Origin of the sequence: Nocardia exalbida NBRC 100660 (genome assembly GCF_000308575.1) — a bacterium.
In the GTDB taxonomy this organism is placed as follows: domain Bacteria; phylum Actinomycetota; class Actinomycetes; order Mycobacteriales; family Mycobacteriaceae; genus Nocardia; species Nocardia exalbida.
The window spans coordinates 1-56,475 of the sequence record NZ_BAFZ01000041.1; the positions used below are offsets into that span (position 1 = coordinate 1).

The window sequence follows — 56,475 nt, forward strand, 5'->3', positions numbered from 1 at the left end:
TCGCGCCGGTGAAGGCGGCGGTGCTGCCGCTCTCGCGTAACGCCGACCTCACGCCGAAGGCGAAAGACCTGGCCGCGCAACTGCGCAAGAACTGGAACGTCGAGTTCGACGACGCGGGCGCGATCGGCCGCCGCTACCGCCGCCAGGACGAGATCGGCACGCCGTTCTGCATCACCGTCGACTTCGAGACGCTCGAGGACCAGGCGGTGACCATCCGTGAGCGCGACACGATGACCCAGGAGCGCATCGCGCTGGACAAGGTGGAGGGCTACCTGGCCCAGCACCTGATCGGAGCCTGAGTCCGCCGCGGTGCCCCGTGGTCGTGATGGGCCACGGGGCACCGGCGTTCAGCGGCTCTTCTTGCGGGTGATCATGCCGATCGTGGTGGGTATCAACAGCGCGAGTCCCCACCGCACCGCGACCGAGGTCACTCATCCGTGCCCGGATGGATTCGGCGGAACGTCCCAGAACGCCAGTTCGTGCCGCAACCCCTCGCGGAACAGCTCCTCCGCGCGGGCCGGGTCGACTCCGGATTCATCGATCATCTGCGCGCAGCGGCGGGTGAGGGCGGCGAAGCCGGGATCGGCGTAGGTGTCGACCCAGCGGCGGTAGCGCGGTTCGGCGGGCGGGCGCTGTGCCAGTCGCGCGCCCAGCGTGGAGTACCCCCACATGCACGGATAGAGGGCGGCCAGCCCCGCACCGTAGGACGCGGCGGAGTCCAGGAGGAACGCGGTGTACGCCGCGCACGGCGCGCCTTTGGTGGCGCCGTCGAGATCCGCGCCGAACTCGGCGGCCAGCGAGCGGTGCAGCGACAGCTCCTCGTGGTAGGTGGCGTGCGCCAGGTCGACCAGGTCGCCCAGATGAGCCTGCGGAGCTTGCCATGCCAGGCGGGCGAACACCCGCACGTAGTCGAGCAGGAAGAGGTAATCCTGCTCCAGCCAGGACCGGAAGACCGGTTCGGGCAGGGTGCCCTCGGCGATACCCACCACGGTGGGATGGTTGAGCTGTTCCTCCACCGAGGACAGGCCGAGGATCTCCAAACGCGCCGCGAGACTCATACCGGCAGTCTTCCGCATCCGTCCGCCCGGTCGGTTTGCACCCGTGGCGGTGGTGCCGCACCCTTGCGATGTGTTGTGGGATGAGGATTCTCCGGTTCGGATGCTGGCGCCGTCGGAGCAGCGGTTCGTGCGGCATGGCACCTACACGGGCCGGTCGGTGTCGGTGCGGGGAGCGCTCGACGTGACGGCGCTGGGGGAGGCATTCGCGACTTTGCGGCGCGGGTATCCGGTGATCGGTTGCAGAATCGTGGAAGACGCCGCAGGACAGGGCTATCTGCTCGCCGGGGACGAGGCGGCGTGGACCCCGGTCTCCGTGCGCGAGGGTGACGTGGCGGTGATCGACGTTCCCGCGGTGGATCCGGCGGCGCAACTGGCCTATCTGGAGGTCGTCGGCTCGGGCGCGGACGAATGGCGGGTCACGCTGTTCGCGCACCACAGCGTCGCCGACGCGGGCCACTGCGTCGAGCTGTTGTCGCGACTCTGGGACTGCTATACCGGCATCACCGAACGGCAAGCCATAGAGTTTGCGCCACAAGGGATTCCGCAATCATTGGAGTGGCATGTCGCGGCGCGCGGCATCACCAGGACCACGACATCCGGCTTCGAGGACGTGAGCGAGCCGCTTCCGCCGCAGGCGCGGGAGCTGCCGCCCGACAGCGCGCCACCGGCACCGAGCACGCTCGCCCGTCCGGTACGTGTGCGGCTGAACCGGGAGGCCACCGCCCGGATCGTCGAACTCGGACGCAGAGCAGGCGTGACGGTGAACGGCTTGCTCACCGCCGCGCTGCTACGCGCTCATGCGCGGGAGACAGTCGGCGGCGCGGCACATGCGGGCTGTCTGTATCCCGTCGACCTGCGTACCCGGCTGGAGCCGCCGGTGGCCGCGTCGGCGGGCACCAACATGGCCGGTCTGGCCTCCTTCGCGGCGGAGGTGGATCCCGCGGCCAACCCGCTCGAACTGGCACAGCGCATTTCGGACCGCCTGACGCGCGACCTGGCCGACGGCGTCGTGCAGCAGTCCGTGCTGCACTTCCCGGATTACTACGGCGCGACCAGGATTCACTCGCTGGCCGGGCACATCGCGGTGACGAACACCGGCGTCGTCCCGGTGTTCCGCATGCCCCCCGGCCTCGAGTTCACCGATTACGAGATCGTGTACGTGTCGGCGCATCCCCGCCCGTCCGCGGGCGCGTCCGCCGCGGTCACCTTCCTCGCCTACACCTTCGCAGGCGAGTTGGCCGTCGGCGTGCTCGGCGGCGGCGCGCACGCCGAGGGCCTGCCCGAGGCGGTGCGGGCGGAGCTGACCGCCTTGGCGGCGGTCGGCGCCCGCTGATCCGGCGTGTCCACTCGGTCAGAATCTCCCGCCGCGACCGATCCGCCGGGAGCCGGACGAACCACCGAACGAGCCCGGGCTCCAGCTGGCTCCGGAGTGCCGCGCGCCACCGGCCGCCCCGCGCAGCAATCCTTCGAGCAGGATGCCGCCGAGCACCGCCCCCGCCTGCGCGCCACCGGAGGGGGCCTGCCGCGCCTCCCATGCCCGCACGCTGGCCTGCGCCGCTTGGAGGGCGCGCCCGGCCAGATCCGCCGCCGCCTGCGCGTGCCGCAGTGCCCGGTCCGGATCGCTCGCGCCCACCCGCAGCGCCTCGTCGAGGTTGCGCTGAGCTTCCGAGAGGCGGGTGCGCGCTTCGGCATCGATGCCGCCGCGCCGAGTGGTCACGTAGTCGGCGGCCGCGCCGATCCGGGCCCGGGCGTCGCCGAGTGCGCCGTCGAGCCTGCGCCGCAGATCCTCGACGGCGAGTTTGCGGTCGGTGGCGGCGGCGAGGGCGCGGTCGAGATCGGCGTCGGCGGTGACCGCGTCGTGGAAGGCGCTCAGCGGATCGGTGTCCGCCGTGGACGTCGCCTTTTCCAGCGCGGACCGCGCCGCGGTGCGGGCATCCGCCAGTTCCGGCCCGCCGTAGGCGGAGAGTTCGGCGGCGGAGGTGAGGTCGCGGCGCAGCTCGTCCAGCACAGCCGGTAGGCCGTCGCGGGCCTGCTGGATGGCGCTCGAGGCGTTGTCGACCGCGTCGAGCAGCGCGCGGGCCTGCCCGATCGCGGCTTCGGCGGAACGAATGGCGGCCACCGCGCCGCCTTGCTCGCCGACCGGCTCGGCGAGCGCCGACCGCCCCGCGTCGATGTTCCGCTCCGCGAACGCGATGCGCTCCCGCGCCATCCGCACATTGTCCGCGATCGGCGCGAGGACACCGGCCGGATGGGTGGCGGCGAGCCGGTTCAGCTCGGCTTCCGAGCCGGGCGTCCGGGCGGTGACGTCGACGATGTCCCGGGTCAGCGCTTCCAGCCGGCCCGCGGCGTCGAGCAGCAGATCGCGCATGGCGTCGAATTCGGCTACCTGCGCGTCGAGTTCGCGGTCGGCGCGCCCTACCGTGCCGATCAGCTCGACCAGCAGCGAGCGCTGTTCTTCGGGGGTCTCCGGGATCGCGTCGTCGAGGCGCTGCCGGATCGCGAAGGCCTCGGCCGCAGCGGCTTTCGCGTTGTCGAGCGCGGTGCGGAAGGGCGTGGTGGCGGTGGCGCCGAACTCTCCCGTGGCGAGTTCGAGTTCCTCGCCGCTGGTGCGGATCGCGTTGTCGATCTCCACCAGCGTCTCGCGGGAGCGGGCGTGCAGCGCTTCCAGCGGCAGCGCGGCCAGCGCGGTCGTGTTCTCCGGATCCAGTTGCCGCGCCGCCGCCAGCTCGGCCTCGGCTCGGTCACGGCGCCGTTTTCGCGCGTACCAGACCAGGCCCGCCGCTACCAGAACCACCAGCAGAGCGATGACGAGCAAGGCGCGTACGTTCACCCCGCCGCCGCGCATGGCCGCGTCCAGCCCGTCGGCCGTCGCGATCCCCGCGTCGGCCCACCGCCCGTCGCGCAGGGCGGGCTCGACCTCGCCCATCAGCATGCTGTCGAGTTCGGAATCGCTGACGCCGCCGGGCAGTTCACCCTCCAGCCAGTACGCGCGGTCCTCGGTGGCGACCGCGAGGAGCAGATCGCGCCCGCCGAACCCGGAGATCGAAGCTGTGCGCTGGGCCCACTTCTGCGGATCGAGCCCGTCGAAGCCGCGCACGTACACCACCCACAACCGGATCTGCTGGTCGGCGTAGAGCCGGTCCACCGCACCGCGCACCCGATCGAGCTGCCCTTGGTCCAGCGCGCCGGCGGAATCCACCACGTAGGTGTTCATCCGCGACGGCGGTTCCGCCGCGCTCTGCGGAACGCCGAGCAGGGCGATCGCGGCCAACAGGACGCTGGTCGCGAGCAAGCGAACGAGGCCGATCCGCGGCGGCAGTGACATGGCACGAATCTAGCTCGCTAGCATCGTTTCGTGATCACCATCGATCGCTCCTACAGCGGCCACGTGTCCCCGGATTCCGATCCGCAGCAGCGCGACGTCCCCGGCGCCCGCATCGTCAAGATGTCCGTCGGCGGCATGAACAACAATTGCTACCTGGTGCAATGCACCGGCACCGGTGCAGCCCTGCTCATCGACGCGGCCAACGAGGCGCCGCGCATCGCGGCGCTCGTCGAGCAGGAGGCGCCGGGGCAGGTGCGGCTGATCGTCACCACCCATCAGCATCGCGACCACTGGATGGCGCTGCGGGAGACCACCGCCGCCACCGGAGCGCCCACCGCGGCGCATCCGCTCGACGCCGACCCGCTGCCGGTGCGCCCCGACCGGCTGCTCGACGAGGGCGATACCGTCACGATCGGCGACCTGGTCTTCGAAGTCATCCACCTGCGTGGACACACGCCGGGCTCGATCACCCTCGCGCTCACCGACGGGGCGGGACGCACCCACCTGTTCACCGGGGACTCGCTGTTCCCCGGCGGCGTCGGGCGTACCACCGCCCCGGAAGACTTCACCTCCCTGTTCACCGATGTCTCGGCCAAACTCTTCGATCGCTACCCCGACGACACCGTCGTCTACCCCGGCCACGGCGACGACACCACCCTCGGTGCCGAACGGCCCAGCCTTCCGGAGTGGCGAGCGCGGGGCTGGTAACCGGCACCGGTGGTTGCCGGTCCGGGGTCGGCGCCGCTCCTGGCAGACTTGGGGAGTGGATTTGCCAACGATGCGCACCCGGGCTCTCCCGGCTCCCGACCCTGCCCGGCCGCACGGCTTCGGCGCCGGGTTGCTGCGCTGGACGCGGCGGCTGGTCATCGGGTCGGTGGTGATGGGCGCGGTGCTGGTCGGCGGGACCGCTTTCCGCGTGTGGCAGGTCGCGCGTGTCGACGACTACGCGAAGGCCGACGCGATCGTGGTGCTCGGCGCGGCACAGTACTCCGGGACCCCGTCCTCGGTGTTCGAAGCGCGACTGGATCAGGCGTACAAGCTGTTCCGCGCCGGTGTCGCGCCGCGCGTCATCACCGTGGGCGGCAAGCAGGAGGGCGATCTGTTCACCGAGGCCGCCTCTGGCAAGAACTATTTGCAGGCGCGCGGGGTGCCGGGCGACAAGATCCTCGCCGTCGAGACCGGGTCCGACACCCTGCGCAGCATCGAAGCGGTGGCAACGGCGATGCGCGCGCGGGACATGTCCTCGGCGGTGCTGGTCAGCGATCCCTGGCACTCGCTGCGCACCCGCACCATGGCCAGGGACGAAGGTCTGTCGGCGTGGACCGCGCCGACCAGAACCGGTCCCGCCGTCTACACCCGCGAATCCCAGGCGCACGGCATCGCCCGGGAGACCGGCGCCCTGCTCTGGTACCAGCTCACCCACTTCGCAGCGGACTTCCCCTACACGGCGGGACAGTGAGACTTTGAGCGCCCGGTACACCGGCCACGACACCGAACGCCTCGTCGTCGAGCGCGCCAAGACCGCGGGGCTCGGCCCGCCGCGCGATGAGTTCGAGATGGGCCACCGGACCGAATTCGCGCGCGACCGGGCCCGCGTGCTGCACTCCGCGGCGTTGCGCAGGCTGGCCGACAAAACGCAGGTCATGGGTCCGCGTGAGGCCGACACCCCGCGCACCCGGCTCACCCACTCGCTGGAGGTCGCCCAGATCGGCCGCAGCATCGCCGACGGACTCGGCTGCGATCCGGACCTGGTGGACCTGGCCGGGCTCGCCCACGACATCGGCCATCCGCCCTACGGCCACAACGGCGAGAAAGCCCTCGACACCTTCGCCGACGCGTTCGGCGGGTTCGAAGGCAACGCGCAGAACCTGCGCATCCTCACCCGCCTCGAACCGAAAGTGCTCGAACTCGACGGTGCCAGCGCGGGCCTCAACCTCACCCGCGCCGCGCTCGACGCGGCGATCAAATACCCCTGGGGCCGAACGGGTCCCGGCACCAAGTTCGGCGCCTACGAGGTCGACACCGAGCGTCTGGAATGGATCCGCAAGGGAGCGCCGGACCGGCGCCGCAGCCTCGAATGCCAGATCATGGACTGGTCCGACGACGTCGCCTACTCGGTGCACGACGTCGAGGACGGCGTGATCGCGGGCCGCATCGACCTGCGCGCGCTGGCCGACCCGGCCGAACAGGACGCGCTGGCGGCGCTCGGCCAGTTCCAGCATTCGCTGGCCGCCGACGAGTTGATCGCCGCCGCGCAACGTCTGTCGGAACTCCCGGTGGTCGCGGCGGTGACCGCCTACGACGGCACATTCACCGCCTCAGTGGCGCTGAAGCGCCTGACCAGCGAGCTCGTCGGCCGTTTCGCCACCGCCGCGATCATGGCGACGCGGGAGGTGGCCGGGCCGGAACCGGTGTCCCGATACGCGGCGGACCTGCAAGTACCGCGCATCGTCGCCGCCGAGGTGGCATTGCTGAAGACCGTCGCGTTGCGTTACGTCATGTCCGACCCGGCGCACCGGATACGGCAGGCCGCGCAGCGCGAACGCATCCTCGCCGTGGCCGATCGTTTGCTGTCCACCGCCCCGCACAACCTCGATCCGCTGCTGCTGCCGTTCTGGAACGCCGCGACCGACGACACCGCTCGCGTGCGCGTCGTCGTGGACCAGATCGCCTCCTACACCGAAAGCCGCCTGGAACGGGTCGTGGTGGAACTGAACGTCTAGACCGGGCGGCGTCATGCCGACAGGCCGTCGGTGGACTCCGCTCGAGCCATCTTGACCAGCGCCGCGTGCAACTCCTTGGCCGACGCCCCCGCTCGCTCTCCCCGCAGGACCACCTCGGTGAAGCCGTCGACCAAGGCCCGGCCGGGATCCAGCAGCCCGGCACCACCCCCGCCGCCGCGCAGGGACTCGTTGATCAACGTCCGCAACGCTTCTTGCCGAGCCCGGAAACCACCCGCCAGGTCCAATGCCCCCGCGAATTCGCGGACGACCGCCTTGTACACCGGCCGCTCGGCGGGCCCACGTCTACGAAACACTCTTCGCGTCTCCACCGGCGCCGCCCGCGGCGGATTCAGTGCAGCCCGGTCCAGGACGATCCAGATCGCGGACTCCGCCGACTGGTTCGCCGTCGGCGTGCGATCCGGCCTCGGGCGAGATTCCGCGCCGTCGGTCAGCTCGACGCCCCGCAGCGGCAGCGGGTATTTCGCGAGCAACTCATCGATGGCGGAGGCGATCTCACGGACCACCTGAACGTCAACGTCCGCCGCGTCGAACCCGACGACTTCCACCCCGTGCCGCGCCGACATCTCCCGGACGATCCGAAGCGCCTCGGGCCCGTCCGCGGTCTCGGTCCGCTCCGCGACGGCGGGGCGGGGTGTGGTGCTGCTCCGCTCGACGTGTGCCGGCTTTTTTCTCCGAGCGGCCGCGGCGTCGTCGGTCCGTTGGGCAGCAGCGCCGGCGATCGGCGGGACGGCCTCGCGCGCCTGTGGCGGCCGCGTTCCTTCCCGAGCAGCGGTGGAGCCGTCGGTGGTGATCGTCCGCTGGACAGGCCCGGGCCGGTGCGCTGTAGCGGTGTCTTCGATCGGTGCGGGCGGTCGCGGGGCGTCGGTTCGTCGGCTGAGTTCGGCCGCGTCGGTGCGGTCGGGCGAATCAGTCCGTCGGCCGGTCGCTCGATGAGGCGTGCGGCCGGTCTTCCGGTCGGCTTCGACGTTGTCTGTGCTGCCGGACTGCCCAGGTGTGATGTCGGCCCGCACGATGGGTTCCGGAGAAGACCGGGGGCCGATTTGTTCCATGGATGCACTGCCGGTTCGCTGGGCCGGGGTGCGATTGCTCGCATCGTCGGTCGGCGGATGCGGTCCGGGGTCCTGGCGGTGGACCGAGGGGTCGTCCGCCGATTCGGCACTCGGCGGGGTGACCAGTGCGCCGCCGCGCGCGGCGTCGATCCAGGAAAAGCGCAGTGTGTCGAGCCAGGGGAGAGCGGCGGGGGTGGTGTCGGTTCGTCGGCGCGACAGGGGTTCGTCACCGGTGTCCGTCTGCTGGAGGGGCGCGGAGCCTGTTCGCGGATCGGCCGCCCTGGGATCCGCCACGCCGGTCGGGTGGATATGGGCGGAGTGGCGCGCGGCATCGGTCTCCGGTGCGGAGGTCGAATCCTCGGCAGCGACCGCCCCTACCGCGCCGTGTGCGCCGGTCGTCTGCCTGCGGGCGAGCGGCTCCGCGGTCTCGATCGGCGGGCTGGGTGCGGCGGGGGCTGGGGAACCATTCGGCAGATCGCTCCGCGGCGCGGCGTCGGCCGACCGGGCGGGGGCGTCGTCCCTTCGCAAATGGGTGGACTCGCCTGCCATCTCGGACTCTGGGGCGGCGGGGGAGTCGATAGTGACGTCGCTCTGCTGAGCGGTCGACAGAGGGTGCGGAGTTCCGCTCGTCTCGGTGCCCCCTATGTCTCCGGCATCGATGGGGGAACGCTGCCCGCCGTCCGCCGGGACGGGTCCGAGGTCGTCGGCCATGTCGATCTGGCGGAGAAGGTCCGCGTCTTTCGTCTGTGCTGCGGGTGCGGGTGGTGCGAGCGCGGCTGCGGGTGTGGAGTCGGGGGTGTGTGCGTTGTCCGGTGTGGGTGTGGAGTCGGGGGTGTGTGCGTCGTCTGGTGTGGGTGTGGAGTCAGGGGCGGTAGCGGTGTCTTCGATCGCTGCGGACGTCCCAGCTGAATCCGTAGGAGGGGCCGGGTGCGCGTCGCTGGTCTGCCGAATGGGTTCGTCCTGGGCGACCTCGATGGACGGCGTCGTCTCGGGCTGGGGTGCGCTGTCGAGTTCGAGGATGTCCGGGGAGTCGGTATGGGTCGAGGCGGGGGCGTCAGCGAGATCGGTCTGTCGAATCGGCGCGGAGCCGGTCGGCGTGCCTGGCGCGGGGTCTGCCGGGGTCGTTAGCGGTGTCGAGTCGTCTGCGATGTCGACGTGTCGACGAGGCGTGAAATCGTCGGCGCTGTCTGCTCGCGGGGCTGATTCGCGATGGTGCGTAGTCGCGGGCCGGGGAAGGGGCTCGGGGTGGTGCGAGAAATCTATCTTCGGGACCGATGGCGGCTTCTGCACCGTCACATCGATCTGTGGGCGCCCGGCCGGGTCGTCGGTCCTGTTCGCCTGCCGGAAGCCCGGGGTGCGATTCTCGACCCGTGGGGCGGATGCGGCTCCGGTCGGCTCGATCGCTGTGGAGTCGTCAACGGCATTCGTCCGGCGGAAGGACGCGCCGTCGGTTCGTGTGACGGGGGCGGAGCGGCCCGGCCTCTGAATCAGCGCCGAATCGACGGTGATGGCTTGCGGGGCGGGGGGAGGGCTGTGCGCGACATCCGTGCTCCGGACGGATATCGGGTCGTCGACGGCATCCGTCCGACGAGCTGCGGGGTCGAATTCCGAGTAGCGCGCGGCGGCCGGTGGCCGTGAAGGCGCGGGCACGTCTGCCGCCGCATCGCCGGGCGCGGGTATCCGAACCGGCGCACTCGGCGGCGTCGGGCACGGTCGGACGACCCGCCTCGACCACGGCGTCGACGCCGAGGCTCTTCGGGCCCACGGGGTGGGCATCGCCTGCCGCTCGGGCGCGGCCGATGCTTCGGGCGTGGACTCCGGAGCCCGGGACTCCGCTACCGGGACAGACAGCGCGCCCGCATGGTCGAGTTGGTCGCTGAGCTGCGCCTCGGCGGACGCGATGGCTGCCTTCAATGCGCCGACCGTCCGGGAGGCGTCGGCGATGAGCCGCTCCAGCGTCGATACCATCGCCCGCAGTTCGCCCGTGTCGATCCGCGACGGCTGACTCACGATGTCTCCCGCTTGTCCTCATCAGGTCGTGTCGCGGTGCGCCGACATGCTGATCTCGCGTGACCGTAAAGCAAACTGTGGTCGCGCCATTGTCGCTCAGACCGGCCGGACCTCTCGGGGCTGGGAAGATGGATGATGGGTCGCGAGCCGCCGAACAGCTATCGAATCGCAACCTGCCCGCATCCTTACCGCCCTGCTCTCGATGCCGAAGCACCGGGCGGTCGGCTCCCCGCCCCCGTGGCCCGGTGTTGTTCATCGTCCCGATGAACTACCTTGTGCGGCAATGGTATTCGTTACAGCTTCCAGTTGGTTACCATGGAAGGGTGCGGATCGGAGTAGGGCTCTCCACCGCGTCCGAAGCGCGGCTGGCGGGCCGGGAAGCCGCAGCGCGCGCCCGCGACCAACTCGCGGGCGAAGCGCCGTCGCTCGCTGTGCTGCTCGCCTCCCGCGTCCACACCGACGACGCCGTGGAGGTGCTGTACGGCGTCCACCGGACGGTCCGGGTGCCCGCGCTGATCGGATGCGTGGCCCAGGCCATCGTGGCGGGTCGCCGCGAGATCGAGGACGAGCCCGCGGTGGTGGTGTGGCTGGCCTCCGGACTGCCCGCCGCCGAGACTTTCCAGCTGGACTTCCTCCGCACGGCGAGCGGCGGGTTGCTCGCCGGTTACCGCTTCGACAAGGCCGCCCGCGACTTCCACCTGCTGCTGCCCGACCCCTACTCGTTCCCGGCCGATCTCCTGCTGGAGTACGTGAACACGGATCTGCCCGGCACCGTCGTGATGGGCGGGTTGGTCAGCGGCGGACGGGGCCCGGAAGGCAGCCGTCTGTTCCGCGACCACACCGTGGTGACCTCGGGCGCGGTCGGCGTGCGCCTCCCCGGCCTGCACAGCGTGCCGATCGTGTCCCAGGGCTGCAGGCCGATCGGCTATCCCTACACCGTCACCGGCGCGGACGGCACGGTGATCACCGGGCTCGGCGGCCTGCCCCCGATCGAGCGGTTGCGCGAGATCGTGGCCGTGCTGCCGCTCGCTCAGCAGGAACAGCTCGCGCGCGGCCTGCAGATCGGATTCGTCGTCGACGAGCATCTCGCCGAGCCCGGGCAGGGCGACTTCCTGATCCGCGGCCTGCTGGGCGCCGATCCGTCCAGCGGGGCGATCGAGGTGGGCGACGTCGTGGAGGTCGGCACGACCGTCCAATTCCAGGTCCGCGACGCGATCGGCGCCGACCAGGACCTGCGTGCGGCCTTGGCGCGGGCGCGCACCGATCTTCCGGGCCGTCCGGCCGGTGCGCTCCTGTTCACCTGCAACGGACGCGGCAGGCGGATGTTCGGGGTCGCGGATCACGACGCCACGACGATCGAGGACCTGCTCGACGGCATCCCGCTCGCGGGATTCTTCGCCGCCGGCGAGATCGGGCCCATCGCGGGCCGCAACGCGCTGCACGGATTCACGGCGTCGATGGCGCTGTTCGTCGAATGAGCGTCGACCTGCGGGTCTACGCCGAGCTGAACGACTTCCTGCGGCCCGGCGAGCGATACACCGTGCTGCGGCGGCCCTACCGCCCGCACCAGACCGTCAAGGACGTCATCGAGGCCGCGGGCGTCCCGCACACCGAGGTCGACCTGGTCCTGGCCGACGGACAACCGGTGCACTTCGGCCATCACACACGTTCCGGCGGGCGGATCACCGCGTATCCCGTCTTCGAGACGCTCGACATCGGCCGCGTGACCAGGGTTCGCCCGCACCCGTTGCGTGAGCCGCGGTTCCTCGCGGACGTGAATCTCGGCGGTCTCGCCAAGCTGATGCGGCTGATGGGTCTGGACGTGCACTGCCGGTGGGAGGCCGCGGACGCCGAACTAGCCGAGCTGTCGGCGGCCGAGCACCGGATCCTGCTCACCCGCGACCGCGGCCTGTTGAAGCGCCGCAACGTCACACACGGCGTCTACATCCGGTCGGATCGGCCGCTCGACCAGGTCGTCGAGGTGATCCGGCGGTTCGACCTCGTCGCGCGCCTGGATCCGTTCACCCGCTGCCTGCGCTGCGGCGGCGTCGTCGACGAGGTCGCCAAAGCCGAGGTCGAGGATCGGCTGCCACCGCTCACCCGTCGTTACTACGACACCTTCCGGCGGTGCCGCGACTGCGGCCGGATCTACTGGCAGGGCTCCCACCAGGCACGACTGGCCGAGACAATCGGGGCGATCCGCGCGCAGCTCGACCGATCCTGACACTCGCGCGAGCGATTCCGGTTCGACCACGCGAGCAGCCCGTCGAAGGCCGGACACCGCCTCGGCCCGAGCCGCCGTGGCCCGCCCGATCATCCGCTCGTCGGCAGGTGCGGCCGGAACTCGCTGTGCGGAGCCGCCCGGGCGCGTCGGCCTCGCGTTCGCCTAGACTCTCTGCCGTGGCCGGACGACTTCCAGATCGCGATATCGCGGCAATACGCGAACGCGTCCGGATCGAAGACGTGGTGGGGGAGTACGTCGCGCTCAAGCGCGCCGGTGCGGACTCCATGAAGGGCCTGTGCCCGTTCCACGACGAGAAGTCGCCGTCGTTCCACGTGCGGCCCAATCACGGACTGTTCCACTGCTTCGGCTGCGGCGAGGGCGGCGACGTGTTCGCCTTCATGCAGAAGATCGAGCATGTCGGGTTCGTCGAGTCCGTCGAGCAATTGGCCGACCGGATCGGTTACCAGATCAACTACGAGGGCGGCGGTACCTCGGTGCAGCGCGACCGGGGCACCCGGTCCCGGCTGGTCGCGGCGAACGCGGCCGCGCACGAGTTCTACGTCGCCCAGCTGCGCGAGCCGGGAGCCGAAGCCGCGCGCAACTATCTCACCGAGCGCAATTTCGACGCCGCGGCCGCGCACACTTTCGGCTGCGGCTACGCGCCCGCCGGATGGGACACCCTCACCAAGCACCTGCTTCGCAAGGGCTTCGACTTCAAGGAGCTGGAGGCGGCCGGACTGTCCCGGCAGGGTCAGCGCGGCCCGATCGACCGCTTCCACCGGCGGCTGCTGTGGCCGATCCGGAACCTGTCCGGCGATGTCATCGGGTTCGGCGCCCGCAAGCTCTTCGACGACGACACCATGCCCGGCAAGTACATCAACACGCCGGAAACGGTGCTGTACAAGAAATCCCAGGTGCTGTTCGGCCTGGACCTGGCCAAGCGCGAGATCGCCAAGGGCCACCAGGCGGTCGTGGTCGAGGGCTACACCGACGTCATGGCGATGCACCTGGCCGGGGTCAAGACCGCCGTCGCCTCGTGCGGCACGGCCTTCGGCGACGAGCATCTCGCCCTGCTGCGCCGCCTGATGATGGACGACAATTTCTGGCGCGGCGAGATCATCTACACCTTCGACGGTGACGCCGCGGGCCAAGCGGCGGCCCTGAAGGCCTTCGGAGGCGATCAGAAGCTGGCCGGTCAGACCTACATCGCGATCGCCCCGGACGGACAGGACCCGTGCGAACTGCGGCAGCACTCCGGCGACGCCGCCGTGCGCGACCTGGTCGCCCGCCGGACCCCGCTGTACGAGTTCGTGATTCGCGGCCTGCTCGCCGACCACAACTTGGACACCGCCGAGGGCCAGGTGGAGGCGCTGCGCCGCGCGGTGCCGGTGGTCGCGCAGATCAAGGACAACGCCCTGCGCAAGGCCTATGCCACCAAACTCGCGGGCTGGGTCGGCTGGGACGACATCCAGACTGTGGTGCGCCGCGTCGGCGAGGAAGCCAAGCGGCACCGCAACGGCGGCGGCACCACCGGTGTGGGGCGCGCGCCCGCGCCGCGCGAAGTGGTCGCCGAACGTCCTGCGGCACGGCCGGATCCGAACGATCCCACGCTCCTGCCGCAACGCCAAGTGCTGGCCGCCGCGTTGCAGTATCCGGCGATGGCCGGAGCCGGTTTCGACGCGCTCGAGGCGGAAGCCTTCACGCATCCCGCCTACGCCGTCCTGCGCGCCCTGATCGCCGAGGTGGGCGGGACGGCGATCGGGCTGGGCGGCGCCGAGTGGGTCAATGCCGTCGCCGACCGCACCGACGACCTGACGGTTCGCGCCCTGCTCTCGGAGCTGGCCAACGAGCCACTACCGGTGAAAACGGAAGCCGACATCCCGCGCTTCGTCGCCGGTGTCCTGGCGCGCACCCAGGAGGCCTGGGTCGGCAGACAGATCGCCGAGCTGAAGTCCAAGCTCCAGCGGGTCTCCTCGACCGAACAGCCGGACGCCTACTTCGCCCTCTTCGGCGACCTCGTCGCCCTGGAGCAGTACCGCAAGAGCCTGCTCACCCAGGCGATGGGCAGCCACGGGGACTTCGCCACCACCTAGCGTCCGGCCGCGTCTGTGCGGGTAGGCGCGGATTTTCCGGCACAGCGGGAAGGTCTGGTGTGCGGCAGGTCAGCGGCGGAGTTGGTCGTGCGGCACCAGCACGGTGGTCCGCTCGTCGAGCGGCTCCATCGGCTCCAGGCGGGGTCGGGTGCTGAGCTTGTCCGACAATTTCTGCCTGCCGACGAGCACGAGCTTGCGAGTCACCGGGCTCTCGGTCAGCGCGCGGGTCGCGGCGCTGATCTGTTCGTAGCGAGCCCGCCCGGCCTTGCTGCCGAGTACGTACCCGGCCGCCACGCCGATGATCAACCGCAGCATCTCGATGTGCTCCTCCCAGTTGCCAGTTCGCCGCCCCCATCCTGCCCGACGCCCCACGCGCCTGTCGATCCGGACACCCGATAGCTCCGCACCGCGCCCACCCGGACAAGTCGCAGGTAGCGACACGATTTGGGCTCCCGCCCAGCGATACGCTAGAGTTTCTCCTCGGCCCGCCCGATACCAACCGGACGAGCCAAGGGCAATCCCCTATAGCTCAATTGGCAGAGCAGCCGACTGTTAATCGGCAGGTTTCTGGTTCGAGTCCAGATGGGGGAGCTGTGACCAGGGCGAACGTATCAGTTCGACCCTGGTTTTGTCCGTTTTAGGGGTCGAACGACACGGAAACGACACGTTTTCATCCTGCGAGGCGTCCCAGGGCCGCGGTGAAGTCGGGTGCTTCGGTCGGTTGGTCGATGTAGTGGCGTTTGGTGACGGAGTCGTTGGCGTGGCCGAGTTGCTGGGCGGCGGCTTGGGGGCCGTATTGGTCGGCAATGAGGGATGCGAGGGTCTTGCGGAAGGTCTTGGGGGTGACCCAGGCGAACTTCTCTCCGCGTGCTTGACGCCACAGCCGGTTGAAGTTGTGGGGGTCCCAGATGCCGCCGTCGCGGTTGGGGAGCACGACAGCGCGGGGTGTGGCGTCGGCCTCGAGAAGCTGTTTTGGGAACTACCACAATGGACTAGATCCGGCAACGACGCTTCATTGCAGGGAGAGCCCCCGAGAAGGTGGATCTTGTTTGGTCTAGTGGCGCATGCCGTCTGGTGGAGAAACGAATTGCGGATCGCTCCGTAGAATAGTAGGAACTGCGCCGACCTATGTTCGGGCGGAGAGGGGGAGTTCGTGACCGCAGCGATTGTGGCGGCTGTGGCAGGAGTGCTAGGGATTATGGTCGGTCGTCTCTGGGACACGCGATCCGAATCCACGCGATGGCGACGCGATCAGAAGACCGGGTGCTACCAGCGCCTTGCCGAGCAGTTCCAAACGACCTACGAGGCGATCCGAGCCGTGGCTCGGGCGGACACGGACGCCGATAGCCGCCATGCTCTCATCGAGCACACGCGAAATGGCGTCTTCCCTTCATGGGACAGCGCCGTTGCGTCTGTCTGGTTACACGGATCGCCTGAAGTAGTGACGGCGGCGACTCTGCTCGACAAGGCTATTGGCGAGCTACATGATGGGGCGCTTAGGCGGCAGATCGTGTCCCAGCAGGATTGGGACCGCGCTCGCGACCCCGCACGTAGGGCTTTCGAGTGCTTTTTGGCCGCTGCTCGCAGAGAACTCGACCTTGCACCGGTCGGGATTGAATTCCCTGTCCGTCCTGAAGTGATCGACCGGTCATCCTGATCGCTGGTCAATCGGCGCTTGCGGGGTTGTCGCAGCGTATCCGGCGGCGTCGGGCGCTCGAGGACAAGCGGCTACGTGCTGTCTTGCCGTTTCACGATATGAATGACAAGCAGTTCGAGCACGCGCTGGCTTCGCTGTGTCGCGACAGCGGTTGCCGTCAGGTGGAGGTCTCCGGCGGCTCGGGTGACCACGGCGCGGACGTGGTCGCGTTGACTCCGGACGGGCGCAGGTTGATCCTGCAGGCCAAGCGGTACAACATCACACGCAGGGTCGGTGACAAGGAGATGCAGCAACTGGTCGGTGGATTGCTGACCTGGCACCGATTCGACATCGCCGCACTGGTCGCGACGGCGTCGTTCACCGCGCCCGCTCGAGCCACAGCCGCCCGGAGTGGAATCCGGCTCGTGGACAACCGTGCGCTGGCCGCATGGAACTCCGGGACCGGTCCTGCTCCCTGGGAATGAGGTCGGGTTGTGAACGAGGAAACCGGCCGTGGGCAAGGGGTCCTCATCGGTCCGGCCGGTCGAGGACAACGTGGAGGGGAATGGGTTGACCATCTAACGGAGGCTGGATCGCCAGGGGCGAGGCGACGGCGATGCTCGATTCGGGCGACGGCACCGCTGTTTGCGAGGCGATTCTGTCTGTGGCACTGCATGATCCAGATGCGGCGCGGGTGACCGACCGTGCGCTGCGGTTGGTGGATAGTCATGACTTCGGCGTGCGGGCGGCTGCGGTCACCGCTCTCGGGCATCTCGCCCGAATCCATCGGGCAATCGATGAGGAACGTGTTGTTCCGGCATTGCGCCGATTATCGAACGAGCCCGAGATCGCCGGGCGGGTCGAGGATGCTCTCGACGACATCGCGGTCTTCGTCCGCAGGTCGGCGTAGGAGCGGGCGGCGAGCCCGGAACCAGTGGTTCGCGGGCAGTGACCAGGCTCACGATTCGGTTTCGGCACCTGGTGGGAGCGACTGCTGAACAGCGGTTTCTGGTAGGCGTGTGAGGTGGGTCGGCCGGAAAATCGGGTGATTTCTGTCGGTGCCGACCGGAATACTGACCCGCGCCCGATGAGTTCGAGCGATCGACGCCGTCTCTACAGCTGTGGCGCCGGGACCCGATCCGGTGACTCGGCCCAGGGCCACATGTTCTTGTCAACGACCCATTGCCCCGGAGGTATCCGATGTCCGCCGAATTATCCGCTCCCGCCTCGGGAGGGCGGACACCGACCGTCATCCGGGTGCTGGTACTCGCGACTTTCGTCGTGATCCTGAACGAGACCATCATGATCAACGCGATTCCGCGGTTGATGGAGGACCTCGCGATCACCGACCGGGCGGCGCAGTGGGTGTCGACGGCGTTCATGCTGACGATGGCGGCGGTCATCCCGACCACCGGCTGGTTCCTCCAGCGGGTGCCGACCCGGCACGCTTACGCCGCGGCGATGGGCGTCTTCCTGGCCGGTACCGCGCTGTCGGCGGTCGCGCCGTCGTTCGCGGTGCTGCTACTCGGGCGAGTCGTTCAGGCGTTCGGCACCGCGGTGATGATGCCGCTGTTGATGACCACGCTGATGACGGTGGTGCCCGAACGGGACCGGGGCCGGGTGATGGGCAACGTCACCTTGGCTATTTCGGTCGCGCCCGCGATGGGTCCGGTGATCTCCGGGGCAGTGCTGCAAATCGGTTCGTGGCGTTGGCTTTTCGTGCTGGTGCTGCCGATCGCCGGGATCATCGCCTGGCTGGGTCTGCGTCAGCTGGAGAACGTCGGTGAACCGCAAGCCGGGCAGATCGACGTCTCCAGCGTGGCGCTGGCGGCGCTCGGGTTCGGTGGGCTGGTGTTCGGGCTCAGCCGGTTCGAGAGCGGCAACCTCGCCGGCCCGGCGCTGATCGTCGCCGCGGGCTCGGCGCTGATCGCCGGGTTCGTGTGGCGTCAGCTGCGCCTGCAGCGCACCGGCACGCCGCTGCTGGATCTGCGGGTCCTGCTGTCGGCCACCTACGCCAAGGCGCTGATCCTGATGTCGGTGGCGTTCATGGCGATGCTCGGTTCGATGATCCTGCTGCCGTTGTACCTGCAGAACCTGCGTGGCCTGAGCCCCTTGGCCACCGGCTTGCTGGTGATGCCGGGCGGATTGGCGATGGGCCTGCTCGGACCTACGGTCGGCCGCCTGTTCGACCGGTTCGGCGGGCGCCTGCTGGTGATTCCGGGCTCGATCGGCATCGCCGTGTCGCTGGCCGGGTTCACTCAGATCTCGATGACCATGCCGTACTGGCAGCTGCTGGCCCTGCACATTCTGCTGATGGTGTCGCTCGCGGCGGCGTTCACTCCGGTGTTCACGCTCGGTCTCGGCGCGTTGCCGCAGCAGTTGTACTCGCACGGCAGCTCCATGCTCGGCACCTTGCAGCAGGTCGCAGCGGCGTTCGGTACCGCACTGGTGGTGACGGTGATGTCGGCGCACGCCACCACCCGCGCCGCGGAAGGCGCGGATCTGGTCACCGCTCATCTCGACGGCATGCGCCTGGCCTTCCTCGTCTCGGCGGCTCTGGCGTTGCTCGTGATCGTCATGGCCGTGCTGTTGCCGGGCCGGGCCGCCGCCCCGGCGGAAGCCGACGAATTCGAGACCGCGACTCCCGAACTCGCCAAGCACTGAGCGAATCCGGCACGGCGAAGCCCTGGCAGCATCGACTGCCAGGGCTTCGCCATATGGCGGCCGGGGATGGTGGCTCGAAGGAGATGAGGTTGTAGCCGTAGGCGCGGCCGCCTCTCAATCGTTGATGATCGTGACTACCCGGTAGCCGATGATCAGGGCGGTCAGCACCGCGGGGATCGCGGCCACGCTGGGGGTGACGATCGCTCGCGCGAAATCGCGAGCCGGACGGCCGGAAACGGGGGTCATGTCGAACGGAAGCAATCCGGTCGTTGCCGGGTCTCGCAACTGCTGGGCGACGGAGGCGAACAGCTGACGGTAGCGGCGTTCCAGGCTCAGGTAGTACCCGTCGAGACCCCAGAAGATCCAGGTGGGCGCCAAAGCCAGCAGTATCAGACCCGATCCTTGCCGAGCCTGCGCGGTGAGCAGCGCGAAGATCACCGAGACCAGAGTCACCGACCATCCGCGCACCGTGAACGACTGCTGACTCAACCGTGCGATGATGGATTGCAACATCTCGAGGTGCTTGACTCGATGATCCGTATCCATTCCGTCCCCAATTCTTGTCCGGCGGAGAGCAATTCAGTTTTCTGGTCCGAGTCGCCAGGGTACGGCAGTAAGAGCGGGACGGCCGCGACGGACAAATCAGGGCATCGGCGCATCGGCTGTGCGGGCATTGTCCGACAACGAATTCGCGTACCGCTGGAAGCGGTGGACGATAGACTCGCAGCAACAAGGGGTGTGGTAGCCGGTCGGCCCCGGCTCGAAGGGGCAGTTGCAGGTTCGTCGGAGTATCTCGTCGTGGACGAGACGCCCCGGCAGGCAACGGATCCGAGGTAATGATGGCAAGTGCTGAGTTCGGTCCTGAGCTGCGCAGACGCCGAGTCGAGCAGAAGATGACCCTGGGGAAGTTCGCCGAACGCGTGCACTACAGCACGAGCCACCTGAGCAGAATAGAGAACGGGCACAAGTCGCCCTCCGCGGCGCTGGCGCGCATGTGCGACACGGTCCTGTCCGCCGGCGGCGATCTACTGATGCTCGCTCCGCCGGAAGCGCAACCGGATGGCGATCCCGACAGCGATGACGACATCTATTCGGAGGCCGAGTGGCTCGTCCGATTGCAGGTGGATGGTTCCGGTGCATTCCACCTCGGGGAGTCGCACGCGCCGCCGGTGACGGCGTTCCCTCCGGTGCTCACCGGCTCCGCCGTCGTCCTACCCGGTCTGAGCGCGATGTTCGAGCAGACGAGACAGCTCGGCCGGGCCGGCAGCCCGAGCATCGTGCTGCCGATGGTCGTCACTCAGACGCATGCCGCGGTCACCTCAGCGCGGCAGAGCACCGGCGAGCTCCGTCAGCGACTGCTGCTGCACGCCGCGCGTACCGCGGAGTTCGGCGGATGGATGGCGCAGGAGTGCGGTGACGAGCGGGGCGCCTTGTGGTGGACCGATCAGGCGGTCCTGCACGCCTCTGCCGTCAGTGACGAACACATGACCAGCTACGCGCTCGTCCGCCGTGCGGTGCTGAGCCTGTATCGCGGCGATTCCTCCGCGACGACCGGCCTCACCGAACGAGTGCTCGCCGACCACGCCGTCCACCCTCGGATCCGCTGGCTGGCCGCGCTGGGAGCCGCACAGGGGTACGCCATCGGCTTGGACGATTCGAGTTCGATGCGCGCGCTGGACAAGGCCGCGAGTCTCTACGACGCGGCACACCGCACCGGGGATACCGCGCTGGGGCCGTCAGCGCTGCATGAACGGCCTGTGCTCATCGAGGCCTGGTGCCACTACGACCTCGGCAACCTCAGGGAAGCCGCCGTTCTCTTCGATCGTGCGTTGTCGCAGAACTTCGAGCAGTCGGACCGTGACCGTGCTCGGTTCGGCACCCGCCGGGCATTGGTGTACGCCGCGCTCGGTGAGCTGGACCGAGCGTGTGCACTGATCGAGCCGTTGCTCGACATCATCAGTGCGGTCGACTCGATGACCATCCGCGCCGATCTGCGCGAGTTCGCTCGCACGATCGGACGCTACCGCGGGCACTCCGCCCTGCACGACATCCAACCGGCTCTCATGTCCGCCCTGTCGAGGCGTTGAACGACCGGTTGTCCGTTGCCGTTCGCAGCGGCAACGGACAACCACTGTTGCCGGTCGGCTGCCCGCTGGATGCTGGAGAGCGAGCCGTAGTTCGCGGCCTGGAAATCCTGGGCCACCGGCGCAGGCGATATCGCGCTGGGCGGCACTGTCTTCGGACCGGATACGTCGGGGGCGACCAAGGGACAACGCCGCTTCGATGCGTCGCGGCGACGAGGGAAGGAATACACCGACCTACACTGAAACATCGACACGTGGCTCAGCGTGAGGTCGACTGCCGAGCACCGGCGGCGGGAAGTCGACCATAATAGGGAAATAAACCAACCAGAATCTTTCGTGACGGGGTCGTTTGCTGCATCCGGTCGGGTATATGACCGAACGTTTGCTGTTCCGGTCGCCCGGATCTGGGTTCGAGTGCAGACTTATATTCGAAAACCGTGGTGTTTCGGTCGAGGGCGAGATTTGTGACCGCGAGACATCCGGAAGGATGTCACGCGAGGGGTGCAACGAACTGGTCGGTTTAATTACTGTCTCCGCTATTCCGCATCATAAATCTTCACCATCGCGCCGTGCTGCGCTGATAACCGTCCTCGAGGAGTGCCCCAGTTGACGGAGATATTCTTGAACTACCGCATCGTCGACAGCGTCTACGCCGTCAACGAGATATCGAAGCAGATGGCCCACCATCTCGGCAGGGCGCGCGTCTTCCGGGACGAGGATTCCCTGGCCTTGGGCGTGTTGTACGCACGCCGGATACGCCGGGCGCTCCAGGAATGCGACACGATGGTGTCGGTGATCGGCCCGCATTGGCTCGAGGCGCGCGACGCACGCGGACGTCGTCGGATCGACAACCCTCGCGACTGGGTGCGGCTGGAGTTGCGCACCGCGTTCGAACGCGGGATACGTGTGGTTCCCGTGGTGCTGGACGACACGCCGCTGCCGAGCCCGGAGCAGCTTCCGAATGACATTCGCGCCCTCTCCGGTTCGCAATACTGGCGTATTCGCTACCGGACGCTCGAAGAAGACGTCCGCAGCCTACTCGGGCGACTCGCCCCGCAGGTCGAAAGCCGGCCTGACGATCGGCAGCGGGCGGCCGCGCCGGGTACGCAGAACAACCAGGTCAACGTGGCAAGCGATGGCGGCATCGTGAACGCCAATCAGAACGGGACCCAGCGCATCAGGCTGGACGGCCCCGGCAGGAGATGAAAATGCATCCTTCGCCGGGATCGAACAACAATCCCAATGCGAACAATCAGGTCAACATGGCCAACAACGGCGGCAGCATCTTCGCCAACAATGGTGGCCGACAGCGGATAAGCATCAACCACGGCCCGCGGCGGCGCCTCTGGACCTGGTATGTGCTGGCGGGGATGTTGCTCCTCGACATCGCGTACTTCTTCTACGGCCAGTCCGCCTACACGGGAAACGCCGGGAACTCCGGTGATCTATCGCGTGCGTTGATCTTTTTCACGCTGTTCGTCGGGACCGTGGCCTTGCTGCGGGTCTGTCTGCGCGACCTGTTCGGACGGCGGTAGGCATCCGCGACCCGGCCGGTCGGGTCGCTGTCGTCCTCCGGCCACCGGATTCGTCGTTGCCACGAGTCCTTCTCTGTCGTCCACCGGTTCATCTCGCGAGACACGTTTCGGCTGGTCTCGCCGCGAAGCAGGGGTGAAGAACTGTGGCGCGCCGAGTTCCCCTGGAATCGGCAGCGCGCCTTCGAGTAGCTCGAAAACAATATCGAAGTGTTGTAAAGGAAGAATTCATGAGTGTCGCGTTCGACCACAGGAACGACCCGCTGCCCGCCGCGCTGGGGGCGCGGGAGCGTCCGGCGCTGAGCAGTCGGGAGATCGAGGTGCTGCTGGCGTGGATCGCGTCGGACTCCAAACTGGAAGTCAGTCGGCGCCTGTACATCTCGCTGGGGACGGTCAATACCCATCTGGCTCGGATCAGGGACAAGTACGCCTCGGTCGGCCGACCGGCGCCGACCAAGGCCGCACTCGTTGCCCGCGCATTGCAGGATGGGCTGATCGATATCGAGGACCTCTGACCATCGGGTGTCCCGGGCTGTCCCGGTCGGACGGTCCGGACGACGTTGCGGCGCCGAAGGTCCGGGCGGCTCGACGGGTCCGGAGCTGTGAGTCGCGGACCGCGTCGACCGAGGCTGCCGGGACGGCGGGACCGTTCGCGCCCGCTCGGGATCCGGGCGTGGGTGTTCGGGTATGACGCTGCTGACGCCGGTCGGGATTTTGCCGGGAAATGCAGGGACTCGGCAAGATATTGCTCGATACGCGTCGAAGTCGGCGATATATGACTCCTCGCAGGCGCCTCCCTCGGAGTAGCTCAGCGGTAACATTATCGGAAGTATGATCGGCGACGGGACGTGAACGTTCGCATCGCCGCCGGGGTGATGAGGTATATATTGTGCTCGTAAGCGCCTACAGAAATGCTCCATTACGGCATCGAATTCTGAAGGGCTACGTAATCGTCGCGGACGATATCGACGAAATGCATCGAAAGTTGCGACGGTCATCCAGCGCGTTGTCCGGTTCTGGCGGGGGGTTCCCGCGAGTGTGTTTCAATGCCAACCGGCCGGGTTGTCTGTGGATCGATACCGGGCCGGTCTGGATCAGCGATCCCGCGCAGCGCTCCGCGCTCGTCGGCGCCTTGGCCGACGTCGTGGCCGCCGCGGCGGAACAGGTGCGGCAGGCCGGTGGGACGCTGTTGCCGTCGGGCATCTCCTGGGGCGGCCCGCCGCATCGTCGGCTGTGTGAGGATGGGCATTCCGTCGAAGTCGCCGATGACTTGCAGCGGGAGATTCTCAGCAACCTGATCCGGCGCTACGTCCCCGAACTCGTCGCGCTCAGTGGGCGCGCGCTGTTCGTCGCGGGCCGCGTCAACGGACGTGGTTCGCTGCGTCTGGCGGAGTCGAAAGACCAAGTCTCCACGCGCTATATCGCATCCGCGTCCGTCCGGCACCTGCGGCGGGTCGAGCAGGCGTTGCGCCGCGACGACCGCGTATCGGGCTTCGCAGTGATGGATGTGAATCCGGTCGGTGACACGGAATTGGAGATCCCGAATGTCAGCGTTCGATGCCTGGACGCGCAGATCTTCCCGAGTTCGGCCGTCGCGCAGGCGGTCGTGCTGCAAGCACTCGCGGTCCGTGCGCGGATGATGGAGCGCGACGGCCGGCGGATGCCCGCTGTTCCGCAACGGATGCTCGACAGAAATCGGTCGAACGCCATTGCCAGGGGCATGGGCGGGGAGTTCGAGCGTGAGGCGGACGACCCGCGGAAAGCGCGGGAACAGGCGACCGTCCGCCGCTCGGCGGCCGAGTCGGTGTCCGATCTGCTCGACGACCTCGACGCCGAACTGCGCGCGATGCAGATCGAGCCGCGCGAGATCCTGCCCTTGCTCTCCGCTCCGGAACTCGCGAAGCTGCATCCGGAATACGCCCAGACCGAGAATGACTTGCTGGCCGTCTGGAGCCGGCAGCGCGCGTTCGGAGTCGAGCAGATCGCGGCACTGCTGCGGGACCGGGCGACGCTCGCGGACGACCAGTTGACCAGGCACAACAGGCGGATTGCTCCGGGCAGCCTGGGAACCTTGGAAGCGGCCTGGCGAACCAAGCTGACGGCCCGGCCGCGACGTTCGACGCCGAACGGGCGCAAGGGGCCGGTTCGCCCCGCTCGTCAGCGCCGGTCGGACGACGAGATCATTCGCGAGTTGGACCAGTTGACCGAGCAGCGTGACATGGATGAACGGCTGCGCGCTCTGCTGGCCGGTCGCCCGCCGCGCAATCTGGCTCCGGCGCTGTCGCGCCTCGGTCGCAGCAAGGAGATTCGCCGGGTGCTGCGGCAGCCGAACGCCACGGTGCTCGAACTGAGCGCGCCGGAGGAACTCGGCGATGGCGTGCCGGACGAGTTGGGCAGCCGGTTGTCGCGGAACAACCGGGTTTGCGTGCGTCTCGATGTGGCCGAGACCGAACGGAAGTCCGCGGTGGACGCGCTGATGGATCTGGCACGCAGACTGCCGAGGGGAGCGTGTGCCGGGTTGATCACCAACCAAACCTACGCGCGCAAGACCGATCGCCGCGCCAGCATCGAGATGATCATCTTGGGCTCCACCGAAGGGGCGCAGTCGTGAATCAGCCCGTCAATGTCGTGCTGGATATCCGGCAGACGAGCAATCCGCCCACCGACGCGGCCGAGTTGCGGGCGCTGTGGACGCAGATCGAACAGCATCTCGACGGCGCCAGCCTTCGCGACGCCGAGAAGGTCGTTGTCCCGCTGCGGGACAACCGGACGTGCGTTCTGTGGATACAGGATCGGCTGCGCGCTCCGGAGCGGGTCGACGACACCACGGCCTTCTCCATCCGGGGTGTCCTGGAGCCCGCCATGGTCCGGCACAAGTGCACGACCTGCTCGGCGGAAGGCAGGGTCACCTACGGGCCCTTCCTGTGTACCGGGTGCGGCCAAGGGGATCGGCTGGGACGTGTGTGCGACGAGCACGCCGTCGTCATCGAAGGTCGGATGACCGCGACGTGTGCGCGCCACCGGCCCGGCTGCACGTGCGGGGCCGCGGCCACGTTCTGGTGCAACGGGGAGATATGCCGGGGACGCAAGGCGTTCTGCGACCGGCACCGGGTCGGGCACCCCGGCGGCGCCGACATGTCGTACTGCCCCGATTGCTATCGAAAAGAATTCCCGGAATGCGCCGGCCCGGGATGCGATTCGACCGGAAGCATCGCTTGCGAGTTCGTCGTCGATGGCAAGCGCGCGACTTGCGGAAACGCGGCATGCGCTAGGCACGCTTATCGCTGGCAGATCTTCGGACCACATAAACGAGGGCTCGGGCTGTGCCCGGATCACGCGCGACGGCTGAAGTCGCTGGAGGACCGCCAGATCGTCTTCCAGATCGTGGCGGGAACCGCGAATCGGCGGCGCGGTCAGCGCTCCGAGGCGAGGCGCACATATATCGCGCTGCCTCGGTTGACGATCGTCCGGCATATCTTCATCAATTCTCGTTCACGCAAGCTGGACATGGTTTCCATCGACCGGATGTTCGGTGAGCTGCAGCACGACAGCCGCACCGACAACGCTGTGCGCCGTCTGTTGCAGGAGCACGAGAAGATACGCAAACAGGACGTGGCCGTTTTCGAAACAGACGAGGAACGCGGTCGCGAACTCTTCGACAAACTCACCGCTTGGTTGCGGGCACGCGGCCGCGGCGAGGTGGCGAGCCACATCAGCTTCGCGGACTACCGGCCTCGGTCCAACCTGCTGTTCGTCGATGTCGAGCCGGAATACATGGGCAGATTCATCGGACGCGGCGGCGCGGAGAAGCGAGCGGCGTCGAACGACCTGGGGGTCAGGGTCGAAGTGGAGCGGAAATGACATCGACCGAATGGGACAGCAGGCGGCACACGTTGCAGGTCGCCAAGGGAAATGGGCTGGTCACCGCGAATATCGTCGCCGTGAGCGCCGAGGATCGTCAGGGTACGTCCGGCCGGGTCGACACCGCCCGGGTCGGTCTCTTCGAGGTGGGCGCCGACTCGTCGCGGCAGGCACCGGTGCGGATCGTCGCCTCGCCTTCGGTCGCGGAGGGATCCGTCGTCGTCAGCACGGATCTGGTGGATGAGCTGCGGCTGGGCGTGATCGACGAGCACGGTTGGCGCTTGAGCGCGATGGCGTGCGATCCGGCTGCGCGGATCGTCCTGGAACCGCTCACCGAGAACCGTCTGGACGAGGTCTGCCAGCAGTTGCGGAACGCGAAAGACATCGTGGGCCAGCAAGTTCATCTCGGCGAAGGCGACTCGTGGGTATACGCCGACGGGGAGTCCTTCCGGGTGCGTCAGGTCTTCGACCGCTCCGGGCGGGAGCGGACGGACCTCTGCTATATCGACGCCGAGACCGAAATGGACGTGTTCCTGGCCGGCAATCGCAACGGGGTCGACATCGTGATCCTCGCCGATTGCAGCGGTTCGATGAGCTGGGACGACATCGAGGACCGCGCCGACGTCGTCCGTCTCGGGTCGCGCCGGAGATCCGCCTACATATCGCGGATGGATGCCCTGAAGCGTTCGCTCATGGATATGGTCGAGATCCGCAGGCACGTGACCGGGCGGGTGGCCCGTATCGCGCTGGTGAAGTTCACCACCACGTCGATGTGCGTCTTTCCTCGGTCGGGCTCGATGGCCGAGATCCAGGGCCCCGACGACGAGCGCACACTGCGGGACTTCCAGGGCGCCATCGGCCTGCTGCGGCCGGAGAACGCGGCCACCGACATCGGGCAGGCCCTGCATTTCGCGTCCGACCTGCTGCATCGCCACGGTGTGCCGGGTAACGACCGATTGATCGTTCTGGTCAGTGACGGGGCCGACTGGAAAGAGAAGGGCGAGGAAACCGCGGGCGAGGCCGTGGTCGCGATCGCCGATCCGGTCTCGCTGATGGAGGAACTGCACGAATTCCTGAGCATCAACCTCCATGCCGTCGGAATCGGCGATCGCGACACGTTCATGCGCTGGTGGCAGACGAATCGTCCACCGGGCGAGCGCGATCCGCATATCAGTGTGATCCCGAACCACGCGTTGCTGCGGGAACTGGTGCGGGTGGGTGGTGGCGATCCGAGCCGGACCGGCGGGGTAGACGTACTGCACAGCTATTTCGCGGATCTGGGCACGGGTGTCGCGCATCATGTCGGCAAACCGTCCGGTCCCGGCGGCGCCAGGCTGCAGTCGACGATCGATACGCTCCATCCCGCGGGTCGCCGCGTCGACCGCGAAGTGCGGCGGAGACTCGGGGATCTTTCCGAGGAGCTGCTGGACTTGCGGACCCAGTTGAACGACCTCTCGCGCCGATGCGGTGAAAGCGATCTCTTCGGCCAGGTGCACCACGGCAAACTGCTCGATCTCGGGCGTCCGCTGCACGGTGCGCGCGATTTCACGTCATGGATCCTGGATTGTCATCAGGCGTTCGGTGAGACGTTGGACCGGCGGCTCAAAGGCGAGCAGCCCAAGGAGCCCAAGGACCGGTACGGCGTCGACGGTGTCTACGAGAAGATCCGGGATTGGCGGATGGACGCCGTCCGGCGGTTCCGCAACAGCGACGGGCACGCGTTCATCGAGAGTCGTGATGCCGAATTGCTCGGTGCGGTCTGCCTCAAGTTGACCGGACGGAAGGTCCTCGCCGACGACGACGCGGACTCGTGGACGAAGCTGCAGGTCGGATTGCTGGCCGGTGTCGTCGAGGTGCTGCGAGAGGTGAAGATCGTGCTCGAGAACGCACCGCTGTCTCCGCGAGCCGAGCAGTATGCCGACGCGTTCTCCATCGAAGGCTACTAGGCCCGTGACCACTGGACTCAGGAGAAATCGTGGCCGCTGACGTGTTCGCGTGCCTGATCTTTCGGGTGCGCTGGCAGGCCGATCGAATGCCATCTGCCTGTGGCTGGTTCCCGGGCCCTCTTCCGGTGCCGATCCCGAGCGCCGGTGCTGCGATCGGCCGCGGGGGCGAAGCGGTGGTCGCCGACCGAAACGCCAGGACCGCGTACTTCTCGGCCCGCGTGCACGACGCGCTGTACGGCGCGGCGGACCCGGTGGCGGCCACCGGCCGTTGGCACAGATTGACGACCGGTGAGCCGCCGGACCGGCAGGGTGCGATCGTCCATGGCTGGGAATTGCTGTTGGGCGACGAAGGCGGTTACGCCGTCGCGCATGTGGAGCTGTCGAAGCAGCCGGTCGATGTGTTGTCCGAACTCACCGAGGTGCGCGGGGAGGGCCGCCGATGGTTGTCCAGCCTGGTCGACGACGTATCGTTCGAGTCGGGGAGGCCGCGCGTCGTCACCCACCTCTGCTGGACGAACGATTCGATGCCGGAGCCGATTTCCGATCCGACGGCACTCGGTTCCTGGTCCACGGTGCAGCGATGGCAGTGGTTTCTGGCGTCCGGCACGTCGGTGGCGGACGGCCTGCCCGACCCCGGCGATCCCCGGATTTTCGCTGACGTCGTCCATCTGTCGGGGGATTGGCGCGCGTTGGTGCTGCGCGACGGCGTGACCTACACGGCACTGACATCGACCGACGCCACCGAATTCCATACCGTCGCACGCGTTTACGTGCGGTCGATCCATGTGGACGCCGTTCTGCTCGGCTCGCTGCAACTGAACGCCTTGCACCGCATCGCGGATCGGATCGCGGACATCCGGGTCGATCGCACCGGCGCGGGGCCGGTCGAGTCGCTGGAAGCCGAGATCCTCGACACCCGCGCGAAGCTGTGGTGGAACAACATCTCCGAGCGTGGGGCGCAGGTCGCGGATGTGCTGCGCGCCTTCCAGAACCAGCATCGGATGACCGACCTCTACGCACAGGTTGTGGCGGACCTGGACGACATCTCCCGGTATCTGCAAGCCCGTCGTGCTCGACTGGAGGACGAGGCGACCGCCGAAGCGCAGGCGCGCAGGCGCCGCAGCGAGGAGCGTCATCGGGTGTCCGAGGACCGCGATCGCAGAAATCAGACCACCATCGCTGTCATCTCGTTTCTGCTCCTACCCTTCGCCGTCACCTTCAGCGGCGCCGCTGTGCTCACCGATCCGAGCGCGACCGCCTTCGCTTGGAGTATCGCCGTGGCCATCGGGTTGTCTCTGGTCCTCGTCACCGTCTCCGCCCTGCGTGACCGGTGACGTGCGAAATGGCGTTGTCGCACTCGTCGCATTTCTGGTGCTGGCCGAGTACGGGCACATCATTATTTCCTATGCCGGTGGTATCGGCCTGCTCGCGCTGGCTATCGGGTATCTCACGAATAGCGACATCGTCATGGGGATCGGTGGTATCGGTATAGCCGTCGCAGTCGTGGTGCTGATTCTCTTCGGATGGCTCGAACCGTGACGATCGACGGTGCGTGCGGAAAATCGGCAGCGCCGAGCGATTTTGTCGGTTGAACGGCCGACAGTGAATTCTCGTAGGAAAAGGTAGCATTGGCACGCCCGGGTGGCAGGTGAAAGGGAGTGGCACCGAATGAGTGAACCGAAGGCGACGATTCTTCCGGTGTATTTCGTCGCGGACGAATCGTATTCGATGGTCGACGACGTAGCGGATCTGAACACGGGCCTGACCAGCCTGCTCGACACCTTGCAGGGTGAATCCATGGCCGCGGCGAAGGTACGTTTCTGTGTGCTGGGGTTCTCCGACACCGCGGTCTGCTATCTGGAGCCCACCGATCTGCGGCATCTGGACGCCATGCCGGAACTGCGGGCTCGTGGTTCGACGTCGTTCGCGGCGGCATTCGCCGAATTGACCGATCGGATACCGCGCGATATCGCCGCGCTGAAATCCGACGGCTACCTGGTGAACCGGCCCGCGGTGTTCTTCCTCACCGACGGTGCGCCGAATCCGGGAGACGGCTGGGAGAGCGAACACGCGCGTTTGACAAGTTTCGCGGCGCGCCCCAACATTCTCGCGTTCGGCATCGGGCAGGCCGACGCCAACGTTATCAGGCGGGTCGCCACGAGCCCGAACTACGCGTTCATCACCGCCGCCGGGACCGACACAGGCGTCGCGATCTCGAAATTCATCACCGCGCTGACGCAATCGGTGATCAATTCGGGCCAGGCGTTGGCCACGGGCCAGGCGACGCTTCAGGTGGAGAAGCCGGACAACTTCGTCTCGCTCGCGGTGGACACGGTGTGATGCGCTTTCTGAGCAAGCGAGACAAGCAAGCGCCGGACGACTCCTCGTCGGCGGACACGGTTGATGTCGCGAATCCGGAACCGGCAAGTGAGCGAATCGCCTCGGCCCTACCGAGTCGGCCGACGAGCGAGCCGATCGTCGTCGGTGATCCCACACCGGCGTTCGAGCCGAAAGCCGTCGGCGACGAATACGGCAGGACGCCTTACCGTGCGGACACCATGATCGACGGATGGTCGCGCGGCCCGTTCACGATCCGCGCGGCATCGGTGCGCGGATACCTGCACCGGTACAACGGCGCTCCGCGCCAGGACGATTTCGCCGTCGCCGCCGCGCCGGATCGGGAACGACTGATCGTGGCCGTAGCCGACGGAGTGTCGGCGGCGCGGCATTCGCACATCGGCTCGACCACCGCCGTGCGCTACGCCACGCAGTGGCTGGAAGAGCAGCCCGCGCGGGAGCTCGGCGACATCGGCTGGCACTCGCTGTTCCAGAACACCGCGTGGATGTTGACCGAGCGGGCGGCCGCCGTCCTGTCGCTGCCGCAAGCGGATGCCGAGCAAGCCGAGCAAGCGCTGGCGACCACGCTGACGTGCGTGGTGTGCGAGCAGCACGCCGACGGCGGGTTGTCGGCGACACTGGCCGGGGTCGGTGACTCCGGTGTGTGGTTGCTCTCTGGCGCGAGTTTCATTCCGGTGCTCGGCGGTAAGCCGGCTTCCGGCTCCGGGTTGACGTCATCCGCGGTGAGCGGGCTGCCCAGGGTTCCGAACGACGTCGAGCCCATCTCGGTAATCGTCGAGCCGGGTCAGGTGTTGCTGGTGGGGACCGACGGATTCGGGGATCCGCTCGGGAGCGGCGACGGCGAAGTCGGCGCGTTGTTCGCCTCGGTGCTCGCCGGTCGAGTGCCGTCGCAGCTGGAATTCGCGCACGCCCTTGATTTCTCGCGGGAGACCTTCGACGACGACCGCACATTGGTGGCCATCTGGCCGAGGGAGAACTGACGGGACGGGCAGTGACACAGCAGCGAGTGAAGGTCGGTCAGCTGGGCCCATTGACCAAACTGGCTTCCGGCGGTCAAGGGGTGGTCTACAGCGCCCCCGGTGCGCGGATGAGATACGCGAAGGCGGTGGTGTACAAGGAGTACAAACCCGCTGTGCTGCCCAGCGTCTCGGTCGACGTGCTGGACGAGATGCCTGTCTATCTGGAATCGCTGCCCTTCGCCGAGGGCATGGATCTGCTCTCCCGGGTGGCGTGGCCGTGCCGACTGGTGGAGGCGGACAACTCCATTCAGGTGACCGGGTTCGTGATGCCCGCGATCCCGGACGAGTTCTTCATCAAGATGACCATGTCCTCGGCGGTGCAGTCGAAGACCGCGGAGTTCCAGCACCTGCTCAACGGTGACGCCTTCCTCGCGAGGCGTGGCATCCCCTTGACCGAACGGCACCGTTACGAATTGCTGGCGGACGCCGCTGAGGCGCTGACGATTCTGCATCGCCACCACATCGCGGTCGGTGACCTGTCACCGAAGAACCTGCTGTTCTCGTTGCAGCCGGACCGGAAGGTGTACTTCATCGACTGCGATGCCATGCGACTGCGCTCCCGGTCGGTGTCCGCGCAGGTCGAGACTCCGGACTGGGAGGTCCGGGTGATCAATCCAGGAGAGGAACTGGCGACCGCCCAATCGGATGCCTACAAGTTCGGCTTGCTCGTCCTGCGGCTGCTGGCCGGAGACCAGAGCACCCGCGATCCGCACCGGTTGCCCGCCGCCGTGCCGAGTGCGGTCCGTGTGCTGGTCGACGCGGCCCTGTCCGCCACGCCGGGGCAGCGGCCCCGCCCGGCGGACTGGCTTCCGGCGCTCACCGACGCGGCCGCCCACGCGACGACGCGAACGCCCTCGCCACCACCAGGAACAACGCGCACACCACCTTGGCGCGGCCAGGCCCCCACCGGCGGGGCCGGTGCGCCGGTGCCGGGCCCTGCCCCGGTGGGTCCGCCTCGGCCCGCTCGCCGCCGCCCGTTCTACCAGCGCATTTCGACGCGTGTGAAAGTGATCGCCGGGATAGCAGTTCTTCTCGTCATCGTCGGCTTGCTGACCAGCAAGACGTGGGGCGGCAACAATCCCAGCCCGGCAGGCGATCGGGCGCCGGCCGTGGCGGCGATCCCGGCGACGGTGACTTCGACGATCGCGGTGGGGGCGCAACCGTGGGGCGTCGCGGTCGATCCGAACACCGAAAGCGTTTTCGTCACCAACAGCGCGGGCAACTCGGTCTCGGTGATCAATACCCGGACGTCTGCCGCCGCGTCGGTCACCGCGCCGGGCATGGTGAAACCGGCCGCGGTCGCGATCGACGCGGCAGCGGGCATCGCCTATGTCACCAATGCCGGAAGCGGCTCTGTATCCCTGATCAGTACGCGAAGCCGGGCAGTGGTCGGAAGTATCGCGGTCGGCGCGGGGCCGTATGGCATCGCCGTCGACTCCGCCGCGCGCACCGCTTTCGTCACGAACTTCGAGGCGAACACGGTGTCGGTGATCGACACCGGATCCAGGGTGGTCACCGCGACGATCCCGGTCGGCAGCCATCCCTATGGCGTGGCCGTGGATCCCGGTACGCGCGGCGTCTTCGTCGCCAACGCGGGCCCGCCCGGCGCGGTCGATCACACGGTGTCGGTCATCGACCCCGTGGCGTCGGCCGTGGTCGCCACCATCAATGTCGGGAACCAGCCGTGGGGTGTGGCGATCGACGCCGATACGCGAACCGTGTACGTCACCAATCACGCCGACGGCACCGTCTCGGTGATCGACATCCGAACACGCGCGGTCACTGCGACGCTGCGCGTCGGGCTCGGGCCGGTCGGTGTGGCGGTGGATCAACCCGGGCGGACGGTGTACGTCACCAACCACGGTCTCGATGACGCGCGTACCGGCAACACCATTTCTTCGATCGATACCCGGACCGGCAAGGCAGGCGATTCGATCCGGGTCGGAGCCCGCCCGCACGGTGTCGTCGTCGATCCCGCCACCAGAAACGTCTATGTCACGAATTTCACCGACGGCACGCTGTCCGTGATCGGTGACTGATGCCGATACACAACCTCCACAAGGGGAGAACGCGCTGGTCACGGCTCGGTGTGGCAGTGGTCGTCGCGTACGCGACTGTCGTTGTCGCGGGTAGCGGAACCGAGCACGAGTTGCCCGCAGGACCGAGTGAGTCGACTGCCCTCGGCCGGAGGCTGGAGCCGATCGTGCGCGGCGTTCTGGATTCGATGCTCGTTCCCGGCGCGGTGGTGTACGTGCGCACCCCGGACACCGTCTGGCGGCAGGCGTTCGGGACGCGGACCGTCGGGCAGGACGACCCGATCACGGTGGACGATTTCTTCCGGGTCGGTTCGACTACGAAAACGATGGTCGGCACCGTCGCACTGCAACTGGTCCGGGAAGGCAAGCTGGCACTGAACGATCCGGTGTCGAAGTACCGGCCGGGCGTTCCGAACGGCGCGCGGATCACGATCACCGAGCTGCTGAACATGCGCAGCGGGTTGTTCAGCTACAACGAGGCGCCGCGGCTCGCGCGAGCGATGGACGAGGATCCCGGGCGCACATGGGAGCCCGAAGAGCTCTTGCGGCTGGGTCTCTCGTCGCCGCCGTATTTCGAACCCGACGCGGACTTCCGCTATTCGAATACGAATACGATCCTGTTGGCGTCGCTGCTCGAGCAGATCACCGGGCAGGATATCCGCTCGTTGCTCACGGATCGGATCTTCCGCCCGCTCGGTTTGGCGAAGACGTCCTTTCCGGCCCCCGGTGACGCTTCCCTGCCCGCGCCGTCACCGCATGGATACCTGTACGGCACCAATGTGGAGGCGCTCGCGTCGCCGCGGTTACCGGACGGCGAAGTCCTGGCAGCCCGAGCGGGCACCTTGCTGCCGACCGATGTGACGAATCTCGATCCTTCGTGGATCGGGGCCGCGGGAGCGGCTATCTCGACCGCGGAAGATTTGGCCGCCTACGTCCGGAAGCTGGTCGGCGGCGACGAATTGCTCGGGTCCCCGCTCCAGCGACAGCGCCTCGACAGTGCGGCTCCGCTGAACCGGAGCGATCCGGCGGGCATCCATTACGGCCTCGGGCTGGAGTCGTTCGGGCCGATGATGGGCCACGACGGGGCCATTCCGGGTTTTCAGACGTTCATGGGCTACGACCCCGTCACGGACATCACCATCATCGTGCTGTGCACGTTGCGCGACGGGCCCGCGGGTGGAAGGCCCGCGAACGAGATCGCCTACGGCTTCGTCCGCACGCTGATCGGTGGATGACTCGGCGTCGCGACGGCCGAGCGTCGGCGTTCGCGGGCCGATCGCCCGGCGAAACGGTTCATGATCGGCTTGTCGATGCCGTGATAGATGGCTGCGGCGGCAAGGATGGATGCCACGAGAGTGATCGTCGCCCACATCGCCCAGCCGCCGATCGAGTATCGCCTGCCGCCGATGAACAGCCGGGTGATGATCACCATGACCGGGAACTGGATCATGTAGAACGCGTAGGAGATGTCACCGAGCCAGATCAGTGGGCGGCGGGCGTTGAGACCGGAGACGCCCGCGAGGTCGCGGGCGGCCAGGGTGGCGACGACCGCCGCCATCGGTCCCACCAGCAGCGCCGACATCTTGTAGTTCACCGGAACGAACCAGGTGGCGGCATAGCCGAGCGCGAGCGCGGTCAGCGGCATGGTCAGCCGAGTGTTGCGCCACAGCCCTTCGGCGACCAGGCGAGCGGCGAGGACTCCCAGGTAGAACTCGGGCAGTCGCGATGCCGGGAAAAGGTAGCTGAGCCAGTACGACGGCGGTATCGGAATATCGCGTTGCGCGAACCATTGTGGTGAGGCGTGGATTTCGAACTCGGGGGAGACCTCACCCCGCAGCAGCCTCGGAGCGAAGGTGTTGGCGATGCCCTTGGGCCCGTCGGCCCAGAGGTAGAAGCCGGTGTGCAAGGCGAGGATCAGGACGAGCAGCGCCGCCACCGCCCACCACAGTCTGTGCCGCGGAATCCGGGCGACAGCCGGTGCGGCAAGGGGAAAACTGAGGTAGAAGAGCAGTTCCGCACACAGCGACCAGGACGGCACATCGAGCCCTCCCAGCGTGGTCCACTTCGGCACCCAGGTGTGCACCAGCAGAAGGTTCGGCGCCCACACCACCGGACGGGCCAGCGGTACGCCGGCCGCGACGACGAATACCAGTGCGGCGACCAGGTGGGTCGGGTAGATCTTCAGGATCCGGCGGCGATAGAACAGCCGGACCGACTTACCGTCGCGGCACGACCAGTAGATGACGAAGCCGGACAGCACGAAGAAGAAGGTCACCCCCGCCGCGCCCAATTGCATGGGAACGAAGCCGTGGATGGTGCGGAACAGCTGGGACTTCTGGAAGGGGTAGACCGGAAGGAATACCAGTGCGTGCAAGACGAATACCGCGAAGGCCGCCCACCATCGAGCGCCGGTGAGGGCGGGCAGTTCGGTGCCTGGACGATGGTCGGACAGCATGGGCGAGGCCTGCTCAGAGCCCGAATTGCTGTCGCATCCGGTCGGCGGCGACGCCGTTGCCCCGCGCGTTGGGATGTACCGGAGCGCCGTCGAACGGTGAGTCCGCGCCGGCAAGGCCGCTGATCCACGGATCGTCCGAACAACTGGCGTGCCCCGTGGTGACGGCGCGCACGTCGACGAACTCGATCCCCAACAGCCCCGCGGCCGTCCGCTGTGCGTCCTGGACTCGATCGAGGTACGCGATATAGCCTTCCGCGCGCGGCTGGACGACCCGTCCGGCCACAGCGAGATCCATACACGCGGTCGACTGTCCCGGCGGGAACACTTCCGGATACCCCACGAGTGCCACCCGTGCCTTCGGTGCGTAGTAACGCACGAACGTGACGACCTCGCGTACCCGATCGGCGTAACCGGAGCCGGTCACCGCGCGGTAGTCGGGCAGCCGGTTCTGATCGGCGGCGTCGAACCCGCACCCTGCGACGATATTGAGTAGACAGTCGGTCGAGGGGAACGCCGTTCCGGTCGAGTTGCCCCACACGTCGTTCAGTCCGGCTTGGATCAGGACGACCCGGGTGTCGGGCCCGAAACCGCCCTGTGCGAACGCCTTCCGCGCCTGGTGCACCAGAGTCCAGCCGTTGCCGGTGTCGATCGTGCCACCGTTGCAGGACACGTCGAGGAATTGGGCCGTCCCGGACAGCTGTGTCGCCGTCGCGAGTTGGTTCGGCCAGGAAGAGGGCGAACGGGTGCATCCGTCGTCGGCGTGGCCCAGGACGGGGGCGGTCGCCGTGAACGAATCGCCCAGAACGACCAGTGCGGCCCCGCCGGCCGGATCGGCCACGGCGGTCGTGCCGGGGATCAGGACGGCCATTGTCACCGCCGCGAGCACCGCGGTGACCGTCGACCTCCCTCGGAGCGACCTCATCACACACCCAATCGTTAGATGGCACAGGAGGATTTAGTATTCCGTTGCCGCGCAGTCCGCCGCTGTCCGTCGAACGGCCGACTGCCCTCGACGAGGCCCGCGATTAGCCTGGCACCGTGCGCACCAGCCGATTCGGATCTCATCGATTGCTGATCGCGACCGGTGTCGCCGCCCTCGCGATCGGGGGTTGCGCCGAGCCGTCCGAGCCGTCGCCTGTCGGCGCTGTCTCGCCGACGTCGGTTACGGATCCGGCGCCGGTCGCGGAGTCCGCGCCGCCGATCGTTTCGGAAGCCGCGAACCGGCCGCCCGAAGCCGCTGCGCCCGAAGCCGCCGTGCCGGAGGTCGTCGCATCCGAAGCTGCCGTACCGGAAGCCGCTGCTCCGCCGCCGGTCGAGGCCCCCGCCGTACGGGTCCCGCAGCCCGCGCCGCCGCCGAAACCCGTGCCGCCGCCGCAGGCCGAGCCGCCCTCTCTCCCCGACCCCGGCTTCGAGCCGCGTGCCGGCTACTGATCGGCCGCTCGTCCGGCGATTTACACGTAGTAGCGGGAAGTGACTCGTCCAGCTCGACACGGCGCCCGTCAGGTCACCCGCGACGGCAGCGGTCAGGAAACGGCGGCCTCGCGGCGCAGACGGAACAGCGAGGGTCCGCCGTAGAGGCACCAGGCGGCGATCACCGGATCGCATATCGCGCAGCCCAGGGACGAGTCATGCGCGAACGGGACGATGGGATTGCCTTTGAAGTGGTGCAGCAGGTCCCAGGCGGTATGCAGGAGCCAGGCGATGCCGATGAACGTCCAGGAGTCCAGTCCCCGGTAGGCGCAGTAGGTGACGGCGGCGGTGAAGACGAATTCCCAGCCGCCGAATCCGCCTCCACTGAGGTACGCGGCTCCCGCGCCGGCGACCATGACGGCGTTGAAACGGCGGCGATGCGGCTCGGGAATCGCCGACATGGCCAGCGCGTACAGGACGCCGATCAGTATCGGCGCGACATAACTCATCATCGGCGGACTCCTTGTGAGCAGGGTCTTCGGCGAATCGAATGTATCGACCGGGCCCGTTGCCGCCCAGCGGCATTCAAGCCACGTCCCACCGGGAATTCGCCAAACGGCGCGGTCCTCTCCGTCGGATGACGGCGTCTGCGGTTGTGGATATGGCAGGTGGTGGGAGTCACAGGACGATTGATGACCTCGAGGACGGGTATGCGCAGGATGTCAGCCGACTAATCAATGGGAGGTATGTGATGCCGGAGCATCAGAGCGGACCCCGGGAAGCTGTCGAGGGTGTCGTCGAGGACATCAAGGGGAAGGCGAAGGAAGCCGCTGGCGTCGTCACCGGTGACGAGAACCTGAAGAAAGAGGGTCGCGCCCAGCAGGACAAGGCCGAGTCCCAGCGGGACGCGGCGCAGAAGGAAGCCGAGGCCGAAAAGGCCCGTGCGGAAGCGGATCTCGACGAGGCGCGGCAGAACGCGTACGAGAGCGGCAAGGACGTCTAGCTCCCGTCGCGAGATCCGATGTGGCGGAGCGATCCGTTCCCGGTCGGCGGTGAATTGCCGCCGACCGGGCCGTTCTCAGCAATTACTCGGTGCGGGCACCTCGTGCAGGCGCGCGTCCAACCAATCGAGTGCGGCCGGGATTCCGAGTACGGCGGCGGACAAATGGTCCGGGCTGAGGAATTTCTCGTATTGCACGCGCACGCCCGCCCGGCAATACCGTCCGAGCGTGGCATCGACCGACTCCACCGGGATCAGCGCGTCGTTCTCCGCGCGCCATTGGTAGAGCGGCACGGCCGGAATACCGTCGTAGAGTTCCAGACTGTTCTCCTCGAGCACCCCGCGAGCGCGCGGGTCGTCGGCCAGCGAATTCGAGGCCGCGACGTCGACGATGCCGCGCCCGGCGCCGGCCAGGAGGATCTCGTTCGTGCAACTGTCGGCGATCCTGTTGCGGACCGCCAATCCGACCGAATTCAGTTGCTCGCTCACCGGCAGCCGTGCCGGGTATTCCCGCTCCAGTCCGAGGGCCGCCGCGAAGGCGAGGCCGAATGCCGCGTGCGGCGCGTAGCCGAGACCCTCGATCATCTTGACCAGATTCATCGGCACCCCGCCCGCCGCCACCCCGGCGAGCGGCAGTTCCGGCGCGTAGGTCGGCGCGAGCGCGGCCGCCCACGAACTCGCCATGCCGCCGCCGGAGTAGCCGAGCAGGGCGATCGGGCTGTCCACCAGCTCCAGTTCCGCGACCCGCCGGGCGGCGCGCAGACCGTCCAGGGTGATCATGCCGCCGAGTTTCGCGGCCCCGTAGGCGCTGGTCGGGCCCAGATGATCGGGGAGAGCGACCGACCAGCCGCGCAGCAGCAGGGCGTTGAGCGCGGGCGCTTCGCGCACCGCCAGGTTGGGATCGCTGGTGTAGAGCACACGGGACACCGAGCACTGGGTGCCGAGTGCGTTGATGATGTGCTGGTAGGACAGCAGCGGCCGACCGGGGGTGGGATTCGGCGGAGTCAGCACGGTAGTGGTGGCCGCGATCGGGTCACCCACGGAGTTGGTGGAGCGGAACTTGATCATCGTGACCGTCGAGCCCGGGAACACGGGCAGTGCGGGCATCTGCCGTACGGCGAGGACATCGCCGGGTGCGGCGCGATCCAGGCCGGCCGGGGTGGCGTAGAACGGATCCGGATCGGGTGCGGGATAGATCGGCTGCGCTGCGGCTTGCGGTGTGATCACGCAGAGCGCGGCCGCGGCGGTGGCGATGACCAATCGAAGCATGGTTTTCGACGACTCCCATTCATCACGACGTGCTGTTCCGTAACGCTGGTGTGCTGAAGTCGAATGCTCCCGGCCGCCGGTCGCTTTGACCGATGCCTGGACCTGCACACTGTAGGGGACGATCGAAAAAAGCCGAGGTAGCCGCGCCGCTTGTCGACGCAGGGGCGCGCCGTCCCGCGGTCGGCTACCGTGGCCCGGTGCTTCTGCTGGTCGGTGTGGTCCTGCTCGGTGTGTTCGCGGTGCGATTCGGCAGGGACCGCAGGCGGCTCGGACACGGAGTGCTGCTGCTTCTCGGGGCGGGATTCGTCGGCGCGTGGGCGGTGGGCCGGATCGCCGAAGGCGATCTTCCGGTGGTGCTCGCACCGCTGCTGGTGCTCCTATCGCCGCTGCTGGTCCTGGTGCTCGCCGGGTTGTCGATCGCCAACGGCGCGCAATTGGTGCGTCGAGAGGGGTGGAGTCTGCCGAATCTGCTGCCGCTCGGGCTCGGCTTCGGGCTGCTGGTGCCCTATGTGGTGCTGGCTCTCGCCTTGGTGACCGAAAATCGCTGGCTGGTAGTGCTGCTGGCTTCGCTGACGATGGCGATCAGCTACGTCGGGTTCGTGTTCGCGGCGTTCCTGTTGTATTCGCTCTGCTACCGCCTGCTGCCCTATCGTCCCGAGATGGACGCGATCGTGGTGCACGGCGCCGGGTTGGTCGACGGCGAGGTGCCGCCGTTGCTGGCCGCGCGCCTGGATCGCGCGATCGAGGTCTACCGTGGCGAAGCCGATGCGGGACGCGCCCCGCTGTTGATTGCCAGTGGCGGCAGGGGTTCCGATGAGGAGGTTTCCGAGGCGTCGGCGATGGCGGACTACCTGATCCGCCACGGGGTGCCCGAAGACCACGTGGTGCTGGAGGATCGCTCGGAAACCACCGAGGAGAATCTGCTCTTCACCAAGCGGCTGCTCGGCGAGCGCGGCGCCACCACCCGCATGGTGCTGGTGACGAGCAATTTCCACGTGCTGCGCACGGCGATCCTGGCGCGCCGCCTCCGCCTCGATGCCGAGGTGACGGGCGCCAGGACCGCCTTCTACTACCTGCCGAGCGCTTTCCTGCGCGAATTCGCCGCGTTGCTGGTGGCCTACAAGTGGAGCAATGTGCTCATGGGCCTCGCGTCGGTGTCGCTGCCACCCCTCGTGCTGCTGGCCACCGGCCGATGACTCAGCCGAAGCTCTTGTGCGGCACGCCCACGGTCAGACCGCCGTCGACGATGAACTCGGCGCCGGTGGAGTACGACGACTCGTCGCCGGCCAGGTAGGTCACCAGCGCGGAGACCTCGGCCGGGTCGGCGGCGCGACCGAGCGGGATCTGCAGGAAGTCCTCGGGGATGTTCTCCGTCATCGGAGTGCGGATCATGCCGGGATGCACGGAATTCACCCGGATCTTGTACTGCGCCAGCTCGAGCGCGGTGGACTTGGTGAGCCCCCGCACGGCGAACTTGGTGGCCGTGTAGCCGTGCAGCCCCGGGCTGCCGCGCATGCCCTCGACGGAGGAGATGTTGATGATCGAGCCGCCGCCCGCCTCGATCATCGCGGGCGTGGCGGCCTGCATGCCGAGGAACGTGCCGGTGAGGTTGATGTCGATGATCCGCTGCCATTCGGCCAGCTCGAACGCGACGAGCAGGTTGCCGTTCACGATGCCCGCGTTGTTCACCAAGACGCTCAGCGACCCGAACCGCTGTACCGCCTCGTCGACGGCTTTGCGCCAGTCGCCCGGCTCGCGCACGTCGAGGTGGACGTAGGCGGCGTTGTCGCCGAGTTCCGCGGCGACCGCGGCGCCCTCGTCGTCGAGCACGTCGCCCAGCACCACGCGCGCGTCCTCGGCGACCAGGGCCCTGGCGTGCGCCGCGCCCATGCCGCGCGCACCGCCGCTGATCAACGCCACTTTGCCGGTCAACCGCCCCATCCGGGGTACCTCCGTCTCTCGTACTGTCTGTAACACGTTACAGAAACGCGCCGGGTGGCGGCGCGCCCCGCGACAGTAACCCAGGTAATCCCTCCGGGGTCGCGCGCAGATGTGACATGATCGTCTAGAACGCGTTCTAAAACTCGCCACGGTGTGACCGCTCGGGAGGTGCGTCATGACGAATCCCGGCCGAAGCGCGACGCGGTTCGGTGGACGTTTCCGGGTGCCCGACATCGCCGAGGTACCCGGTGGCCGCCTGGTCGACCTGCCGGGCCGGGGCCGGACCTACGTGGTCGACATCCCGGGCCCGGAGGACGCGCCCGCGCTCGTGCTGCTGCACGCCACGGCCTGCACCGCGTACCTCACCTGGTTCCCGTCGCTGGCGGCGCTGGCCAAGCGGTACCGGGTGATCCTGTTCGACCAGCGCTGGCACGGGCGCGGCATCCGCTCCGAGCGGTTCACCCTGGAGGACTGCGCCGACGACGTGGTGGCCGTGCTCGACGCGGTGCGACTGGAGCGGGCCGTCTGCGCGGGGTTCTCGCTGGGCGGGATCGTCGGCCTGCTGGCGGCGCATCGCCATCCGGACCGGGTGAGCGGACTGGTGCTCTGCGCGACGCCCTATCGGTTCCGCGAGAAATGGCGCGAGCACGCTTTTCACCGAACGTTCGCGGCCTTCGCCGCCGCCGTGGGGCCCTACTCCTACCGCCGGGCCGAGAAGCTCGCCGGGCGTCTGCCCGAGCTCCCGGTGGTCACCTGGACGCCGGGGCGATTGGATCGCTGGGCATTGGGCGAGTTCCGCAGTACCAGTGGTTGGGCGCTCACCCAGGTGCTCGCCGCGGTCGGGCGCTTCGACGCGACCGCGTGGCTGCCGAGCCTGACGATGCCGACCGCCGTGGTCGTCACGACCCGCGACCGGGCAGTCCCGGTCTACCGGCAGGTCGAGATGGCGGCCATGATCCCGGGGGCGAGCACGCACCGGGTCGCGGCCGGGCACGCGTGTTGCGTGCTCGAGGCCGATCGTTTCGTCCCGGTGTTGCTCGAAGCCTGCGAGGCCGTCGCGGCGAAGATCTGATGGGTGCTCGGTCCTGTCCGGCGGCGATGGCGGACAGTCGACCGGCACTCAGCCCGAGGTCCGCGCCGCGGAGAGCAATTCGGAGACCACGCCGGGAACGGCGTCGGTGAGCGCCCCGATGTCGGGCACCAGTTCCTTGCAGGCGATGAAACCGAAGTTCAGCTTGTCGTTGTTCGACAGCACGGTCACCGTCAGGCCCGCGCCGTGGAACACCGGCCCGAACGGGTACATCCCGTCCACCCGGAAGCCGAGGAAATACAGCGGCATCGCGGGGCCGGGCACGTTGGACACCACCAGGTTGTGCACCACGGGGTGCACCTCCGCCAGTTTGAGCGACGAGTACATCCGCGCCGCGAGCCGGAAGGTGTTCGGCGGCGCGTATTTCGACCAGTCCTGCAGGAAGTCCGCACCTATCACCTCGTGCTCTTCCTTGGCCCCGCGGTTGGCCTCGGCCACCTCCCGCAAGCGTTCCACCGGGTCGGCGATATCGGTGCCGAGCGTCGCGAACAGCGCGGAAACCTTGTTGACGCCCGCGGTGTGCCGGGTCGACTCGTGCACGGACACCGGCACGGAGGCGATGAGCGAGCGGTCCGGCAATTCGTCGCGTGCGGCCAGATAGGTGCGCAGCGCGCCGGCGACGACGGTCAGCACCACGTCGTTCACCTTGACGCCGAACGCGGAGCGGATCTCCTTGATGGCGTCGAGTTCGGCGTCGGTGAACGCGACGGCGCGATGCGGGGTGATGGCGAGATTGAAGGGCGTGCGAGGAGCGGAGAACGGTACCGCCATGCCCGCTTTGTTCTTGCGGCGGCGCTGCGCGAAGCTCGCGACGATGCCGACGGTTTTCGGCAGCATGCCGACGATGCCCGCCCGGGCCGGGAACTTCACCACCGCTTCGGCGAGCAGTTGCCAGTCGTTCGGTTTCGGGTCGGGGCGCCACTGCTGGTCGGGGACCTCTTTGGGGGCGCCCGGTTCCGGATCGCACAGGTGCATCATCAGGTTGGCGCCGGTGATGCCGTCCACGGCGGCGTGGTGGTATTTGCAGACCACCGCGACCTTTCCGTCGTCGAGGCCTTCCACCACCGACATCTCCCACAGCGGCCGGTCGCGGTCCATGGGGCGGCCGGCGATGTCCCCGACGAGTTCGGCGAGTTCCCGGCGCCCGGCCGGAGGCGCGATCGCGATGCGGCGCACGTGGTAGTCGAGGTCGAAATTCGCGTCCTCCACCCAGACGGGATGGTCGAGATTCAACGGCACCTCGTACACGCGACGGCGCATCTGCGGAATCAGCGGAATCCGCCGGGCCAGTTCGGCTTTGAAGCCCTCGAACGAGTAGTCACCCGACGACGGGTCGAGGATCAGCAGCGCGCACACGTGCAGATGCTGGGTTCCGGTTTCCAAGTAGAGAAAGCTGGCATCCAATCCGGTCAATCGTTCCATAGCAAAAGCCTACTAGAACATGTTCTAGTTTTGTGGCGATCGCGGCCGGTGTGACGACTGTCGCGAAGTGATGCCACCGTACAACGGCGGGTAGCCGCTTTGTGTGTTACCGAAGGTTCCATATATGTGTATGATGCTTGCTACGGATATGTAGGAAACGCGCGACGAGTGCGGACGCGTGCGGATCGAGGAGTACCGATGAAGCTACTTCGCAGGGCAGGGCGGCGGCCCGACACCGACCCGGGCGCGGTGGCGCTGCACGCCCGCAACGTGCGTTTCGACTGGTCGGACACTCCGCTGCGCTGGATGCCCACCGAACCCGTCGCCTCGCACCTGATCAACTCGCTCAATCTGCTGCTGCCCGAAGGCGAGCGCATGTTCTGCGCCGCCTACGCCGAAGCGCTGCCGTACGTGCGGGACGAGAAGCTGCGCGAGGCGATGCTCGGGTTCATCGGTCAGGAATCGATGCACGCCGAGACGCACGACAAGGTGCTGCACGAAGTGCTCGCCGTGCACGGCATCGATCCGGAGCCGTATCTGCGGCAGGCCGAGTACCTGTTCCGCCGGACGCTCGGGCCGCGTGCTGTGGACGGCGTGGCCGAACGGCAGGTGCTGGTCGAGCGGTTGGCTTTCATCGCCTGCCTGGAGCACTTCTTCGCCTACCTCGGCGATTGGGTGCTCAACGCGGATCTGGAGCGATTCGGCGCAGACCCGCGCATGGCCGACCTGTTCCGCTGGCACGGGGCCGAAGAGGTCGAGCACCGGCACGTCGCGCACGACGTGGCCGTCTACTTCGGGGCCGGCTACCTGCGGCGCGCCGGGCTGATGCTGCTGGTGTTCCCGATCTTCCTGACCTTGGTGGTGCGCGGCACCAAGTTCCTGGTCCACCAGGACCGCGATCTGCCCGATCTCGGTTACCCCCGGTTGCTGGCGAGAGTCTGCGGCGCGATGTGGCGCGGCGCGTTGCCCGGCGTCCCCTCGCTGCTGCGCAGCGCACTGAGCACCTTCGAGCCGGGCTACAACCCGGAGACGGTCGGCTCCACCGCGCAGGCGGTGGCCTACCTGGCCAAATCCCCTGCGGCGCGGGCGATCGCCTCGTGACCGTCCCCGACCACCTGCCCGCGGATCTGTTCGGCAGGCGCGACGTCGATCGCACCGTGCGGGTGTTCGACGCCGTCGCCTCGGCGCGATTGCGCTGGACCACGCTGGTCAACCGGCGCGATCCCCGCCCGAAGGTGGACGACCGGCGGATGGCGCTGGTCGTCACCGAACGCCGGATCGAGGCGCACGACCGAGACGTGGTCGGCCTGCGGCTGGCCGCCCCCGACGGACGCGCGCTGCCGCCTTGGCGCCCCGGCGCCCACCTCGACATCGAACTGCCGTCCGGCCGCCTGCGCCAGTACTCGCTGTGCGGCGATCCGGCCGACGTCCGCGCCTACCGGGTGGCGGTGCGCCGGATCCCGGAAGGCGGCGGTGGCTCGGTGGAGGTGCACGACTCCCTTCCGGTGGGCTCGCCGATCGTGGTGCGCGGTCCACGTAACGCGTTCCCCTTCGCCGTGCCCGGCCACGGATCTCCGGCGAAGCGACTGCATTTCGTCGCGGGCGGTATCGGCGTCACGCCGATCCTGCCCATGGCCAGGCTGGCGCACCGGCTCGGCATCGACTGGTCGATGGTGTACACCGGGCGCGGCCGCGCGACACTGCCGTTCCTCGACGAGATCGAGGGCTTCGGCGACCGCGTCATGGTGCGCACCGACGACGAGCACGGGCTTCCCGACGCGGGCGCCCTACTGCCCGGCGTCGGTCCCGATACCGCGATCTACAGCTGCGGTCCGGCGCCGATGATCGCCGTGATCGCCGCCGCCGTGCGGGAAATGCCGTCCGTAGAACTGCATTCCGAGCGGTTCTCGCCGCCGCCGATCGTCAACGGCAAGCCGTTCGAAATCCGATTCGCCTCCACCGGGGAGGTCGTCGAGGTCGGCGCGACGCGCACCGCGCTCGACGCCATCCTCGCGTCCCGGCCCGACCGTCCGTACTCGTGCAGGCAGGGTTTCTGCCGCACGTGCAAGGTCCGGGTGCTGGCCGGCGAACCCGACCACCGCGACAGCGTGCTCACCGCCGCCGAGCGCGAGGCGGGCGCGATGCTCGTCTGCGTCTCGCGCGCCGATGGCGGACGCCTCGTGCTCGATCTGTGATCCGGCCTCCCGATCGGCCAAGGAGAATGATGACCACCACCGAAATCGCCGAACTCCCCGCGATCGAACGAACCGTGCGCAGCGGCGAATTCGACCTCGCCGTCTATGAATACGGCGACCCGGCCGCCGAGACCGTCGTGCTGGTGCACGGCTGGCCGGACACCCATCACCTCTGGGACGCGGTCGTGCCGCGGCTGGCCCGGCGATTCCACGTCGTCGCCTACGACACCCGCGGGCACGGCCGTTCCACCCGTACCCGGCGTACCGCCGACTTCCGGCTCGATCGCCTGGCCGCGGACTTCTACGCGGTCGCCGACGCGGTGAGCCCCGACCGGCCCGTGCATGTGCTCGCCCACGACTGGGGTTCGGTGCAGGTCTGGGAAGCGGTGTGCGAGCCGCGCGCCGCCACTCGGGTCGCGTCGTTCACCTCGGTGTCGGGGCCCAACCTGGACCACATCGGCAAGTGGATCCGCCACCGGCTGGCCCGTCCGACCCCGCGCAACGTGTGGCAGCCGTTCACCCAGCTGCTGTCGTCGGCCTACACCTTCTTCTTCATGACTCCCGGGCTGCCGCGCGCCGCGTTCGGCCTGGCCGGGACCGAACGGGTATGGCAGCGGGTGGTTTCGATCATGAACGAGACCGCGCCGTCGAACGTGCGGCTCGGCCCGACCTTCCGCGCCGACATCGTCGACGGCCTGTTGATCTATCGCGCGAACATCGTGCAGCGCATGCTCGCCCCGCGCGAGCGGCACACCGAGGTGCCGGTGCAGCTGATCGTCGCCGGACGCGACGTCGCCGTGCGGCCCGCGGGATTCGACGACGAACACAAGTGGACCGGGCGGCTGTGGCGGCGGGATGTGCCCGCCGGGCACTGGATGCCGTTCTCGCATCCGGAATTACTGGCCACCGCGACCACCGAACTGATCGACACGCTCGGCGGCTCGGCGGCGCCCCGGACGCTGCGCCGCGCCGAGGTAGGTCGCACCGGGCGGCCGTTCGACGATCGGCTGGTGGTCATCACGGGCGCGGGCAGCGGTATCGGCCGCGCGACCGCGCTCGCCCTGGCCCGTCGCGGGGCCGAGATCGTCGTGTCCGATATCGATCTCGCGGCCGCGAAGGAGACCGCCGAGCTGATCGCCGCCGAACACGGTGTGGCGCACGCCTATCCGCTCGACGTCGCCGACGAAGACGAGATGCGGGCGCACGCCGCGACAGTGCTGGAAACCCACGGCGTGCCGGACATCCTGATCAACAACGCCGGAATCGGACAGTCCGGGGGATTCTTCGAGACGTCGGCGGCGGAATTCGACCGGGTGATGCGGATCAACCTCGGCGGCGTACTGAACGGCTGTCGCGCGTTCGGCCCGGCCATGGCCGAGCGCGGCCTCGGCGGGCACATCGTGAACCTCTCGAGCATGGCCGCCTACAGTCCGCAACAAGGGTTCAGCGCCTATTCCACCAGCAAGTCGGCGGTGTTCATGTTCTCCGACTGTCTACGGGCCGAAGTGGCCGGGCGCGGGATCTCGGTGCACACCATCTGCCCCGGCGTCGTGCGCACCGGCATCGTGCGGCGCACTCGGTTCTCCGGTGTCAGCGCGGAGGAGGAGCGGCGCAAGCAGGAGCGTTACGACAGCCTCTATCGGATGCGGCGTTACGGCCCCGAGAAGGTGGCCGAGCGGATCGTGCGCGCCATCGAGGGCGATCGCAGCGTCGTGCCGGTGACGCCGGAGGCCCACCTGCAATACCACTTCGGGCGGCTCGCGCCCGCCGTCGTCCGGTTCCTGGCGGCGCGGGTGAAGCTGACCTGATCAGGAGGCGAGGGCACGGGCGAGTTCGGCCTCCACGGCCACGACTCGCTCGGGCTCGACGCCCCACGGCTGCTCGACGCCGACCCGGCGGTCCAGATCCCACAGCACGCAGTCCTCGCCCGGAGCCGCCACGAACGACCACGCCACCACCGTGCGGCCGAGCTGCTCCGCCATGCTGCCGTGCGAATCGACCGGCGGCCCGGCGCCTTCCGGGAAGTGGTGCAGGAAGCGGCCGTAGGCGGTCGCGCAGAACTCCGCATAACGCTTGGTGCACAGGATGAACCCGTGCCATGCCTCGTCCACCGCGTGCGACGGCATGCCGATCACCTGGTCGTCCCGCATGGCGGCGCCGCAGCACAACAGCCACTGCCGCAATCCCTTGTCCACCAATTCCCGCGGCTGCCATGGGCAGGTCTTGTAGACGGCCTCGGGCAGTTCCAGCGCGTCGACGGCTGCGCGCACGGTCGCCAGGTCGATCTCGCGCGCCGGAGATCTACGGAACCTGAAGTTCACCACAGTTCACTGTACGTGCGCGCCGATAGGCCGCTACCGTTCTGACATGAGCGCACTCATCCTTCTGATCATTCTTATGATGGTGCTGCTCCTCGTGGCGGTTCCGATCATCATCGTGGTCGTCGTCATCCGCTCGCAGCGCAATCGGCACCTGCCGCCGCCACCGTATGGTGGGTGGGGCGTCGGGAATCGAAGCGGGGGATATCACGAGGGGGGTTCCACGGATCCGTTCTGGGCGGCCGGCGGCGCCGGTTTGATCGGGGGATCCGACCAGCCGAGCGGCTGCGGGGGCGGACATCACCATCACCACCATGGCAGTAGTTGTGGTGGGGGGAGCGGAAGTAGTTGTGGTGGGGGAAGCAGTTCCAGTTGCAGCGGCGGCAGCAGTTCCAGCTGCGGCGGGGGCAGCAGTTCCAGTTGTGGCGGGGGCAGTAGTTCCAGCTGCGGCGGCGGTTCCTGACGCACGATTTGACCTCAACATGCCTTGAGGTTCCATGCTGATCTTCGTCGATGGACGGCAAGGAACGACGAAGGGTATGTCATGAGGGCTGTACAAGCCAGTGAGTTCGGTGGGCCAGAGGTGCTCGTGGTGCGGGAACTGCCGGAGCCTACGGCCGGGCCGGGCGAGGTGGTCGTCGACGTGGCCGCCGCGGATGTGATGTTCCTGGACACTCGGCTGCGCTCCGGCTGGGGCACCGACTTCTTCGCGATCGAGCTGCCCTACGTGCCCGGCGGTGCGATCGCCGGTGTGGTGGCGTCGGTGGGTCCCGGCGTCGATCCGTCCTGGGTCGGCAAGCGAGTGTCGACGCCCACCGCGGCCAGCGGCATCGGCGGAGGCCTGCCGATCGGCGGATACGCCGAGAAAGCACTGGCCAAGGCGGACACGCTGGTGACTTCGCCCGAGGGGCTCACCCCGGCGCAGGCCGTCGCGCTCACCCACGACGGCAGGACGGCGCTGGCCGTGTTCGACCGCGCCGCTGTCCAACCGGGGGAATGGGTGCTGATCACCGCCGCGGCCGGCGGCCTGGGCGTCCTGTTGATCCAGCTCGCCCGCGCCGCGGGCGCGAACGTGGTCGCCGCCGCGCGTGGCGCCACGAAGCTGGAACTGGCCGCGCGGCTCGGGGCGACCGCGGTGGTCGACTACTCCGCGCCCGATTGGGCGTCCGAGGCGCGCGCGGCGACCGGGGGAGCGGGCGCGCACGTGGTGCTCGACGGCGCGGGCGGCGCGCTCGGCGAGGCCGCCCTCACGGTCGTCGCGGACGGCGGGCGCTTCCTCGGATACGGCGCTGCCGCAGGTGAATTCGCCACACTGGACCGGGACGACGCGACGGCGCGCGGTGTCACCGTCTACGGGCTGTTCGACATCACCGGTGCGGATGTCGATTGGCAGGCGCTGGCCCGGCGCGCCCAGGACGAGGTCGCCGCGGGGCGCTTGGAGGTCGTCATCGGCCAGACCTTCCCGCTCGGCGAAGCCCATCGGGCGCATGCCGCCATCGAGTCCCGAGCGGCAGTGGGGCGCACTTTGTTAACAGTGTGAACAAAGCGGCGAACTGGACAATCGACGTAGTGCGAGGTCCCGGTGACGGCGCTAGGGTGCCGGGGTGGAGACTCTGCTCGTCGTCGGTATCGTCATCGTGGTCCTCGGCTTCGTCGTCGCTGTCGTGGCGTTCGCCAGCCGGCCACCCAAGGAAGCCGAGCTATGGGACGACCGGGACGACGCCGACGACTACGAGGACGACTGGGACGAGGACTATCGCGACGGCTGACCCCGCTCCGCCGGGGTCAGCACCACGACCGCGATGGGCCGCTTGGTCAGCTTCTGATAGGCGCTGTAGCGACCCTTGTTCACCTTGTCGACGAGCGCCCACCGCCGGGCGTACTCGGGATCATCCGGCAACGTCGCCCGGGCCCGCACCGTCAGTTTCCGCCGCCCGACCTGGATCTCGCACTCCGGCCGCGCCTTCAGATTCGCCAGCCACCCCGGCGGCCGCGGCGACCCGCCGTTGGACGCCGTCACCAGATAGTCCCCGCCGTCGCGCGCGTACGTCAGCGCCGAAGTGCGCTCCGCACCGGACTTACGCCCCACCGTCCGCAGCAGCAGCGTCGGATTCCCCAGCAGCAGCCGATGCCCCACCAGCCCACCACTGTTCTCGTACACCCACTGATGCGCCTTCAGCACCTTCGTGAACAGACCGGCCATACCTGACCCTCCAGTAAGTTTCCGAAGCATCCACCCTAAGCCAGGCGACTGGTTTCCACCCCACACAACCCGGTAGCATCCACAACGCTCGCGGTTCCCGCGGCACGGGGCGGTAGCTCAGTCGGTTAGAGCCGTGGACTCATAATCCATTGGTCGCGGGTTCGAGCCCCGCCCGCCCCACAAACGCCCGCTGAGCTGGAGAAATCTTCCAGTGAAAGGGCAAGTTGATCCAGAACGGCGCACGTATGGTCACAGATTCCGGGGGCGCATTTGGCGCGTATGGAGACGCTTGGTCTGAACAATCTGCGCGAGTTGAAGCACACGTAGCATCGAGAATGCCGCTGACGTCATCGCGGCGCGGGTGGGCATCGTTGGCCCTATTTTCGGCCACGCCGCGCCCGTTGCCTGGCGATGCTGCTGGCTGTAGGTCGATCGGTGCTATGGTAGTCGACTGCGTCGTGCTCGAACTCAGTCCTCACTGAGGTGTCGGTGGTCCAGTTGGATTGTAAGAGTAGTGTATCCATGCGCAACGGCTCCGGAGAATAGATGCCCTGTGTAGATTCAACTCATGGGGAGTGTTGAAGATGCCAACCGGTTGTGGGAGCGTTACGAGCTTTCGGTGCGCGAACTACTTGCCGCCATCGATCCCGGGTCGGAAGTTTCCCACAATGTGATTGTTGCGGGTCAACTCAGCGGGGTAAAGCGCCAACTGGATGTGTTAGCGCGCGGAATGGTAGTCGGGGTAGATATCACGGTTGTCGTCGAATGTAAGCGGCACCAACGGCCTGTCGATATTGGGACAATGGATCGGTTCATAGGGAAGTTATTGGACGTGGGTGCAGATCGAGGGATATTGTACTCATACTCTGGATTTACAAATTCGGCAGTACAGCGTGCTATCGGTGCTAAAAATCCGTTTGCCATTGCCATTGCGGTTGAGACTCCAGAGATAGTTCAACAGCTCGGCGGAGTTGCTGGTTACCCTGCTGACCTTATGGTTCAAGACGTAGCCCCGCAGTGGATAGAAGAGATGGACGAGGATAACTTTGCCCGGTTTCTAAAGGACGGCGAATGGTCGAAGTTCTGGAGTTAGCTACGCGGAATCCGTTTGTTACCACCCGCGAGTCGCCGTCGTCGCCGTAGTCGGCCGCGTCCTGGGCTGCCTCTTCGCTGGATTTCACGGCCTGCTTGTGGGCTGCGACACGCCCACGGCAACGAGCACCGTATCCACCGGTGGATCACACTCGTCGCCGAATGCGTCTGCGGTGGTGGAACGAGTACAGGTAACGCCTTCTGGCGAGTGACGGCAGAGCCACCCTCGACTAGCCCGTCCAATTCCTTCCCGGCCGATGGGGGTTGGGGAGGTTGTGGATCGATGCCCCCGCAGGATCGAGGGGGTTGGTCAAGCCGAAGACCTGGGGTAACGACAGGGCGGCCTAGCGGTAGATGGGATCGAGCTCTCAGTCGCGCTTCTCGGATTGCCCAGGGGAGTGAGATCGCGGCTTACCTCGACGACGTCTTTGGCGCGTCGGTGTCAAGGATAGGATCACACTCGGATCGCCGACAGGGCGCTGACAAAGCCCCTCTTTGGTACGGTCTTGACGAAAACACCCATCTAAGTGCAGCGAGGTGCTCATGCTCATTCGGTTCGAAGTGGAAAACTTCCGCTCGATTCTCGAGCCTGTAGAGCTGTCGATGGTTGCAGTGGACGACCGGCCGGAAGTGCGGGCCTATCCGAAGTTCGGAGCCTCCCTTGTCCCGGTTGCAGGCATCTTTGGTCCCAACGCCTCGGGGAAGTCGAATGTGCTGGCGGCGCTCGCCTGGCTTCGTGCATCAGTTCAGAATTCCTTGCGCGTGTGGGACGACGAGATCCCGGTCGAGCCATTCGCTTTCGGTGCCGCAAAGAGTCGAGATTCGTCGTTCACTCTTGAAATGGAGATTGATGGTGTCCGCTTCGAGTACCTTCTCGATGTCGGCAGACATCGAGTTAGCTACGAGGCGCTCTATCATTATCCCGAAGGGCGGCGCCGACGCGTCTTCGAACGGGAAGCGAACGGGCTCACTCTGCAGCGCGGGCTTGGGGAACTCTCAGGAACTCGAACCCTCCTTACTGATCGGTCACTGGCTCTGTCAATCATGCGACGTTTTGACGAGCCGACCACCTCTGCATTCGCACAATCCCTCGTTCGCCTGATTTCTTTGGGTCAGCCTTTGAACCGTCATCGGCGCTTCCTGACCGGCACGATGCGATCGACGCTCCGTCTCTTCGATGTGCCTCAAGATGAAGAACTCGATCTTTACCAGGAAGACACGCTTTACGACGAGGACGATTGGCGATCGACTCGCCAACAAGCGATGGCAATGCTACGGCTCGCTGATCTTGGAGTGGCGGATGTGGAGATTGAGGAAACACGAATCGAGTCTGGCCGAGGCGAGCCCATCACCCGTCGCATGCCTCAACTGGTCCACGTCGCCAATAGTGAACGACAGCCTTTCGATTACCGTGATGAGTCGGCTGGAACTCGCACATGGTTCGAACTGATCGGACCTGTGCTTGACGCCCTGCGGGGCGGCGCCATCATCGTCTTTGACGAACTCGATGCGAGCCTGCACCCGACACTCACGGCGCAGCTCGTCAAACTCTTCAAGGGCCGGAAATCCAACCCGCACGGCGCCCAGCTTCTGTTCACCTCGCATGACACCAACCTCTTGAACCACCTCAATCGTGACGAAGTTTGGTTAACTCAGAAGGCGTCCGATGGGTCGACACGCTTCGCAGCTCTCTCGGACTTCGCAGGCGAACGCGTTCGTCGATCGGCGAACCTTGAGAGCGGCTACCTCAGCGGCCGTTTCGGTGCGCTGCCCGATGTGTCCCGTACCGAGGTATTGCATGATCTGGGTTTGATTGGATGAGCGCTAAAGACCGAGGCAAGCACGGGAAGAACCTCAAGCGCAAGACAGGAATCAAGCCAGTTCGCACGACCTTCCGGGTGTACGCGGAGGGTGTGTCGACTGAACCCGAATACATTGATGCCCTCAAACGGCTCCCTGAGTTCGCTGAAGTAGTTTCCGTGGATGTCTCTATCGAAGAGTCCGGGGCGACGCCGATGCACCTCGTGGAGAGTGCCTGCGTCGATAGACGTCGTGCTGACCTGGACGTCGATTTCTACTGGTGTGTGTTCGACGTGGAGTTCCCACAACGTCATCCACACCTCGACCGCGCAAGACAGATGGCGAAAGACAACGGCGTTCACCTGGCAATCAGTAACCCGTGCTTCGAGATCTGGCTTGTCCTTCACCATCGACGACACGCCGGTCACCTGTCCACCGCCGAGGCAATTCAACTCCGGCGTGAGCTCGATGGGTCTGACGGTAAGCACCTTGATGGCGCGCTTTACATGAAACTCGTACACAACGCCATCCATCACGCGCAAGTCCTCCGCGAAAAACACCAGCGGGACGGCACGAACTTCCCGGAGGACAACCCCTCATCTTCGGTCGACCAGTTCGTAGGGCACATCCGCGACGTGGTGCAGTCCGCGAAAAAGGCCGCCTTGAACCAATAGGGGAGGACCCAGCTAACCCGCGCATGGCCGCCGCCGCAGAATCGAGGTAACGAGCCCAATCCTGGGCGGTCCGGTTTGGGCGGTCCGGTTGTGGTGTAGGTCAGCAAGTCGCAGACTGTGCACGCTACTTGCGTGCCCGCGAGTGGGGCGAGCGAATGCGTTTCCTGGCAAGGGCGGACCGACCCTGAATGTCCCTGCCGGGTAGCGCCTGAAACGATCGGCGGGCTGGTGCCTGCCGATCGTTTTGCGTGCCTATTGCGTTGTCATCGGGTGGCCAGCGAGCGCAGGGTGAGGATGGAGTCGCGGCGCTCGTAGGCGATCCAGGCGAAGATTCCCGCCAGCACCAGCGGGAAGGGTGCGTAGGCGGGCATGTCCGTCAGGAAGAGGTTGGTGGCTGCGGCCAGCAGGGTGAGGATGGACAGGCCAACCGCGGCCGGCCCGCTCAGGCGCCGCACGAGCAGGCCTATACCGCCGGCGATCTCGCAGATGCCCACGAAGTACATGAACCAGGGCGAGCCGAAACCGGCCTCACGCATCGCCGCCATGTTCTCCTTTGGAATCATGTCGAGCACCTTGGGCAAGCCGGAGGAGAGGATGAAGAACAGGGCCAAGAAGATCTGCAGTCCCCACAGGACGTGGTTGCGGACTTTGCCGGGGTGGACGGTGGTGGTGTTCGCAGCGGCGATGGTGGTAATTGTTCGTTCCTCCAGGGTCGGTGGCGCAGTTCGGCGGTGGGTTCACCTGATAGGACGGCGGCACTCAGGAGGATTCATCGGTCGAGCACCAGCGCGGTTCCGAAGTCGCACTCCGCTGCGTTCGCTCGTCTTCTGTCGCTGTGCTCGAGATTCCCCGGTTGACGTAGGCGGTGATGTCTTCGTCGGGGGCGACGCGAAATTCGACCCCCCGCAAGCAGTGATCCGGACTCCACGCCCGTGGGCGCTACGATCACGCTAACGTTCTGAGAGGAAATCATGACCAAGTCGACGGCCTTCGCCGCTGTGTTCTCCGCGGCCGCTGCCGCTCTGTTCTTCCTGCCCGCCGCACCCGCGCATGCCCAGTCCCCGCAGTGCGCCAAGGCCATCGAGCTGATCAACATCGCGATCGACACGAACGGCGGCACCCTGGACGGGGCGACGGCGGAAGCGCTGTCCGGCAGGCTCAGTGGCCTCGCCGATCTGGCCCAGGGTGCGGAGAAGGATGTCATCTCCGCCTATGCCTACGCGCTGGTAGATGAGAACGTCACCGATCTCAACCCCTACACCGACGAACTCAATCGCGTCTGCGCCTGACGGCCGACCAGACCCGAGGCGATGCTTCGACCTGACTGGGGATTCCTTGCTCTGCGGCCCGGATCCCCAGCGGGCCTGCTCCTTCGGTGAGACCGAGCTGGATGGTGGAGGTGGCCGAGCATGAGCGCATCATGTGCCGCTCATGTCCGGGTCGATTCGGCGTAGCGCGGAGGCCAGCCATTCACTCTCGCGGTGCTCGGTCGGCATCGAGGCCAGTCCATGTGTCGCCTCCGCCACCGCTTCGGCCGTTTGTCCCAGCAGGGCTAGGACGCCCCCACGCTGCACGGCCCCGAATCCGGTACTCCACCAATACATCGACGCGGGAGGTTCGATGCCGTCCGCCGCTTCCGTCGCCGCGTCCGCCATGGACAGGGCGCGCTGTGCTTCGCGCCTCTCCCCGTGCGCAGCCAGCAGTTCAGCTCGCCGCATTCGCCCGTAAGCGCTGACGATGGGGTGCGCATTCTGTACGGCCAATGCGGCGTCCGACAGAGCGACGACCTCCCCGAAGTTTCCCGCGCTGACAGTCACGTAGCCGAGGAATCCCAGGCTGTGCGCAAGCCGGTCCGGATCGCGGGACTCCTTCGCCAGGCTCACTGCTGTGCCGACGCTACGCCGGGCGGCAACGTCGGCGCCGATCGCATGCTCCAGCCATCCCCGGTACTGCGTGACCTCTGACGC

The 56,475-nt window shown here is 67.5% G+C and carries 54 protein-coding genes and 2 tRNA genes (1 of these 56 only partly in view); 39 read left to right on the forward strand and 17 right to left on the reverse strand.

The window, feature by feature from the left end:
- Positions 1-299 (forward strand): His/Gly/Thr/Pro-type tRNA ligase C-terminal domain-containing protein (locus ON29_RS08555; protein WP_040865647.1); only part of this gene is annotated, 299 nt, incomplete at its 5' end.
- A gap of 132 nt (positions 300-431) precedes the next feature.
- Here the strand turns inward: ON29_RS08555 and ON29_RS08560 are convergent.
- Positions 432-1,058, reverse strand: coding sequence for a TenA family protein (locus ON29_RS08560; protein ID WP_040865648.1), 627 nt, complete (start codon positions 1,056-1,058; stop codon positions 432-434).
- 100 nt (positions 1,059-1,158) lie between these two features.
- Here ON29_RS08560 and ON29_RS08565 point away from each other — a divergent pair, with 100 nt between their 5' ends.
- Positions 1,159-2,391, forward strand: coding sequence for a phthiocerol/phthiodiolone dimycocerosyl transferase family protein (locus ON29_RS08565; protein ID WP_040865649.1), 1,233 nt, complete (start codon positions 1,159-1,161; stop codon positions 2,389-2,391).
- An 18-nt stretch (positions 2,392-2,409) separates the two neighbouring features.
- Here ON29_RS08565 and ON29_RS08570 read toward each other — a convergent pair whose 3' ends face one another.
- Positions 2,410-4,383, reverse strand: coding sequence for a TPM domain-containing protein (locus ON29_RS08570; protein WP_040865650.1), 1,974 nt, complete (start codon positions 4,381-4,383; stop codon positions 2,410-2,412).
- A gap of 30 nt (positions 4,384-4,413) precedes the next feature.
- On the opposite strand from ON29_RS08570, the gene ON29_RS08575 reads away from it, so the two are divergent.
- The 3 genes from ON29_RS08575 (at position 4,414) to ON29_RS08585 (ending at position 7,106) form a co-directional block, all read left to right on the forward strand.
- Positions 4,414-5,091, forward strand: a complete 678-nt coding sequence (locus tag ON29_RS08575) for an MBL fold metallo-hydrolase (RefSeq protein WP_040865651.1) — start codon at positions 4,414-4,416, stop codon at positions 5,089-5,091.
- A 70-nt stretch (positions 5,092-5,161) separates the two neighbouring features.
- Positions 5,162-5,842 (forward strand): YdcF family protein, encoded by a 681-nt coding sequence (locus ON29_RS08580; protein WP_040865801.1) that lies wholly within the window; start codon positions 5,162-5,164, stop codon positions 5,840-5,842.
- Between the two features lie 4 nt (positions 5,843-5,846).
- A complete protein-coding gene (locus tag ON29_RS08585; RefSeq protein ID WP_040865652.1) occupies positions 5,847-7,106 on the forward strand; it encodes a deoxyguanosinetriphosphate triphosphohydrolase in 1,260 nt (419 codons plus the stop codon).
- A gap of 11 nt (positions 7,107-7,117) precedes the next feature.
- On the opposite strand, the gene ON29_RS08590 is transcribed toward ON29_RS08585, so the two are convergent.
- Positions 7,118-8,887, reverse strand: coding sequence for a hypothetical protein (locus tag ON29_RS08590; protein ID WP_040865653.1), 1,770 nt, complete (start codon positions 8,885-8,887; stop codon positions 7,118-7,120).
- Between the two features lie 1,622 nt (positions 8,888-10,509).
- Here ON29_RS08590 and ON29_RS08600 point away from each other — a divergent pair.
- The 3 genes from ON29_RS08600 to dnaG all read left to right on the forward strand — a co-directional run bounded on the left by ON29_RS08600 (position 10,510) and on the right by dnaG (position 14,503).
- Entirely contained in the window at positions 10,510-11,664 is a 1,155-nt protein-coding gene (locus ON29_RS08600; RefSeq protein WP_040865655.1) for an FIST signal transduction protein, read from the forward strand.
- The gene (locus tag ON29_RS08605) at positions 11,661-12,410 is read left to right on the forward strand and encodes a Mut7-C RNAse domain-containing protein (protein WP_040865656.1); all 750 of its coding nucleotides are present in this window, start codon (positions 11,661-11,663) and stop codon (positions 12,408-12,410) included. Before ON29_RS08600 ends, ON29_RS08605 begins: the two co-directional genes overlap by 4 nt.
- A 176-nt stretch (positions 12,411-12,586) precedes the next feature.
- Positions 12,587-14,503, forward strand: a complete 1,917-nt coding sequence (gene dnaG / locus ON29_RS08610; protein ID WP_040865657.1) for a DNA primase — start codon at positions 12,587-12,589, stop codon at positions 14,501-14,503.
- 69 nt (positions 14,504-14,572) lie between these two features.
- Here dnaG and ON29_RS08615 read toward each other — a convergent pair whose 3' ends face one another.
- Positions 14,573-14,818 (reverse strand): hypothetical protein, encoded by a 246-nt coding sequence (locus ON29_RS08615; protein WP_040865658.1) that lies wholly within the window; start codon positions 14,816-14,818, stop codon positions 14,573-14,575.
- A gap of 203 nt (positions 14,819-15,021) precedes the next feature.
- On the opposite strand from ON29_RS08615, the gene ON29_RS08620 reads away from it, so the two are divergent.
- Positions 15,022-15,094, forward strand: a tRNA-Asn gene (locus ON29_RS08620).
- Between the two features lie 79 nt (positions 15,095-15,173).
- On the opposite strand, the gene ON29_RS08625 is transcribed toward ON29_RS08620, so the two are convergent.
- Positions 15,174-15,437: a site-specific integrase gene (locus ON29_RS08625; protein ID WP_051174999.1), complete on the reverse strand. Its 264-nt coding sequence runs from the start codon at positions 15,435-15,437 to the stop codon at positions 15,174-15,176.
- An 821-nt stretch (positions 15,438-16,258) separates the two neighbouring features.
- Here ON29_RS08625 and ON29_RS08630 point away from each other — a divergent pair.
- The 3 genes from ON29_RS08630 to ON29_RS08640 all read left to right on the forward strand — a co-directional run bounded on the left by ON29_RS08630 (position 16,259) and on the right by ON29_RS08640 (position 18,803).
- A complete protein-coding gene (locus ON29_RS08630; RefSeq protein WP_051175000.1) occupies positions 16,259-16,624 on the forward strand; it encodes a restriction endonuclease in 366 nt (121 codons plus the stop codon).
- A 131-nt stretch (positions 16,625-16,755) separates the two neighbouring features.
- Positions 16,756-17,049 carry a HEAT repeat domain-containing protein gene (locus tag ON29_RS08635; protein WP_040865659.1) on the forward strand — a complete coding sequence of 98 codons (294 nt, stop codon included), beginning with the start codon at positions 16,756-16,758 and terminating at the stop codon, positions 17,047-17,049.
- Positions 17,050-17,339: 290 nt separating this feature from the next.
- Positions 17,340-18,803, forward strand: a complete 1,464-nt coding sequence (locus ON29_RS08640; RefSeq protein WP_040865660.1) for an MDR family MFS transporter — start codon at positions 17,340-17,342, stop codon at positions 18,801-18,803.
- 114 nt (positions 18,804-18,917) lie between these two features.
- On the opposite strand, the gene ON29_RS33705 is transcribed toward ON29_RS08640, so the two are convergent.
- Positions 18,918-19,316, reverse strand: coding sequence for a hypothetical protein (locus ON29_RS33705; protein ID WP_157172700.1), 399 nt, complete (start codon positions 19,314-19,316; stop codon positions 18,918-18,920).
- A 323-nt stretch (positions 19,317-19,639) separates the two neighbouring features.
- Between ON29_RS33705 and ON29_RS08650 the strand changes: the two genes are divergently transcribed.
- The 13 genes from ON29_RS08650 to ON29_RS08710 all read left to right on the forward strand — a co-directional run bounded on the left by ON29_RS08650 (position 19,640) and on the right by ON29_RS08710 (position 34,874).
- Positions 19,640-20,890: a helix-turn-helix domain-containing protein gene (locus ON29_RS08650; protein ID WP_040865661.1), complete on the forward strand. Its 1,251-nt coding sequence runs from the start codon at positions 19,640-19,642 to the stop codon at positions 20,888-20,890.
- Between the two features lie 618 nt (positions 20,891-21,508).
- Positions 21,509-22,093, forward strand: a complete 585-nt coding sequence (locus ON29_RS08655) for a toll/interleukin-1 receptor domain-containing protein (RefSeq protein WP_157172701.1) — start codon at positions 21,509-21,511, stop codon at positions 22,091-22,093.
- 2 nt (positions 22,094-22,095) lie between these two features.
- A complete protein-coding gene (locus ON29_RS08660; protein ID WP_040865663.1) occupies positions 22,096-22,422 on the forward strand; it encodes a hypothetical protein in 327 nt (108 codons plus the stop codon).
- Between the two features lie 227 nt (positions 22,423-22,649).
- Complete coding sequence (locus ON29_RS08665) at positions 22,650-22,934, forward strand: helix-turn-helix transcriptional regulator (protein ID WP_040865664.1); 285 nt, start codon at positions 22,650-22,652, stop codon at positions 22,932-22,934.
- A gap of 521 nt (positions 22,935-23,455) precedes the next feature.
- Complete coding sequence (locus tag ON29_RS08670) at positions 23,456-25,030, forward strand: glutamate--cysteine ligase family protein (RefSeq protein ID WP_040865665.1); 1,575 nt, start codon at positions 23,456-23,458, stop codon at positions 25,028-25,030.
- Positions 25,027-26,280 (forward strand): KH domain-containing protein, encoded by a 1,254-nt coding sequence (locus ON29_RS08675; RefSeq protein ID WP_051175003.1) that lies wholly within the window; start codon positions 25,027-25,029, stop codon positions 26,278-26,280. The genes ON29_RS08670 and ON29_RS08675 overlap by 4 nt, the downstream gene beginning before the upstream one ends.
- A complete protein-coding gene (locus ON29_RS08680; protein ID WP_040865666.1) occupies positions 26,277-28,226 on the forward strand; it encodes a vWA domain-containing protein in 1,950 nt (649 codons plus the stop codon). Before ON29_RS08675 ends, ON29_RS08680 begins: the two co-directional genes overlap by 4 nt.
- A 29-nt stretch (positions 28,227-28,255) precedes the next feature.
- Complete coding sequence (locus ON29_RS08685) at positions 28,256-29,560, forward strand: hypothetical protein (protein ID WP_157172702.1); 1,305 nt, start codon at positions 28,256-28,258, stop codon at positions 29,558-29,560.
- Positions 29,550-29,765 carry a hypothetical protein gene (locus tag ON29_RS08690; RefSeq protein WP_040865668.1) on the forward strand — a complete coding sequence of 72 codons (216 nt, stop codon included), beginning with the start codon at positions 29,550-29,552 and terminating at the stop codon, positions 29,763-29,765. Before ON29_RS08685 ends, ON29_RS08690 begins: the two co-directional genes overlap by 11 nt.
- 129 nt (positions 29,766-29,894) lie before the next feature.
- Entirely contained in the window at positions 29,895-30,566 is a 672-nt protein-coding gene (locus ON29_RS08695) for a vWA domain-containing protein (RefSeq protein WP_040865669.1), read from the forward strand.
- Entirely contained in the window at positions 30,566-31,564 is a 999-nt protein-coding gene (locus ON29_RS08700) for a protein phosphatase 2C domain-containing protein (protein ID WP_040865670.1), read from the forward strand. Before ON29_RS08695 ends, ON29_RS08700 begins: the two co-directional genes overlap by 1 nt.
- An 11-nt stretch (positions 31,565-31,575) precedes the next feature.
- Positions 31,576-33,642, forward strand: a complete 2,067-nt coding sequence (locus tag ON29_RS33710; protein WP_157172704.1) for a YVTN family beta-propeller repeat protein — start codon at positions 31,576-31,578, stop codon at positions 33,640-33,642.
- Positions 33,643-33,806: 164 nt separating this feature from the next.
- Entirely contained in the window at positions 33,807-34,874 is a 1,068-nt protein-coding gene (locus ON29_RS08710) for a serine hydrolase domain-containing protein (protein ID WP_245548870.1), read from the forward strand.
- Here ON29_RS08710 and ON29_RS08715 read toward each other — a convergent pair.
- Positions 34,841-36,094 carry an acyltransferase family protein gene (locus ON29_RS08715; protein WP_051175006.1) on the reverse strand — a complete coding sequence of 418 codons (1,254 nt, stop codon included), beginning with the start codon at positions 36,092-36,094 and terminating at the stop codon, positions 34,841-34,843. The genes ON29_RS08710 and ON29_RS08715 overlap by 34 nt on opposite strands.
- Positions 36,095-36,107: 13 nt before the next feature.
- The gene (locus ON29_RS08720; RefSeq protein ID WP_083863313.1) at positions 36,108-37,016 is read right to left on the reverse strand and encodes an SGNH/GDSL hydrolase family protein; all 909 of its coding nucleotides are present in this window, start codon (positions 37,014-37,016) and stop codon (positions 36,108-36,110) included.
- Positions 37,017-37,162: 146 nt separating this feature from the next.
- Between ON29_RS08720 and ON29_RS33715 the strand changes: the two genes are divergently transcribed.
- Positions 37,163-37,525, forward strand: a complete 363-nt coding sequence (locus ON29_RS33715; protein WP_051175007.1) for a hypothetical protein — start codon at positions 37,163-37,165, stop codon at positions 37,523-37,525.
- Positions 37,526-37,617: 92 nt separating this feature from the next.
- Here the strand turns inward: ON29_RS33715 and ON29_RS08730 are convergent, their stop codons facing one another.
- Positions 37,618-38,016 (reverse strand): DUF6010 family protein, encoded by a 399-nt coding sequence (locus tag ON29_RS08730; RefSeq protein WP_245548871.1) that lies wholly within the window; start codon positions 38,014-38,016, stop codon positions 37,618-37,620.
- Between the two features lie 239 nt (positions 38,017-38,255).
- Here ON29_RS08730 and mbp1 point away from each other — a divergent pair, with 239 nt between their 5' ends.
- The gene (mbp1, locus tag ON29_RS08735; protein WP_040865672.1) at positions 38,256-38,507 is read left to right on the forward strand and encodes a microaggregate-binding protein 1; all 252 of its coding nucleotides are present in this window, start codon (positions 38,256-38,258) and stop codon (positions 38,505-38,507) included.
- Between the two features lie 75 nt (positions 38,508-38,582).
- On the opposite strand, the gene ON29_RS08740 is transcribed toward mbp1, so the two are convergent.
- A complete protein-coding gene (locus ON29_RS08740) occupies positions 38,583-39,773 on the reverse strand; it encodes a lipase family protein (RefSeq protein ID WP_040865673.1) in 1,191 nt (396 codons plus the stop codon).
- Between the two features lie 197 nt (positions 39,774-39,970).
- Here ON29_RS08740 and ON29_RS08745 point away from each other — a divergent pair, with 197 nt between their 5' ends.
- Complete coding sequence (locus ON29_RS08745) at positions 39,971-40,969, forward strand: YdcF family protein (protein ID WP_040865674.1); 999 nt, start codon at positions 39,971-39,973, stop codon at positions 40,967-40,969.
- A gap of 1 nt (position 40,970) precedes the next feature.
- On the opposite strand, the gene ON29_RS08750 is transcribed toward ON29_RS08745, so the two are convergent.
- The gene (locus ON29_RS08750; RefSeq protein ID WP_040865675.1) at positions 40,971-41,714 is read right to left on the reverse strand and encodes a glucose 1-dehydrogenase; all 744 of its coding nucleotides are present in this window, start codon (positions 41,712-41,714) and stop codon (positions 40,971-40,973) included.
- A gap of 175 nt (positions 41,715-41,889) precedes the next feature.
- Between ON29_RS08750 and ON29_RS08755 the strand changes: the two genes are divergently transcribed.
- The gene (locus ON29_RS08755; protein WP_040865676.1) at positions 41,890-42,786 is read left to right on the forward strand and encodes an alpha/beta fold hydrolase; all 897 of its coding nucleotides are present in this window, start codon (positions 41,890-41,892) and stop codon (positions 42,784-42,786) included.
- Positions 42,787-42,834: 48 nt separating this feature from the next.
- Here the strand turns inward: ON29_RS08755 and ON29_RS08760 are convergent, their stop codons facing one another.
- The gene (locus tag ON29_RS08760; protein ID WP_040865677.1) at positions 42,835-44,226 is read right to left on the reverse strand and encodes a WS/DGAT/MGAT family O-acyltransferase; all 1,392 of its coding nucleotides are present in this window, start codon (positions 44,224-44,226) and stop codon (positions 42,835-42,837) included.
- A 198-nt stretch (positions 44,227-44,424) separates the two neighbouring features.
- On the opposite strand from ON29_RS08760, the gene ON29_RS08765 reads away from it, so the two are divergent.
- The 3 genes from ON29_RS08765 to ON29_RS08775 are packed head-to-tail and all read left to right on the forward strand — an operon-like array spanning position 44,425 to position 48,229.
- Positions 44,425-45,327 (forward strand): metal-dependent hydrolase, encoded by a 903-nt coding sequence (locus tag ON29_RS08765; protein ID WP_040865678.1) that lies wholly within the window; start codon positions 44,425-44,427, stop codon positions 45,325-45,327.
- On the forward strand, positions 45,324-46,421 hold the full coding sequence (locus tag ON29_RS08770) for a PDR/VanB family oxidoreductase (RefSeq protein ID WP_040865679.1): 1,098 nt from the start codon (positions 45,324-45,326) through the stop codon (positions 46,419-46,421). Before ON29_RS08765 ends, ON29_RS08770 begins: the two co-directional genes overlap by 4 nt.
- Positions 46,422-46,447: 26 nt before the next feature.
- Entirely contained in the window at positions 46,448-48,229 is a 1,782-nt protein-coding gene (locus ON29_RS08775; protein ID WP_040865680.1) for an SDR family oxidoreductase, read from the forward strand.
- Here ON29_RS08775 and ON29_RS08780 read toward each other — a convergent pair whose 3' ends face one another.
- Positions 48,230-48,745 (reverse strand): UCP032817 domain-containing protein, encoded by a 516-nt coding sequence (locus ON29_RS08780; protein ID WP_040865681.1) that lies wholly within the window; start codon positions 48,743-48,745, stop codon positions 48,230-48,232.
- A 300-nt stretch (positions 48,746-49,045) separates the two neighbouring features.
- Positions 49,046-49,207 carry a hypothetical protein gene (locus tag ON29_RS36555; RefSeq protein ID WP_174371796.1) on the reverse strand — a complete coding sequence of 54 codons (162 nt, stop codon included), beginning with the start codon at positions 49,205-49,207 and terminating at the stop codon, positions 49,046-49,048.
- Between the two features lie 76 nt (positions 49,208-49,283).
- On the opposite strand from ON29_RS36555, the gene ON29_RS08785 reads away from it, so the two are divergent.
- Together ON29_RS08785 and ON29_RS35690 are read left to right on the forward strand one after the other, a co-directional pair.
- Positions 49,284-50,279, forward strand: coding sequence for a zinc-binding dehydrogenase (locus tag ON29_RS08785; protein WP_040865682.1), 996 nt, complete (start codon positions 49,284-49,286; stop codon positions 50,277-50,279).
- 64 nt (positions 50,280-50,343) lie between these two features.
- Entirely contained in the window at positions 50,344-50,508 is a 165-nt protein-coding gene (locus ON29_RS35690) for a hypothetical protein (RefSeq protein WP_157172705.1), read from the forward strand.
- Here the strand turns inward: ON29_RS35690 and ON29_RS08790 are convergent.
- A complete protein-coding gene (locus ON29_RS08790) occupies positions 50,493-50,942 on the reverse strand; it encodes a nitroreductase/quinone reductase family protein (protein WP_040865683.1) in 450 nt (149 codons plus the stop codon). The genes ON29_RS35690 and ON29_RS08790 overlap by 16 nt on opposite strands.
- Positions 50,943-51,048: 106 nt before the next feature.
- On the opposite strand from ON29_RS08790, the gene ON29_RS08795 reads away from it, so the two are divergent.
- The 4 genes from ON29_RS08795 (at position 51,049) to ON29_RS08805 (ending at position 54,508) form a co-directional block, all read left to right on the forward strand.
- A tRNA-Ile gene (locus ON29_RS08795) sits at positions 51,049-51,122 on the forward strand.
- 388 nt (positions 51,123-51,510) lie between these two features.
- The gene (locus tag ON29_RS34550; protein ID WP_083863316.1) at positions 51,511-52,035 is read left to right on the forward strand and encodes a restriction endonuclease; all 525 of its coding nucleotides are present in this window, start codon (positions 51,511-51,513) and stop codon (positions 52,033-52,035) included.
- A gap of 542 nt (positions 52,036-52,577) precedes the next feature.
- On the forward strand, positions 52,578-53,855 hold the full coding sequence (locus ON29_RS08800) for an AAA family ATPase (RefSeq protein WP_040865811.1): 1,278 nt from the start codon (positions 52,578-52,580) through the stop codon (positions 53,853-53,855).
- Positions 53,852-54,508 carry an RloB family protein gene (locus ON29_RS08805; RefSeq protein WP_040865684.1) on the forward strand — a complete coding sequence of 219 codons (657 nt, stop codon included), beginning with the start codon at positions 53,852-53,854 and terminating at the stop codon, positions 54,506-54,508. The genes ON29_RS08800 and ON29_RS08805 overlap by 4 nt, the downstream gene beginning before the upstream one ends.
- Before the next feature lie 263 nt (positions 54,509-54,771).
- Here the strand turns inward: ON29_RS08805 and ON29_RS08810 are convergent, their stop codons facing one another.
- Positions 54,772-55,119 (reverse strand): DoxX family protein, encoded by a 348-nt coding sequence (locus tag ON29_RS08810; protein ID WP_245548872.1) that lies wholly within the window; start codon positions 55,117-55,119, stop codon positions 54,772-54,774.
- A 360-nt stretch (positions 55,120-55,479) separates the two neighbouring features.
- Between ON29_RS08810 and ON29_RS08815 the strand changes: the two genes are divergently transcribed.
- Positions 55,480-55,797, forward strand: a complete 318-nt coding sequence (locus tag ON29_RS08815; protein ID WP_040865686.1) for a hypothetical protein — start codon at positions 55,480-55,482, stop codon at positions 55,795-55,797.
- A gap of 129 nt (positions 55,798-55,926) precedes the next feature.
- Here ON29_RS08815 and ON29_RS08820 read toward each other — a convergent pair whose 3' ends face one another.
- Positions 55,927-56,475, reverse strand: partial view of a helix-turn-helix domain-containing protein gene (locus tag ON29_RS08820; RefSeq protein WP_040865687.1) — the 3' portion only. It continues 378 nt past the right edge of the window; the window shows 549 of its 927 coding nt (coding positions 379-927); its start codon lies off the right edge, out of view — the gene reads right to left on this strand; its stop codon occupies positions 55,927-55,929.

Bases quoted from the DNA above. Each gene is read 5' to 3' on its own strand.
- ON29_RS08695 (WP_040865669.1), top strand. From the start codon at position 29,895: ATGAGTGAACCGAAGGCGACGATTCTTCCGGTGTATTTCGTCGCGGAC.
- ON29_RS08605 (WP_040865656.1), top strand. From the start codon at position 11,661: ATGAGCGTCGACCTGCGGGTCTACGCCGAGCTGAACGACTTCCTGCGG.
- ON29_RS08565 (WP_040865649.1), top strand. From the start codon at position 1,159: ATGCTGGCGCCGTCGGAGCAGCGGTTCGTGCGGCATGGCACCTACACG.
- ON29_RS08765 (WP_040865678.1), top strand. From the start codon at position 44,425: ATGAAGCTACTTCGCAGGGCAGGGCGGCGGCCCGACACCGACCCGGGC.
- ON29_RS08800 (WP_040865811.1), top strand. From the start codon at position 52,578: ATGCTCATTCGGTTCGAAGTGGAAAACTTCCGCTCGATTCTCGAGCCT.
- ON29_RS08650 (WP_040865661.1), top strand. From the start codon at position 19,640: ATGATGGCAAGTGCTGAGTTCGGTCCTGAGCTGCGCAGACGCCGAGTC.
- ON29_RS08660 (WP_040865663.1), top strand. From the start codon at position 22,096: ATGCATCCTTCGCCGGGATCGAACAACAATCCCAATGCGAACAATCAG.
- ON29_RS08775 (WP_040865680.1), top strand. From the start codon at position 46,448: ATGATGACCACCACCGAAATCGCCGAACTCCCCGCGATCGAACGAACC.
- ON29_RS08730 (WP_245548871.1), bottom strand. From the start codon at position 38,016: ATGATGAGTTATGTCGCGCCGATACTGATCGGCGTCCTGTACGCGCTG.
- ON29_RS08580 (WP_040865801.1), top strand. From the start codon at position 5,162: ATGCGCACCCGGGCTCTCCCGGCTCCCGACCCTGCCCGGCCGCACGGC.
- ON29_RS08805 (WP_040865684.1), top strand. From the start codon at position 53,852: ATGAGCGCTAAAGACCGAGGCAAGCACGGGAAGAACCTCAAGCGCAAG.
- ON29_RS08590 (WP_040865653.1), bottom strand. From the start codon at position 8,887: ATGGCCGACGACCTCGGACCCGTCCCGGCGGACGGCGGGCAGCGTTCC.
- ON29_RS08815 (WP_040865686.1), top strand. From the start codon at position 55,480: ATGACCAAGTCGACGGCCTTCGCCGCTGTGTTCTCCGCGGCCGCTGCC.
- ON29_RS08750 (WP_040865675.1), bottom strand. From the start codon at position 41,714: ATGGGGCGGTTGACCGGCAAAGTGGCGTTGATCAGCGGCGGTGCGCGC.
- ON29_RS08755 (WP_040865676.1), top strand. From the start codon at position 41,890: ATGACGAATCCCGGCCGAAGCGCGACGCGGTTCGGTGGACGTTTCCGG.
- ON29_RS08570 (WP_040865650.1), bottom strand. From the start codon at position 4,383: ATGTCACTGCCGCCGCGGATCGGCCTCGTTCGCTTGCTCGCGACCAGC.
- ON29_RS08720 (WP_083863313.1), bottom strand. From the start codon at position 37,016: ATGAGGTCGCTCCGAGGGAGGTCGACGGTCACCGCGGTGCTCGCGGCG.
- ON29_RS33705 (WP_157172700.1), bottom strand. From the start codon at position 19,316: ATGTTGCAATCCATCATCGCACGGTTGAGTCAGCAGTCGTTCACGGTG.
- ON29_RS08665 (WP_040865664.1), top strand. From the start codon at position 22,650: ATGAGTGTCGCGTTCGACCACAGGAACGACCCGCTGCCCGCCGCGCTG.
- ON29_RS08740 (WP_040865673.1), bottom strand. From the start codon at position 39,773: ATGCTTCGATTGGTCATCGCCACCGCCGCGGCCGCGCTCTGCGTGATC.
- ON29_RS08630 (WP_051175000.1), top strand. From the start codon at position 16,259: ATGAATGACAAGCAGTTCGAGCACGCGCTGGCTTCGCTGTGTCGCGAC.
- ON29_RS08640 (WP_040865660.1), top strand. From the start codon at position 17,340: ATGTCCGCCGAATTATCCGCTCCCGCCTCGGGAGGGCGGACACCGACC.
- ON29_RS34550 (WP_083863316.1), top strand. From the start codon at position 51,511: ATGGGGAGTGTTGAAGATGCCAACCGGTTGTGGGAGCGTTACGAGCTT.
- ON29_RS08680 (WP_040865666.1), top strand. From the start codon at position 26,277: ATGACATCGACCGAATGGGACAGCAGGCGGCACACGTTGCAGGTCGCC.
- ON29_RS08760 (WP_040865677.1), bottom strand. From the start codon at position 44,226: ATGGAACGATTGACCGGATTGGATGCCAGCTTTCTCTACTTGGAAACC.
- ON29_RS08790 (WP_040865683.1), bottom strand. From the start codon at position 50,942: ATGGCCGGTCTGTTCACGAAGGTGCTGAAGGCGCATCAGTGGGTGTAC.
- ON29_RS08615 (WP_040865658.1), bottom strand. From the start codon at position 14,818: ATGCTGCGGTTGATCATCGGCGTGGCGGCCGGGTACGTACTCGGCAGC.
- mbp1 (WP_040865672.1), top strand. From the start codon at position 38,256: ATGCCGGAGCATCAGAGCGGACCCCGGGAAGCTGTCGAGGGTGTCGTC.
- ON29_RS08635 (WP_040865659.1), top strand. From the start codon at position 16,756: ATGCTCGATTCGGGCGACGGCACCGCTGTTTGCGAGGCGATTCTGTCT.
- ON29_RS08715 (WP_051175006.1), bottom strand. From the start codon at position 36,094: ATGCTGTCCGACCATCGTCCAGGCACCGAACTGCCCGCCCTCACCGGC.
- ON29_RS08700 (WP_040865670.1), top strand. From the start codon at position 30,566: ATGCGCTTTCTGAGCAAGCGAGACAAGCAAGCGCCGGACGACTCCTCG.
- ON29_RS08560 (WP_040865648.1), bottom strand. From the start codon at position 1,058: ATGAGTCTCGCGGCGCGTTTGGAGATCCTCGGCCTGTCCTCGGTGGAG.
- ON29_RS08785 (WP_040865682.1), top strand. From the start codon at position 49,284: ATGAGGGCTGTACAAGCCAGTGAGTTCGGTGGGCCAGAGGTGCTCGTG.